Below are 57,671 nucleotides of genomic sequence, written 5' to 3' on the forward strand. Positions count from 1 at the left end.
GGATGCGGATGGCGGCGGCGCAGTCGTCGGCGGTCACGGCCCGGCTGGCGGCGACATGGACAGTGCCCGCTGGGGACCTTACGCACCGTGGGCCCTGCCACACCTGCTCCTGGCCCGTGGAGCCGGCGCCGATGCGGCAGCCGCCGTCCGCCGTATCCCTGACCCGCCGCCCGGCCTGCTCGCCGAGGTGCTCTGGATCCTGGCGGGGCGCGCGGCCGTCGCGGTCGGCGACCACCGGATCGCCGAGCGCGCCCGGACGGCGCTCACCCCGGCAGCCGACGAGGCCTCGGCGGGCAGCGGTGTCCTGACCGCGGGGCCCGTCGGGGGTCATCTGAAGGCTCTGGCGGAGTTCCTCGCGGCTGACCGCCTCGACCGCTAGCCGCTGCCACGGCGTGCAACGGACCGAACTCACTGGCTTCGGTCCGTTGCTCTGAGATCGGTCAATCAAACGACCGATCTCAGAGCAACGGACCGATCTCGATCAGCCGCCTGTGCAACCGACCGATCTCACGGCGGACCGAACCCGGAACCGCCACAGCCGTCGGCGCTACGACGCGCGCCGCCGTCGTCGTCCGAACGCCGTCGTCGCCACCCCGCCATCGCCACCCCGCCATCGCCACCCCGCCATCGCCCCCCGCCACAACACCCCACCCCCACCGTCATGCCGGCGGGCGCCACGCCCCCTCGGGGAGCGGCGGCGGACCCGAGGCCTCGTTGGGCGAGCACAGCGGCAGGCGGTCGCCGAAGTACCGGAGCACCAGCACCCCGATGACCCCGGACAGGATCGACCCGACGATGATGCCCACCTTGGCCTCGTTGATCAGGGCCTCGTCGTCGAAGGCGAGCTCGCTGACGAACAGCGCGATGGTGAACCCGATGCCGCACAGGAACGCGCCGCCGGCGAGGTGGCCGTAGCGCACCTGGCCCGGGAGGCTGCCCAGCCCGGTCACGAGCGCGACCATCGCCCCGGCGAAGACGCCGATGCCCTTGCCCAGCACGAGGCCCGCCAGCACCCCGATCGTGACAGGGCTGGTCAGAGCGGCGCTGATCGACTCACCCGACAACGCGACGCCCGCGTTGGCCAGCCCGAACACCGGTACGACGAAGTACGAGCTCACCGGGTGCAGCGCGTCGAGGATGCGGTCGCTCGTGGGGACCGCCGACCGCGCGGCGCTGACGGCGAGGCGCGAGCGGGCGGGGTCGAGATCCTCCATGAGGGCGCGCGCGTACCAGCCGAGATGCCAGCGGGCCTCGTCGTCCCGCCCGCGGCGAGTGGTCGGGACCGCGAGGCCCACGACGACCCCGGCGAGCGTCGGGTGCAGCCCGGACTCGAGCACCGCCACCCACAGGATCAGGCCCACGAACAGGTACGGGGGGATCTGCCAGACGCCGATCCAGCGCATCGCGAACAGCACCACCGTGAGCAGGGCAGCGAGCGCCAGCGCACCGACGGAGAGCGCGTCGGAGTAGAAGATGCCGAGCAGGGCGATGGCTCCGATGTCGTCGAAGATCGCCAGCGTCAGCAGGAAGACGCGCAGCTGGTCCGGACACCGGGGGCCCGCCAGCGCGAGCACGCCGATGACGAACGCCGTGTCCGTGGACATCGGCAGCCCCCAGCCGGAGGCGTCCGGCCCGGACGGGTTGATCAGCAGGTAGATGCCGATCGGGACGACCAGCCCGCCGATAGCCCCGAAGAGCGGCACGGACGCGGCACGGAAGGTGCGCAGCTCGCCGACGGTCAGCTCACGGTTGACCTCGACGCCGACCACGAAGAAGAACACCGCCATGAGGAAGTCGTTCACCCAGTGGTGCAGCGAGAGGTGCAGCTCCCAGGTGCCAACCGTGAGGTTGACGGGCGTCTCCCACACGTCGTGGTAGGAGTGACCCCCTACGTTCGCCCAGACCAGGGCGATGGCGGACGCCGCCAGCAGGAGCGTCGCACCCCCACCCTCGGTCGCGAAGTAGCTGCGAAGGCCTGGGGACAAGCGGGGATACGGGATGTCCACCCGAGGCCGGGGTCCCGGCTGGGTCGGGACTCCGGTGGGGATCCGGTCTGCCACGGGACAAGTTTGTCAGACGCCGACGGCGTCAGCCGACCGCTCGCGTCGCGACGATCGCGCCGAGCAGGGCCAGCGCCTCGGCGGCCGGCGAGCCCGGGGTGGCGTGGTAGACGACGAGCTCCTGCCCCGGCACGCCGCGGACGTCGAACACGTGCACGCGCAGCTCCAGGTGGCCCACCTCGGGGTGCAGGAAGCGCTTGCTGGTCAGTCGTTTGCCGCGCGCGTCGTGCTGGTCCCACATCCGCACGAAGTCCGGGCTCTTGACCCGTAGCTCGCGGACGATCTCGCGGATCCCAGGGTTTCCGGGCGTGAGCCCGTCGGCCAGGCGGAGCCCGGCCACCGTGTTCTCGGCGACGGCGTGCCAGTCCGGGTAGAACGTGCGCGCGGCGGGGTCCAGGAACGTCGCGCGGGTCAGGTTCCGCGAGAACGGGAACCCGCCGAACAGCGCCTCGCCCAGCTGGTTGCTCGCCAGCACGTCGTAGGCCCGCCCGAGCACCAGCGCGGGGCTGTCCCGCCAGGAGAGCATGAGCTCCAGCAGCGAGCTGTCGACCTCCTCGACCACCGCGGGGGTCGCCGGCCGGGGGCTGAGACCGGCCAGGCGGTAAAGGTGCTGCCTGCCGTCGTCGTCCAGGCGCAGCACCTCGCCGAGCGAGTCGAGGACCGGCGGTGACGGGTTCACCTCGCGGCCCTGTTCGAGCCGGACGTAGTAGTCCACGCTGACGCCGGTCAGCATGGCCACCTCCTCACGCCGCAGGCCGACGACGCGGCGCCGCCCGTACACGGGCAGGCCGAGCGCCTCCGGGGTCAGCTGCGCGCGCCTGCCGCGCAGGTAGTCGCCGAGCGGTGATGTGGTCATGCCTTCGACCGTACTCGGCCGGCGCCGCGTAACCAGGGTGTGCTGCACCCAGGAGAACAGCGCCCTTCCTGGGTCCCGCCCGACGACGCAGCCTGGGTGCATGAGCACCGACACGAACAGCCAGAACAGCACCGCCAAGGTCATCCTCGTCACCGGCGCGAGCAGCGGCATCGGCGAGGCCACCGCGCTCCGGCTCGCGACGGAGGGGCACCAGGTGGCCCTCGGCGCCCGGCGGACGGACCGCCTTGAGGCCCTCGCCGCCCGTATCCGGGCCGACGGCGGGCGGGCGAGCATCCACCGGCTCGACGTGACCGACGCCGACGGCGTGCGCGCCGTCGTGGACCGCGTCGCCGAGGAGCACGGGCGGATCGACGTCATCGTGAACAACGCGGGCGTCATGCCCCTGTCCCGCCTGGACGCCCTGCTCGTGGACGAGTGGAACCAGATGATCGACGTCAACGTGCGTGGGCTGCTGCACGGCGTCGCCGCGGTGCTGCCCCACTTCACGCGACAGGGCGGCGGGCACGTCGTGACCGTCGCGTCGGTCGGGGCGCACGAGGTCGTCCCGACGTCGGCCGTCTACTCCGCCACGAAGTTCGCGGCCTGGGCGATCACCGAGGGCCTCCGGCTCGAGTCCGACCCGAGCATCCGGACCACGACGATCACCCCCGGCGTGGTCGAGAGCGAGCTCGCCGAGCACATCTCCGACCCCGGCGCGCAGGACGCCATGCGGGCCTACCGCCGCAACGCCATCCCGGCGGACGCGATAGCGCGGGCCATCTCGTTCGCCGTCGGCCAGCCGGCCGACGTCGACGTGAACGAGATCATCGTGCGCCCCGCGGCCCAGCGCTGAACGGCGCCGGACCGCGGGCGGGTCAGGCGAAGCCACCGTTGACGATCGCCAGCACTGCTACTCCCCCCGTCGACGCGATGTCGCTGGTTGGCAACTGTCGATATCGGGGTGGCGTTATCATCGATACGTGAGCGAGCCCACCAGTACCCGACGACGGATCCTCGACGCCGCGGCGCGGCTGCTGGAGGAGCACGGACGTGAGGGCGTCACCACCCGCGCGGTGAGCCACGCCGCAGGGGTCCAGCCGCCGACCATCTACCGCCAGTTCACCGACATGAACGGCCTGCTCGAGGCGGTCGCGGCGCACGGCTTCGACACGTACCTCGCCCGGAAGCACGGCGCCGCCCTCAGCGACGACCCCGTGCAGGACCTGCGCAACGGCTGGGACATGCACATCGAGTTCGGCCTCACCCATCCGGCCCACTACCAGCTCATGTATGGCCGGCGGGTCCCGGGCGAGACGTCTCCGGCGGCCCAGCGTTCGGCCGACCGGCTCCACCTGCTCGTCGAGCGGATCGCCGCGGCGGGCCGGCTGACCGTCACCGTCGAGACCGCGGCGGCGATGATCCACTCGGCGGGCAGCGGTCTCACCCTGCATCTCATCGGCGTGCATCCCGACGAGCGCGACCCCGAGCTGCCCGGGCGCCTCCGCGAGGCCGTGCTGGGAGCGGTCACTGGTGAAGCGCCCCCGGCCGCTCCCGGGTACACCCAGCACGCGACGGCCCTCAAGGCCGCACTCGACCAGACCGACGACCTGCTCACCGCGGGCGAGCGGGCCCTCCTCGGCGAGCTGCTCGACCGGCTCGGCGGCTCCCGCGGCGGTCGCCGGCCGTCGTCAGCGGCACCCGCCGCTGACGACGGCGGAGCCGAGACGAACGCGTGCTGAGCGTCCGCGGCATCTCCTACCTGGTCGGCGGGTCGAGCATCGACGCCGTGCGCCGCGACCTCGAGACCATCGCGCGGGACCTGCACTGCAACACGGTCCAGGTGATCGGTGGTGAGGTGGAACCGCTGGTCGAGGCGGCTCGCACTGCCCTCGACGTCGGCCTGGCCGTCTACCTCAGGCCGGATGTCACCGACCTTCCCCGGCACGAGCTGCTGGAGCGGCTGGACGCCGTGGCCGCGGCGGCGGAGACCCTGCGGCTCGAGCACCCGGACCGGGTGACGCTCCTGGTCGGCAGCGAGTTCTCCCATGTCGCGCCCGGTATCGTCCCCGGGCCCCGGTCCTTCCTGCGGCTGTGGCTCATCCTGCGGTTCCGCCGCCTGCTGCGGCGCCGGATCGACCGGCGCCTCCACGAGCTGCTCACCCGCGCGGTGGCCGTCGCGCGCCGCCGTTTCCAGGGTCCCCTGACGTATTCGGCGGCAGGCTGGGAGAACGTCGACTGGTCGCTGTTCGACCTGGTCGGCGTCAGCCTGTACCGGGGCGCGCGCAACCAGGCGACCTATACCGAGCGCCTGCGCGGCCTGGTCCGCGACCACGGCAAGCCGGTGGTCATCACCGAGTTCGGTTGCGGATCCTTCACGGGCGCCGACCTGCGCGGTGCCGGCTCCTTCCAGATCGTCAGCTGGTTCGCCGAACCGCCGCGTATCCGGGGCGACCATCCGCGCGACGAGTCCGTCCAGGCGCGCTACCTCGGCGAGCTCGTCGAGCTGTACGACGCCGAAGGCGTCCACGGCTGTTTCGTCTTCACCTTCGCCATGCCCGACTTCCCGCGCCGCGACGACCCGAGCCTCGACCTCGACAAGGCAGGCTTCGGGGTCATGGCGGTGACCGACGACGGCGTCTACCAGCGCAAGGAGGCATTCGGCGAGGTCGCACGGCGGTACGGCGGCTGACCGTGGCGGTCAGGCGATGCGCGCCGCCGCGGTCCGGAGCGCCGCAATCTCGTCCGGGGACGACATCCGGGCCAGCGCCGCGATGTCGCAGATGTACTCGCGCCGGTCAGCCGCGAAGGCCTCGGCGATCCTCGCCGGATCCTCGAGCAGCACCCGGTAGATCTCCAGGCCGGCGGCGTAGAAGAGGTCGACCAGCTTGAGCTCGCCGGAGGCGTTCCGCATCACGTTGCCCGGGTTGTGGTCGAGCCCGCCCCAGAACGGGACGGACCTGGCCGCCTCCGCATCGAGCTGTTCGGCCACCCGGCGGACCTCGCTGATCGGGTCGTCCGGCGAGGCGGCAGCCCAGCGCCCGACGACACCCTCCGCCTCGGTCGGATCGGCGGGCAGCAGAAACTCCATCACCGTGAGGCGGCCTCCGCCCGCCAAGGGGGCGTCGAAGTCGATCCGCGGCAGCAGCGGATGCCCGTCGAGGCGGTGGCACAGGTCCACGAAGACCTCGTAGGCCGGCTCGAACGGGCTCACCCTGGCGACCAGCGTTCCCTCGGGCGAGCGCCAGACCGTCGCCCAGTCCCCGATGCCGCACACGTTCCAGCCGTCGGCGAGCAGGCGACCGGCCACGTCCCGGTGCGGCAGGTGGCGGAGGCCCTCGAACGACGTCACGCCCGGGAGCCTAGGCCGCGGTCCCGGACCCGCGGAAGCGATTTAATCCGGCACGGACGTCAGCGACGCCGCGGCAGGGGCCTCGGCTCGTCCGGGTCCGCACCCGACCCCACGCCCGCGCCGACACCGGCCGGGGCCAGCGCCGCGGCGAGCTCGGCCTCGTCCGCCGTCGCCCGGCAGTAGACCCGCTTGCCGCTGCCCTTGCAGAGCTGGTTCAGCCCCGCCGCGAAGGCGTGCAGGTCCTCCGGGTCGGCACGGCGGAACCGGCGCGACAGCGACCAGTGCCTGACGACGTCGTCCAGCGTCGTCGGGCGCACCATCCCGAACAGCGACACCAGGTGGTTGGACAGCCGGATCACCAGCCGGGCGCCGTCGGCACTCTCGGCCACCAGCTGGGCGCTGCGCAGGCCGTCGTCCCCGACCGGGCCACCGAGCAGCCGCTCCAGCTGCCCCAGCACCGATGCGGGGTCGACGACGTGGGATCCCACGCTGCCGTCGATCTCTCCGCCGTCGATGGTCTGGGCTGCTGTCTCGTCGTCCGCGACTGCGAAATACTCGAACCTCATGCGCGCATCTTTCCGCATGTCAGGGGGTGCTCGGTGCCACTTTTCGCCGGATGCCGTCTCACCCCACGAAATCACGGGTGGCCTGGGCCGTGAACCGGGTCGGATCAAGGAAGCCGATGTCCCCGTAGGGCCGCTCCCCCACCGCGATCCGGGCCAGCAGCTCGCCCACTCCCGCCGCGTGCTTGAACCCGTGCCCGCTGTCCCCGCCGGCCACGACGAGACGCGGATCACCTTCCGGTCGGCCCACGAGGAACTGCTCGTCGGGCGAGTTCGTGATCATGCACGGGATCGCCTTGACCGGAACCGGGTCCACCTGCGGGAACGCCGTCGCGACGGCGTCGGCCAGCCGTTCGACGTCGGTGCGCGGGTGGATGTAGCGGTCGAGCTCGTCGGGATCGGTGTCGTCGGTGCCGTGGTCGCCGAGCCCGATCTTGATGTGGAACCCGTCGTCGCTCCCGTGCCCCCACACGCTCCGCCCGTCGGCGAGCTCGTAGATGAACGACGGGAACCGTGACAGGTCGAACGACGCCGTGGCGTCCGCCTTCGGCGCGAACCAGTACAGCGGGGTGCGCCGCGGGCGCAGCGGCAGGCCGGGCAGGAGCTTCCGGTTCCAGGCCCCGGCGGCGACCACCGCCTGCCCCGCCTCGAAGACGGCGGTCGGCGTCACGACGCGCACACCGCCGTCCACCAGCTCCACCGAGGTCACACGCGTCCCGGGGTATACCTGCGCGCCGGCCTCGGCGGCCGCCCGCACCTGGGCGGTGACGTTGCGCTCGGGAAAGCACAGCCCGCCCTCGGGGTCGAGCACGCCGACCGTCTCGTCGTCGTGGCCCGCGTACTGCGGGTAGCGCTCGACCAGCTCGGCGTGCGTCAGGTGGGCCACCTCGATACCCGCCGCGGCGGCTGCCGCGATCGTGCCCCGGACCGGCCGCGAGTCGGGGCGCCCGACGCTGAGGCACCCGGTCTGCTCCACGTACGTCTCGCCGTACCGCTCGCCCAGCTCCGTCCACAGCTCCAGGGACGTGCGTGCGACGGCGGCGAGCCCCGGGTGCTCCATGCAGGCGACGCGGAACAGCCGCGTCACACCGTGCGAGGAACCCAGGTTGTGCCCGATGTCGAAACGGTCGATCCCGACGACGTCGACGCCACGCTCGGCCAGGCGCCAGAGTGCGGCGCTGCCGAACCCTCCGAGCCCGACGACGACGACGTCCGAGGTGATGGTCTGCATGCCCCACACGCTAACGCGGCGTGCTCAGTGGCGGGCCGCCCAGGCCACGTACTCCTGGCGCTGCCGCCCCAGACCCTCGATCTCCGTCTCGACCACGTCGCCCGGTCGCAGGTAGGGGAACCGGCCCGACAGCGCGACCCCCTCGGGCGTACCCGTGAGCAGCACGTCACCCGGCTCCAGCGCGAGGTACTGGCTCAGCGTGTGCACCAGCACGTCGACACCGAAGATCAGGTCCGCCGTCGTGGAGTCCTGGCGGGGCTCGCCGTTCACCCAGGACCGCAGCCGCAGGCCCGCGATGTCGGCGCCGTCGGTCTCGTCCGGGGTGACCAGCCACGGGCCGAACGGGGTGAAGCCCGGCGCGCACTTGCCCTTGGACCACTGGCCGCCCGACTCCTCGAGCTGCCACGTGCGCTCGGACAGGTCGTTGGCCACCGCGTACCCGGCGATCACGTCGCGGGCCTGCTCCGGCGAGTCGAGGTAGGAGGCCCGGCGGCCGATCACCACCGCGAGCTCGACCTCCCAGTCCGTCCTGCTGCTGCCCCGCGGGATGGTGACCGTGTCGTACGGCCCCGCGATCGTGTTCGGCGTCTTGAGGAAGATGACGGGCGCCTCCGGCGGCGCGGAACCGGACTCGGCGGCGTGCGCGGCGTAGTTCATGCCGACGCAGACGATCGCGGAGGGCCTGGCGACCGGGGAGCCGAACCGCGCGCCCTCCGTCTCGACGACGGCGAGCGTCCCCGCCGCGAGCGCCGTCCGGGCACGCGCGACGCCGTCGGCGGCGAGGAACGCCCCGTCGACGTCAGCGGTGAGCGGGCTCAGGTCGTGCCAGCGGGTGCCGTCGTGCACCACCGGGCGTTCCTGGCCGGGGGTTCCGATCCGGGCGAACTTCATCGTTGCTCCTCTGTGCTGGGTTCCGCGGTGCCGGGCCCGAGGGTATCGAGCGCAGGGTCGACGGCCACGTGGGCGTCCAAACCCCTGACCGTGACGCTGAACGCCCGGAGCACCACGATCCGGCTGGAACCCGGGGTCAGCGGGCGCGGGAGGCCCGGACCAGGGCGACCCCCAGGGCCACCAGGATGGCCGCGGCCAGCCCGATGGAGCCGACGGTCGCGCCCGTCGCGGCGAGGCCGTCCGGCTTCCCGCCGTCCGAGCCGTCCGAGCCGGTGTCCGGGGCCGGGCCGGCCGACGGCTCCGGCGTCGGGCTCGGCTCCGTGGTCGCGCTCGGGCTCGTGGTCGGCGTCGGGCTCGGCACGGGCACGGGCACAGCGACGACGGGGAAGTGTTCCTCGAGCCAGTTCTCCCCGGCGCTCGTCACGGTGACGGTGCGTTCCACGACCTCCGCCGCGTACCCGGCGGGCACGGTCAGCGTGATCACGTAGTCGCCCGGTGCCAGGCCGCCGGTGAAGTACCCGCCGACGGCGTCGGTGGCCAGGGTGATCGAGCCGCCGGGACCGGTCACCACGACCGTGGTGTCCGGCACGGGGTCGCCGACGTCGTCGGTCACCGTGCCGCCGATGGAACCGGGCCGGGACAGCGCGAAGTCGACGTCGACCACGTCCTCCCCGGCGACCGTGACGTCCCGAGCGTCCGGGCCGTCGGCGCGGTACCCGTCGGGCGGCGTCACACGCACCGTGTGGTCGCCCGGGCGCGCCCCGGTGAAGACGTAGGTGCCGTCCGCGCCCGTCGTCGTGCTGACGGTCCCGTCCGGGCCGGCCGACGTCACGACGACCCCGGCCACCGGCTCGTCCCCGGCGGTCACCGTGCCGGAGACCGACGCCGGAGCCCGGACGACGAAGTCGTTGCCGGTGCTGGGCTCCTCCTGGCCGACCGCCACGGTGATGCCGTCCGGCGCCGTGGCCGTGACGTACCCCTCGGGCAGGCCGGTCACCGCGAAGGTGTAGTCCTGCGGCTGATCGCCGTCGGCGTCCCACCCGACGTCGTCGATCAGGTACTCGCCCGTCGAGCTCGTCACGCCCGTGAGAGGCGCGCCCCCGCCGACCGGCGTGAGCGTGACCGTCGCTCCGGGGACGGGGGTGCCGTCGTCGGTCAGCACCGTGCCGCTCACGGCGACGGGCTGGACGTCGCGCGCTGCGAAGTCGACGCCGGTGGCGTCGGCGGTGCTGAGATCTACCTCGTCGACCACCCGCTCGCCGGAGGGGACCAGCCCGAACGGGTGGTCGTCGTCCGCCTCCGGCAGGGTCGTCAGCTCCACGCGGTAGCCCGGCGCCGCGACGTACCCGGGAAAGATGTACTGGCCGCTCTGGTCGGACGTCGCCGTGGCGAGCTCGGCGCCGTCCGGGCCGAAGAGCGTGAGCCCGGCCCCCGGCAGCATTCCCTGCGGCGCGCCGCCCGTGTCGACGAGCTGGACGGTCCCGGTGATGTCCCGCGCCAGCGACGCGAACCACGTCTGGTACACCGGGAAGCCGCTGCGCTGGTAGAACTCGACGGTCAGGCTCACGATCGGCGCGGTGGGCCGGAACCAGCCGGAGGCACCCGACGTGTCGGCCGCCCCCGCGTTGCCGAGCAGCTCACCGCTGGTCGGGTTCCAGGTCGGCACGTCCTCCGGCGCACCCGCGCAGGACGGCGAGCCCGTCCCCGGGCAGTAGTTGAAACCGCCCTGCCAGCCGAGCTCCGCCCCGGTGAGCAGCCGGCCGTCCGCGCCGCGGGCGGTCACCACCGCGCGGTCGGCGTCGATGTCGCCCAGCACGAACGCCCAGCCGCCCGCCGGCGTCGGCCGCTCGAACGTGTACGTGGTGGTGGACGGCGTCGTCGGCCGGTCGGCCCGCGGGCGCAGGTTGAGGTACTGCCGATCGCGGCTCGACCCGAACACGTCGCCCGGCGGCGTCGACGGACCGAGCCACGAGGAGGCCCCGGAGATCACGCCGACACCACCGCGCGAGTCGGAGGTCACCGTCGCGGCCGGGAAGCCGCCGGCCGGCAGCCGCACCGTGGTCGACCAGTCACCTGCCGATCCGGTCAACGGGTCCCACTCCGCCCACCCCGCGGACGTCTCCGCGGACGCCGACATCGCGGGAACGACGGCGCACAGGGCGGCGAGCACAGCCGCCGCGAGTACGCCCAGCCTCGCCGGGGTGTGCTTCACAGTCGAAACGGTAGGAGACAACTGACGCTCCCGCGCGGGGACCGATGCGGACGCATCCTTCTTGCGTCCGACGGGGTGCATGTGGAAGATTGGCGTCAGGCAGTCATGGAAACGTTTCCACGGAGGACGGCAGAGTGGCCACGATCAAAGATGTCGCAGCGCTGGCGGGCGTGTCCCTCGGCACCGCGTCACGGGTGCTGAGCGGCAGCAGCCAGACGTCCCCGGACTCGCGGGCCCGCGTCACGGCCGCGGCGGAGCAGCTCAACTACATCGCGAACGGGCCCGCCAGGTCGCTGCGCCGCTCCCGCACCGACGTGCTCGGCCTCCTCGTGTCCGACATCCGCAACCCGTTCTTCTCCGAGCTCGCCCACGCCGCCGAGCGCGAGGCGCAGCGGCGCGGCTACACCGTGCTCCTCGCCAACGCCGACGAGGACGCCGCCCAGGAGGCCGCCTACCTGCGGACCTTCGCCGCGCAGCGCATCGACGGCCTGCTCATCGCACCCCAGGGCTCGGACCTGACCCAGCTGCGGAGCATGCGGGAGTCGGGCCTGCCGCTCGTCTTCGTCGACCGGACGGTCGACGGCATCGACGTGCCGACCATCAGCACGGACAACGAGGACGGTGTGCGCCAGGCCCTGACCTGGCTCCACGGCAGAGGGCACCGGGAGGTCGCGTTCGTCGGCGGACCACCCGAGATCTCGACCGGCAGCGAGCGCCGCGTCGCCTTCCTCCGGATCCGGGACGAGCTCGGGCTCTCCACCGATCCCCGCCTGATGGCGCACGGCGACTTCCGGGCCGAGAGCGGCGTGGAGGCGATGCGCACGGTCCTCGCTTCGGGCGCACGTCCGACAGCGGTGCTCAGCGCGGACGGCCTGATGACCCTGGGGGTGGGCCGTGCACTGCGCGAGGAGTCCGACCGGGCGCTCGGCGAGATCGAGATCGTGTCGTTCGACGACCTCGACTGGTTCTCGCTCGTCTCACCGCCGATCTCCGCCGTGCGCAACGACGCGACGGCGATCGGGCGGCTGGGTGTGGGCGCGCTGGTCGACGTGATCGAGGGGCGGCCTGCGGCGTCGCACCGTGTAGCGACCTCCTTCGTCGACCGCTCGGCGGCCCTCACGCCCGGAGCCGGGGCATGACGACGCGCGTCACCGTCGTCGGCAGCATCAATGCCGACACCGCGCTCCGGCTCGCGGTCCTCCCCCGCCCCGGCGAGACGGTCCTCGCCCAGGAGGCGACGCGCTCGCTCGGCGGCAAGGGTGCCAACCAGGCGGTCGCCGCGGCCCGTGCGGGTGCGGACGTCCGCATGGTCGGGGCAGTGGGCGTTCGCGACGGCGAGCATCTCGCCGACGCCCTGGCGGCCGAGGGCATCGACACGGCGCTGCTGGCCCGGTCGGAGCGGCCGAGCGGCCAGGCCCTCGTACTGCTCGACGACGCCGGTGAGAACTCGATCATCGTGGTCCCCGGAGCGAACGCCGCGATCGACGACGAGTCCGTGCGCCGGGCCTGCGCCGAGCTCTCACGGGGCGACGTGCTCGTGCTCCAGCACGAGGTTCCCGTGGCGACCTCGCGGCTGGCTGCCGCGACCGCGTCCGACGTGGGAGCGACAGTCGTCTGGAACGCGGCACCGGCTCCGGCGCACGCCGCCGACCTGGTCGAGCACGTGGACCTGCTCGTCGTCAACGAGCACGAGCTCGACGCGGTGGCCCGGCTCCTCGGCGTCGAGCCGTCGGGACCGGAGCAGGACGTCGCGGCCGTCGCCGTGCGGCTCGGCACCGACGTGGTCTGCACGCTGGGGGCGGCCGGGGCGCTGGTGCACCGCACCGGCACGCTCACCCGCGTACCTGCCCCGCGGGTGACCGCCGTGGACACGACGGCGGCCGGTGACACGTTCGTCGGCTACCTCGCGGCCTCCTGGCACCTCCCTCTCGCGGACGCCGTGCGCCGGGCCACGGAGGCCGGCGCCCTCGCCGTCACCCGGCACGGGGCGACGCCGTCCATCCCCGGGCTCGCGGAGGTCGAGCGGCGACTCGCCGTGGCCTCCACGGACACGACAACCACCACCGGAAGGAACGAACCATGAGAGTCGCCCTCGGAGCCGACCACGCCGGCTTCCCGCTCAAGGACCACGTGCGGGAGGCGATCGAGAGCCTCGGGCACACCGTCGTCGACTGCGGTACCGACGGCACCGACCCCGTCGACTTTCCCGACATCACGCAGGCCACGTGCGCGCCGGTGCTGGCGGGTGAGGCGGACCGCGCGATCCTCGTGTGCGGTACGGGCGCCGGCGCCATCATGGCGGCCAACAAGATCCCCGGGATCCGGTGCGGCCTGGCGAACGAGCCGTACTCGGCCCACCAGGCCGTCGAGCACGACGACGCGAACGCCATCGCCCTCGGCGCGTGGCTCGCCCCGCGCGCTTTCGTCCCCGACATCGTCCGTGAGTTCCTCGACGCCACGTTCGACGACGACGTCGACACGCGTCGGCGCGTCACCAAGCTCAACGCGCTCGACCACCTGACGCCCACCAGCGACTGATCCTGCGCGCAGCACCACAGCACCACAGCACCAGCACCGATCGAAGGAGATCCCATGTCCACCACGACACCCGCGCAACGGCGCTCACCGCTCGGGTCGAAGGACCGCGTCAAGACGGCCGTCGCGGCCGCCGTCGGAACCAGCGTCGAGAACTACGACTTCGTCGCGTTCGGCACCGCCTCGGCCCTCTACTTCGGTGCCGTCTTCTTTCCTGAGAGCGACCCCCTGGTCGGCACCCTGCTCGCGTTCGCGACGCTCGCGGTCGGTTTCGTGATGCGTCCGCTCGGCGGAGCCGTGGGTGGCTATCTGGCCGACCGGTTCGGCCGCAAGCCGGTGCTGGTCGGAGCGATGCTCGTCATGGGTGGCGCGACCGTCCTCATCGGCGTGCTGCCGACGTACGCCCAGATCGGTGCCACCGCGCCGGTCCTGCTGGTCATCATCCGGATGATCCAGGGGCTCGCGTTCGGTGCGGAGTGGGGCGGCGCCATCACCATGGCGTACGAGCACGCCCCGTGGCACCGCCGCGGCATGTTCGCGGCCATCCCGCAGTCGGGCAACCCGCTCGGGATCGCGCTCGCCAGCGGCATGTTCGCGCTCAGTGCCAACCTCGAGGGTGACTGGAAGTGGCGGACGCCGTTCCTGCTGAGCGCCGTGCTCGTCATCGTGGCGCTCGTCGTGCGCTCCCGCCTGTCGGAGTCCCCCGAGTTCCAGGAGGCCGTCGCGACCGGCAAGACCGAGAAGAACCCGTTCCTGGCGACCCTTCGGCACGACTGGCGGGGCATTCTTCGGGTCATCGCCCTGCGCGTCGTCGAGTCCTTCGCCTACTACTCGACCGCCACCTACCTGCTCAACTACATCTCCGAGCGCGACCCGGAGCTGCGGTCCACGGCGCTGGGCGCGATCACGGCCGCGAGCATCACGGCCATCGTGGTCACCTTCCTCGCCGGCTCGCTCACGGACCGGGTCGGCCGGCGCCCGATCTACATCGCCGGCTGTCTCGCGGCGATCCTGTTCGCGTTCCCCATGTACCTGATGGCCAACACCGGCAACCCCGTTCTGATCGTCGTCGTGTTCGTCATCGGCATCGGCGTGATCCACGCGGCCCTGACCGGCACGCAGGGCTCGCTCCTGACCGAGCAGTTCCGCACCGCCACCCGGACCTCCGGTGCCTCCCTGGGCTACCAGCTCGCCGCCGCCCTCGGCGGGTTCGCGCCGCTGATCGCCGCCGCGCTGGTCGGCGCCTACGGCTGGCCCGGCGCTTCGGTCCTGTACCTCGGTGCAGCCGTCGTGGGTCTGATCGGGATCCTGGTCACCCGGGAGACCTGGCCCCGTGCGGAGCGTGAGCGGGTCAACGCGCTCGTCGAGGCCGAACGCCGTCGCTGACCGCCCGGCGGAGAGCGTCCGCCGAAGCAGAGCTGGAGCTAGCCTCCGTGGGTCGAGCTTGTCGGGACCTGGTCACGGGTCCCGACAAGCTCGACCCACGTGGGGCCGCCGCGGTTCGCCTCCGCCGCTCTGCCGGCCGGCTGTGCGGTCAGCCGCCGTTCGACTGGCGGATGCCGTCCGCGAGCGCCTCGAACTCGTACACGAACCCGCCCGCGGGACCGCTGACCGTCACGTAGGCGTCGGTGGTGCCGGGCCGGATCGCGATGTTGGTCGCCGAGGTCAGTCCCTTGGCTTTCCGCGGCAGGGAGACCGTCGTGAGCAGGTCGCCGGTCGGGCTGTAGACGAACACCTCGGCCTGCCCGTGGACCCCCTGATAGACGTTCCCGGCGGCGTCGACGGCAGTCGAGTCGACCTGGCTTCGGCCCCCGCTGAACCAGATGGCGGGGTAGGCGGTGGTCACCTCGGTCCGGTCCGCGTCGAGCCCGAGGTGGTCGACCCGGTTGCCGGTGTTGTGGCTCACCCACAGGCCGTCGAAGTCCGGGGTGAACGAGATGCCGTTCGGCGCGGGCAGGTCCCGCGCGAGGACCGTCGCCTCGGCCGTCTCGCCGTCGATCCGCACCACTCGGCCCTGCGCCTCCCAGGAGGGGTCCGCATAGCCGGTCGTGTCCGTGACGAAGAGGTTCCCGGCCTCGTCGAAGGCCACGTCGTCCGGCCGCATCGGCTGACCGTCGACGTCACCGCTGAAGAACGCCCGGGGGTCGTCGCCGTCGGCGGTGATGCTGTCGATGCCGCCGCTCGCGAAGTCGGTGAGGTACAGCCGGCCGTCGTGCGGGCTGAACTGGGCGGACGTGTACGCGCTGTCCTCGTCCGTGTAGATCGGGGACACGTCGCGTGTGTCGATGTCCACGCGCAGCACCTTGGGCTCGCCGGCCGGGGCGGTCACGTCGACCACGAACAGGCCGCCGTCCGGCCCGAAGGTCGGGCCCTCGAGCAGGGTCATCCCCGTCGCCTCGTGCACGGAGGTCACCTGGACCAGCCTGGTCGCCGTCCGCTCGGGAGCCGGTTCCGGCTGCCGCCCGCCGGCTCCCGGGTCCGCCGGCCCGGGGGCGGCGCACCCGGCCAGCAGACCGACGGCCGCGAGCGCGGACAGCGTCCGGAAGGCCACGGGCCGCGCAGCCGCCGCCTGCACCGCGATCACTCGCCCGCCACCAGGACGTCGCTGATGCCGTTCGCGCGCCACTCGCGCAACAGGCGGTGGAACGCGACGGGCCCGGGGCCGTAGGAGAAGCTGCCGCCGACCCCCGCGCCTTCCCGGTTGTAGTAGCCGGGAGTGCACTCCGCCTGGAAAGCGCTGTGGTCGTGGCCGGTGTCCCGGATGGTCTGCGCCCAGTCGGCCTGCGCGCTCTCGGTCGGCTCGACGTAGCGGGCGCCGGCCGCGCGGCCCTCCGCGATGACCGCGGCGATGTGCTCGGCCTGCTCCTGCAGGATGTGCACGAAGTTCACCGAGTTGGCGTTCTGCACCGCCCCGAGGTGGAAGAGGTTCGGGAAGCCGTGGCTGTAGAACCCGTGCAGCGTCCGCGGCCCGCGGGCCCAGGCCTCCAGGAGCATCTGCCCGCCCCTGCCGCGCACCGGCATGGTCCCGGACATGACGCCGGAGACGCCCACCTCGAACCCGGTGGCGAAGATGACGCAGTCGACCTCGTACTCGACTTCGCCGACCACCACCCCGGTCTCGGTCATCCGGGTGATCCCGCCGAAGTCGGCGGTGTCCACCAGCGTCACGTTCGGGCGGTTGAACGTCGGCAGGTAGACGTCGCTGAAGGTGGGCCGCTTGCACATGTAGCGGTACCAGGGCTTGAGCAGTTCGGCGGTCACCGGGTCGGTGACCACCTCGTCGACCCGGGCGCGGATCTCGTTCATCTTCGCGAGGTCGACGAGCTCGTCGATCCGCTCGCGCTCCTCGTCGGACACGCTCGTGTCGACGGCGCCGCTGATGACCTTGCGCTGCAGCTGCGCGGTCGACGTCCAGCCGTCCTGCGTCAGGTCCTCCCCGACAGGCTCCCCCGAGACCACCGCCAGGAAGTTGTCCATGCGCTCGCGCTGCCAGCCGGGCCGGAGCGAGGCGGCCCAGTCCGGGTCGGTGGGCCGGTTGTCCCGGACGTCCACCGACGACGGCGTGCGCTGGAAGACGAAGAGGTGCTCGGCGTCGCGCGCCACGAACGGGATCACCTGGACGCCGGTGGCACCCGTGCCGACGACGGCGACCTTCTTGTCGGCGAGCCCGGTGAGGCCGCCGAACTGGTCGCCGCCGGTGTAGCCGTAGTCCCACCGGCTGGTGTGGAAGGTGTGGCCACGGAACGTCTCGATGCCGGGGATACCGGGCAGCTTGGGCTCCGAGAGGGTGCCGGACGAGGTGATCACGAAGCGGGCCCGCATGCGGTCCCCGCGGTCGGTCCGCACCACCCACTCCGCCGTCGTCTCCTCCCAGTCCAGAGCGGTCACGCGGGTGTGGAAGACGGCGTCGCGGTACAGGTCGAACTTCCGGGCGATGGCGACGGCGTGCTGCCGGATCTCCTCGCCGGGCGCATAGCGCCACTCCGGCACGGAGCCGACCTCCTCCAGGAGCGGCAGGTACACGTAGGACTGGATGTCGCAGTGGATGCCGGGGTACCTGTTCCAGTACCAGGTCCCGCCGAAGTCCCCCGCCTCGTCCATCATCCGCACGTTCTCGACACCGGCCTGGCGCAGCCGGGCACCCGTGATCAGGCCGCCGAACCCGCCGCCGACCACCAGCACCTCCACCGAGTCGGTCAGCGGTTCGCGCTCGACACGCGGGGTGTAGGGGTCCTTGGCGTAGTAGCCGAACGAGCCGGCCGCGCGGCGGTACTGGGTGGCGCCGTCCGAGCGGATGCGGCGGTCACGCTCGGCCGCGTACCTCGCTCGCATCGCGTCGACGTCCAGCTCCTCGAGGGTCGCGTGCTCAGAGGGTGAAGTTGTCATGCCCTGCACCATAAACTTAACCCGATCCTAAGTAAATAGGTAAGGACGAGCCTAACAAACCAGGCCCGGACACCTCCGCAGGAGCTACGGTGGGCACGTGACAGAGACCGGTGACGCCGAGCGCGTGCGCCTGGCTGAGCAGATCCGGAACCTCAGCATCGCGTTCGAGACCGGAGCCCTGCCGACGCTGCTCAACCCGCTGCTGTCGGTCGAGCTCACCATCCAGCAGCTCAAGGTGCTGACCATGCTGGTGACCACCGACGAGGGCATGACGAGCAGCGGGCTCGCCGAGGCGTTCGGCGTCTCCATGGCCTCGATGTCCGGGCTGCTCGACCGGCTCGTGGCGCAGGACATGGTCGAACGCACGAGCGACCCGCACGACGCACGCGTCCGCCGGATCCACGCCACCGAGCACGGCCGGTCCGCGATGCGCCGCCTCGTCGCCGCGCGTCCGGAGTTCGGGAACGACGTCCTGCTGCGCATCCCGCTGGACGACCTGCGGGCGCTGGCCCGGGGCATGGCGGCGGTAGGCGAGGAGCTGAGCCGCCTCCACCAGACCGGTCGTTGAGTGCTGGATATTTGTTGAGTTTCGGGCTGCAGATCAACAAATATCCAGCACTCAACGGGTCCGGTGGGTCAGGCGGTGAACTCTCGGGCGCGCAGCCGCACCAGGTGGGCGTGGACCAGCGGGAGGACCGACGCGCCCTCACCGCTCGCCGAGGCGACCCGCTTCATCGAACCCGCGCGCACGTCGCCGACGGCGAAGACGCCGGGCACCGTCGTCTCGAGGCTCGCCGGCGGCTGGCCGTCGACCCAGAGCTCCCGCGGCACGTCCCGGCCGGTGAGCACGAACCCCCGCTCGTCGAGCGCCACGCCGTCGGGCAGCCACGAGCAGTCGGGCTCGGCACCGAGCAGGCAGAACAGGCCGTCGGCCAGCGTCTTGCCGCGCTCCCCGGTGTCGAGGTCCTCGAGCCACAGCCACTGCAGCCGGCCCTCCCCGCCGCCGTCGGCCACCACCGTCCGGGTACGCACCTGGATGTTGGGCGTCGCCTCGATCTCACGCACCAGGTAGTCGGACATCGTCTCGGCGAGACTCGCCCGCCGGACGAGGATCGTCACGGCGCCCGCGAACTTGGCGAGGTGGACGGCCGCCTGGCCCGCCGAGTTGCCGCCCCCGACGACGTACACGTCGCGGTCCTGCATCTCCCTGGCCATCGACGTCGCGGCGCCGTAGTAGACACCTGCGCCCACGAGGTCGTCGACCCCTGGCACGTCCAGGCGCCGGTAGGTCACCCCGGCGGCGATGACCACCGTGCGGGCGCACAGCTGCGCGCCCGCCACGTGCACGTGCTGGTGCTCCGGCTCGTTCGGCGGTCCCGGGGTCACCTCGACCGCGGCGCGGCCAGTGAAGAAGCGCGCGCCGAACCGGCCGGCCTGGATGCGGGACCGCTGCGCGAGCCGCATGCCCGAGATGCCGCGCGGGAACCCGAGGTAGTTGCGGATCATCGAGCTGGACCCGGCCTGGCCGCCGATCGCGTCCCGTTCGAGCACCACGGTAGCCAGCCCTTCGGACGCCGCGTAGACGGCCGCCGCCAGCCCCGCCGGGCCGGCGCCGACGATGGCGACGTCGGCGATCACGCCCTCGGGGATCGTGTCGAACCCGCCGTACATCGCCTCGGTCACCGCGGCCGCCGTCGCGCCGGACAGCACGCGGCCGGAGAACGTCCGGACGATCGGCAGCTCCGCACCAGGCCCGGCTGCCTCGACGATCTCGCCCGCGGAGTCGTCTGCCGGCGCGAGGTTGCGGTGCGGGTGGCCCAGGCGTTCCAGCAGGTCCCGGATCGCCGCCGCGCCCCGGTCCCCCGGTTCCGCCACGACGTCGGTCACCGTGACCAGCGGTCGCGCCACCGACCAGCCCCACTCCGAGAGCAGCTCGGCGATCGCGGTGTGGAACTCCTCGTCGCGCGGGCCGCGCGGCAGGAGGAAGAACGTGTCCATGTCGCGCCGCAGGGCCGCGGCCCGCAGGTCGTCGATCGCGTCGGCGAACACCTCGAACGGGACGAGCGCGATGCGCCGCGCCGTCGCCACGATGGCCGGCACATGGTGCAGGAACTCGATGGCCGTGCCCTCGTCCAGGCGGTACTCGGCGCAGACCATCGCGATCTGCGCGCCGTCGCGCACGAGCTCGCGCGCCCGCTCGAGGCCCGCCTCCACGCCCGCCGCGGTCTCCAAGCGGTAGTCGCGGTCGTACCGAGCGCGGAACTCCTCCTCGACCACGTCGGCGTGCTCGCCGCCGACCAGGAGGATGACTGGCCTGTCGTCCATGGCGCCAAGAGTAGACGCGGCACCCCCTTGGCCGTGCGCGTGACCGTTGCGCCTGGGACGGGCACCCAGGCGCAACGGTCGCGCTCAGACCGCAGCGGTGACGGGTGCGGTCGCGGTCACCCGCCGGCGTCGTACCGGGTACGGCAGCGGGTGGGCCACCATGAACGCGGCGCCCTTGCAGACCAGCTCCTTGTAGCCGGCGGCGAGACGGCCGCCCGGGGCGGCGGGCCTGGCCCGGTCGTCGGCGGTGACCAGCTGGATGACGGCGTCCTGCCGGCCCAGGCTGATGCACTGGTGCACGTAGCCGAGGGGCGTGTTCGGGAGCCTTCCGCCGGTCAGGCGGGCGGCGATGGAGTCGGCGGCCTGCCAGGCCATGGGGATGCCCGAGGCGCACGACATCCGCAGCGGTGTGCCCAGCGGCCCGTCGGCCAGCGCGGCGTCGCCCACGGCGTAGACGTCCGGGTGGGAGACCGACCGCATGGTGCCGTCGACGACGATCTGGCCGCGCGCCGAGACCTGGAGGGTCGTGGCGGCAGCGATCGGGTGCACGGCGAAGCCGGCCGCCCACACGGTGACGTCGGCCGGGATCGTGGTGCCGCCGGCCAGCACCTCCGTGGCGCCCACACGTTCGACGTCGGCGTGCTCGTGCACGGTGATCCCGAGGCGGTCGCACACCGCCCGCAGGTGCCGCTGCCCCGTGGCCGAAAGCCAGTCGCCCAGACCGCCCCGGACGGCGAGCGCGACCTCCAGGTCGCCGCGGGCCTCGGCGATCTCGGTCGCCGCCTCGATGCCGGTCAGGCCGCCGCCGACCACCACCACCCGGCCGCCCGGGGCCAGCTCGGCCAGGCGGTCGCGCAGCCGGAGCGCACCCGGCCGGCCCGCGACGTCGTAGGTGTGCTCGCCGGCTCCGGGCACGCCGTGCCCGGCCAGCGAGCTGCCCAGGGCGTAGACGAGGGTGTCGTAGGCCAGCTCGTCGGTGTCGTCGGCGCGGGCGGCGCCCTCGGCCTGGCCCGCGCCGCCGGCCGCCGCGAGGGAGACGGTCCTGCGCTCGACGTCCACGGCGGTCACCCGCGCGACACGCAGGGTGGCGCCCGTCCCGGCGAGGATGTCGCGCAGCGGACGCCGGCGGAGCTCCTGCCCGGCGGCCACCTGGTGCATCCGGACCCGCTCGACGAAGTCCGGTTCGGCGTTGACCACCGTGACGTCCACGTCGTCGGCGTGCAGGCGCCGGGCGAGCCGGCCGGCGACGGAGGCTCCGGCGTACCCGGCCCCGAGAACAACGATGCGGTGCTTCATGGGATCACTCAGCTCCTGTGGTGGACGGACTGTGCCTCCTGAACCAGATGGCCGCCCGATCCCTGACGTCCCCCGCGTGTGACGCCCGTCACCCGCTACGGACCGAGGTCACCAGCCCGCTCACCAGCCCTTGATGATCGGCTCCCCGTGGTCCGACGCCGCCCACTGCCGGGCGGCGCGGCCGAGCTTGTCCGGGTTGACCTGGCTGAGCACGGCGGCGATGCCGTCGGTGGTCGCCTCGAGAGTCATGACGCCGACCAGCGCGCCGTCGACCACCGCGACGATCGCGGGCAGGCCGTTGGCCGTCCACGCGTAGAGGTCGGGGCTCCCTCCGAGCGCGGCCCGCTTGGGCTCGGTCGGCCGGAACAGCCCGCGCAGGAACTTCGCGAGGGTCTCGGCCCCGAAGAACGGCTTGGCACGCGCCGGGACCCTGCCGCCGCCGTCGCCCATGCCCATCGCGTCGGAGGTCAGCAGCCGGACGAGCGGCTCGGTCCGGCCGCTCGTGGCGGCCGCGAGGAACTCCGCCACGACCTGCCGGGCCGCTGCCTGGTCGACGTCGGCGCGGGTCCGCTCGGTCGCCAGGTGCTGCCTGGCACGGTGCAGGATCTGCTGGCTGCCGGCCTCGGTGATGTCGAGCATCTCGGCGATCTCCGCATGCGAGTAGGCGAACGCCTCCCGCAGCACGTAGACAGCCCGCTCGTTCGGGGTGAGGCGCTCCATCAGCACCAGCATCGCCGTCGAGACGGACTCGCGCTGTTCCGCGGTGTCCGCCGGGCCGAGCATCGGGTCGCCGCCCAGCACCGGCTCCGGCAGCCACTGGCCCACGTACACCTCGCGGCGGGCGCGCGCCGACCCCAGCTGGGTGAGGCAGAGGTTCGTCAGCACCCGGGTCAGCCACGCCTCCGGCACCTTGATCTGCTCACGGTCGGCGGCCTCCCAGCGGAGGAAGGCCTCCTGGACGGCGTCCTCGGCCTCCGCGGCGGAGCCCAGCAGGCGGTACGCGATGGCCTCGAGGCGCGGCCGGAATCCCTCGAAGAGGTCCAGCTCGTCCTGCCGCAGCAGATCGTCGGTCATGGGGCCGAGCCTATGACGACGCCCTCCGCCGACGGGACCGGCGAAAAGTTCGCCCGCGTGACCGTCCGGTTCGGCACGCACCCGTGCGGCATCCGGTCCTACGCTGTTCCCACAGTCAACCGGGGCCGCTCCACAAGGGCCCGGTCGCCCGGATCGGAGCCGACATGTCCTTCGCCACCCGCGGTTTCTCCGGTCGCAGGAGGGAGGCGGACACGCGCCTCCCGCCCGGCCAGACGCTCGTCCAGGACTGGCCGGTGCTGAGCGCCGGGCCCACCCCGCAGGTCGACACCGCGGACTGGGAGCTCACCCTCCAGGACGAGACCGGGGCCGACCACCGGTGGAGCTGGGACGAGCTCCTCGCGCTCGGGGTCGAGGACATCACCGTGGACATCCACTGCGTCACCCACTGGACCCGGCTCGACATGGCCTGGCGCGGGGTAAGTCTCGACAAGCTCTTCGAGGACGTCGAGTCCGAGCACGAGTTCGTCATGGCGCACTCCTACGGCGGCTACACGTCGAACCTGCCCCTGGAAGACCTGCTCGACGGCAAGGCGTGGATCGCCACCGAGGCGGACGGCGCACCCCTGACCCCCGAGCACGGCGGTCCGGCCCGGCTGCTCGTGCCCCACCTGTACTTCTGGAAGAGCGCCAAGTGGATCCGGGGCCTGACGATGATGCCGGACAACGATGCCGGCTTCTGGGAGCAGTACGGCTACCACCTCTACGGCGACCCGTGGAAAGAGGAGCGCTACTGGTGAGCGCCCCATCCCTGGCCTCCGTCGGCCGGTCCCGGCCCCGTCCCGCGTGGCACGTCGCGACGGTCGCCGAGACCCGGCGCGAGACGCCCACCGCCGCCCGGCTCACCCTCGAGGTGCCCACGTGGCCCGGGAGCGAGGCCGGGTCCCACGTCGACGTGCGCCTCACCGCTCCGGACGGCTACCAGGCCAGCCGCTCGTACTCGATCGCGTCCTCGACACCGGAGGGGCAGGTGATCCTCGCGGTCGACGAGCAGCCGGACGGTGAGGTGTCGCCGTTCCTGGTCCACGAGGTGCGGCCGGGCGACCAGCTCGAGCTGCACGGCCCGCTGGGCGCGTTCTTCGTCTGGCGGCCCGGGGAGAGCGACCTCCCGGTCCAGCTCGTGGCGGGCGGCTCCGGCGTCGTCCCCCTCTACGCCATGGCCGCGGCGCACGGCGCCGCCGCCGACGCCGCGCCGTTCCGGCTGCTGTACTCGACCCGCACGTCGGCGGACGTGTTCTTCGCGGACGAGCTCGCCGCGCTCACCGGGCCGGCTTTCTCGCTGGACCTCGTCTACACGCGGGAGGCGCCCGACGGCTGGCCGGACGCCGTCGGACGGCTCACCCGCGAGACGCTCGCCGCCCGCACCCTTCCCGCGGCGCGGCAGCCGCGCATCTACGTCTGCGGCTCGACGGGATTCGTCGAGACGGTCGCGCGCTGGCTGCAGGATCTCGGCCACCCCGCGGCGGCAATCCACACCGAACGCTTCGGAGGCCTTTAGATGACCGATCACCTGGACGGCAATGTCCTCGCCGGCGCACTCTCCGAGGTGTTCACCACCGACGTGACGGCGGCCCGCGCACGGTGCGGCGGCTGCGGGCGGATGTCCGCGATCGCCGAGGCCATGGTCTACACCAGCGCCCCAGGGCTCGTCGCCCGCTGCGCCGGATGCGACCAGGTGCTCGCGACGATCGTCGACGCGGGCGACCGGCTCATCCTCAGCCTCGCGGGCCTGAGCGCGATAGAGCTCCGCCGCTGACCACCGCCCGACCCGTTGAGTGCTGGCTATTTGTGGTTTCTCAGGCCGATTCGGCGCAGATTGCCAGCACTCAACGGGAGGGGCTGGGGTCAGCGGGCCGTGAGGAAGGTGTCCAGGCCTGCCAGGTCGTCGGTGTTGATGTGGTCCACGCCGGCATCGGCGAGCTCGGTCCACATCGCGTCGCGCGCGGCACCCGGCTGGTCGGGCGTGGCCCAGAACCGGACGCGGTAGCCCGCGGCGTGAGCCTGGTCCACGAAGGCGTGCAGGCGCTCCCGCTCGGCGGCGGGCATCTCGCCCACACCCTGCCACGTGAAGAGCCTGGTCCAGTTGTCGCTGACCAGGGGCATCAGGTTCGCCGGGAGACCGGAGCCCAGGTCGCCGGACCGGCCGTCGTAGAACGCGTAGCGCACCGGCTGCGCCTTCATGGTCTCCAGCGGCCGGTTGCCGCTGATGACGGCGGTCACGGGGCCGGTCCGCACCCGGCCGTGCGCGGAACGCGTCATGATCCGGCCGTGCTCGGCGAGCTCATCGTGGATCGCGGCGTAGGTGGGCTCGCCGTCGGACTTGATGTCGATGAGCAGCTGGAGGCTGCCGTCCCAGCCGGGGTAGACGCTCCGGCCGCGGCCCCGCACCAGGTCCTCAAGCGGGTCGAGGTAGAGGCTCTCCAGCGTCCGTGCGGGGTCCACGTCAACGAGGTCGTGCGCGACGAGCAGCTCGCCGTCGACGAGCCAGACGTCCGCCTCGACGCTCGTGAAGCCGTGGGAGAGCGCGTCGTGGAGCGGGCGCTCGTGCTCGTAGTCGTTGTGGGCGTGCGCGGCGTCGTGCGGCTCGCCCAGCTCGACGCCACCCCCGGGCGGGGTGGCCGACGCCGGCGCCGCGAGCCCTCCGAGCAGGGTCGCGGCCGCCAGGGCCGCTCCGACGATGGTTCTTCCGCGCACGTTCGTCTCCTTCTGCCCGACTGACTGGTCAGCCCATGCAAGCGCCGGGTGCTGACGGACAGGTGAACTCCGGACGACGTGGGGCGGTCGGCGAGCGGAACCCCGGATCAGTCCTCCCGCTGGATCACGTCGGCTGCAGGACCACCTCGACGCGCAGCAGGTCGCCGCTGTCCGCACCGTCCACCGCCTCCACGCGGAACACCGCCTCGCCCGGGACGCCCGCCTCGCGCACGGTCTCCGTGAGGTCGTACTCGTGCTCGGCGGGGCCCGCGCCGTCGGCCGGTGCCGTCAGGATCCGGGCCGGACCGGCCTCGAGGCCGTTGAGCAGGACCCGGCGTCGACTGCCGACCCGGTCGACGAAGCGAGTCCGCACCAGTGCCGCGCCGTCCGGGTAGCGGAGCCGGTACTCGAACCACCCGGTCGTGCTGCGCCAGTGGATCCCGCCGGACCCGCCCGCCCGGGTCCGCTCCCCCGTGAACCCGTGGTCCACCTCGGGCTGCTGCTCGCCGGCCGCGACGTGGTCGAAGACCGCCGAGAGGTCGGCGTCGTCGAGTGCCCCGAGGGCGGCCAGGGCCCCGGACGGGTCGGCGTCGGCCGCGAAGTAGATGCTGTAGCGCTCGTCGTGGATGCCCGCGAAAGGTTCGAGCAGCACGGTGGCGGGAACGAGCGCGCCGGACCGTTCCCGCAGCACCTCGAGCTCGAAGGTCAGGGTGCGCTCGTCGACGGTGGACACGGCCGACTCCGGCGGCTCGGCGGCCACGATGGCGCTGCGCCGCATCGGCACCTTCCGGCCGTGGGCCACGTGGGCCATGCGTCCCGGCCCCGCGACGAGACCCGCGAGGTCGTCACCACCGTCGCGCGACGCGAGCACGACGGGGCCATAGCGGAACGCCACCCAGCCGGACCCGTCCGGCAGCCCCTCCGCGACGAGCCGGGGCGCGAGCCGGACGGTCACGGCCGTCACGCCGCTCCAGGTCCGGGCGACCTCGGCGTAGCCGTCGACGACGGCGGCGGCGACCGGCTCGTCGTCGACGCTCAGGCCCACGAGCTCAGCCCAGGACGGGACGCGGAGGCGAAGCGTGCGCGTCGTGGGCGTGGCGGAGGTGACGACGACACGCGCCTCGTCCCGGAACGGCAGCTCAGTCGACAGCTCGACCCGCAGCCCCTCCTCCGCCCAGTCGAGCTCCGACGGCACGTAGAGCTCGACCCGGAGGTCGGGGCCGTCGTGGGTGTAGACGAGCTCGTTGTACCGCGTGTGGCCTTCGAGACCCGAGCCCACGCAGCACCACATGGAGAGGTGCGGTCTGGAGTACACCCGGTAGTGCGCGGGCCGCATGGGCGTGAAGTACACGAAGCCCCCGCGGCGCGGGTGGACGGACGAGACCAAGTGGTTGAAGAGCGCACGTTCGGCGAGCTCGATCGCGGCGCTGTCATGCCCACGATCGAGCCGGAGACGCGCGAGCTCGACCATGTTGTGGGTGTTGCAGGTCTCCGGTCCCTCGCGGTCCGTCATGACCTCGACGAAGTCCGACGACGGATGGAAGTGCTCGCGCACGCTGTTCCCGCCGATCGCCAGCGTCCGGCGCTCGACCACCGAGGACCAGAAGGCGTCGGCCGCGGCCGCGAACCGCGCGGCGTCCGGGACACCGTCCGGCGCCAGGTCGGCCAGGTCGGCCGGGTCGGCCAGGCCGGCCAGGCGCTGGTAGCCGAGCACCTTGGGGATCTGCGTGTTGGCGTGCAGCCCGTCCAACGGATCGCCCCCGTCGGCCAGCGGGTCCAGCAGCCGGCGGTGGGCCAGCCGTCGCCCCTCGGCGACGAGGTCCTGGCGGCCGGTGAGCCGGCCCAGCTCCACGAACGCCTCGTTTAGCCCGCCGAACTCCGCGGTGAGGAGCTGCTCGACCTGCTCGTCGGTCAGCGCCCCGGTGACCGCCAGCCACCAGTCGGCCCAGCGTGTCGCCATGGTCAGGGCGCGCGCGGAGCACCCGTGGGTCGCCGCGTCGATGAGCCCGGCGAGCGTCTTGTGCAGGTTGTAGACCGGCACCCACCGGCCGTTGAGGGAGAACAGGTCGGCGTCGATGCGCCCGGTGGCAAGCTCCTCGCCGAGGGCCTGCCCGTCCGGGACCCCGCCGACGTAGCCGGTGCCGACCGCGTCCTGGCACCGTTCCAGCACGTCGAGCAGGTGCTCCATGCGGTCGCGCAGCACGTCCTGGCCGGTCACTGCCCACAGCTTCGCGTGCGCGGACAGGACGTGGCCGCCGATGTGGCCGTCGAGCCCTCCGCCCTCCCAGTCGCCGTACGGCTCGGCCGGTCCGTCGATCCCCGCCGAGGCGAGGTACGGGGCGAGGAGCCGGTCGAGGTCGATGTCGAGCACCGCCTCCAACGCCCGCTGCTGGGCGACGGCGAACGGTCCGGGAGCGAGCCGGACGGTCCCCAGCGGGAACGTGCGGCCGGCGGTCATGGGCTGTGGGTCGGTCACGGAGGGTCGGCTCCTTGCAAGGTCTCACAGCGCGTCGCCGGGCTGTGCACGGGCGGCGTGACTCTACGGGAAACGGTCACGGACCGGTCGCCCGTGCAGACCTGGTGACACCCCGGTCGAGCACCTAGCGACTGTGACCCAGATCACTCGACACGTCGGTGGTGGTACGCCGTCCTACACGAGTGTGATCGAAGCAGTCGCCCGGACGGGCACGTTCGCTGCCCTGACTTGTCCACCCCAAGGAGCCCGGTGAACGGTCGGCCGCATCGGCCGGCGCTGCACGGTGCGTCGCCGGAATCTCTCCTGCGCGCGGAGGAGAGTCTGCCCGCGCCACCGAGGGATGCGCTCCGCAGGCCGTACGTCGAGCAGGCGCTCGACCGCGCGCTGCGTAGCGGCCCTGTCGGCATGGTGCTGCTCAGGGGCCCGCGCGGAGCCGGGCGGCGCACCGCGGTCACGCTGTGGTCCCGCGAGCTGGTCCGCAACGGAAGAGTGGTGATCTGGGTCGACGTCCCTGAGCCGGACGCCCAGGACGGCGACCTGCTCGCGCAGGCCGTCTCCGCTCGCCTCGCGTCCGTGACCGGCACCGAGCCGTCGGCGCCGGGAGCCACCGGACGCCCGACCGCCGAGGCCCTGGCAGCCGCGCTCGACGCCCACGGCGTGGTGCTCGTCGTCGACCGGATCGGACCCGCGTCGGGCGCCGCGCTGGCCTGTCTCGACCGCCTGTCACGCCTCTTGAGCCATGCCCGCATCGTCGCGTTGACCGCTATGCCGCTGCCCGGGCCCGTCCCAGGATTCGACGGCTGGGCGCACGACAGGGAGGCTGGGAGCGTACCGTCGTCCACTCCCCCAGCGGTGCGGGAGCCGACCGGCCCTGTGGAGCTGACGCTGCGCGACCTGGCTGTCCGTGCCGACGAGGCGCGGGCAGCTAGCGCCGCTCGCGGTGTGCCGCTCAGTGGTTCGCAGGCCCATCTGCTGGTCACAGCCGCGGCCGGGTGGGCACCGGTGGTCTATCCGGCGCTGGACGACATCCGCCGCGCGAGCTCTGCGGGTAGCCCGGTCACCGACGACGTCGTCTCCACGATCGCCGCCGCACACCGGGCCAGGTTCCTGCGCGCCACACTGCCCGAGGAGGCGATCAGCGTCCTGGTCGAGGTGTCTCTGGCGCCGCGGTTCAGCCGGTCCGACCTGGAGTCCACGGGCCTGCTCACCGCCCTCCCTGGCGCGCGTACATTCATCGATCGCCTCGTGGCCACCGGTCTGGTCCTCGACGACCCCGCGGTGCCCGACGACGTGCTCGCGATGGAGCCGAGCGCCCGCCGCGCCCTGCTCGACTTCGCGCGCGGCCGCGACCGTGACGAGCTGCGGCTCCGGGCGACCAGGGCGGCACGGAGGAGGGAACGGGCGGGCGACGCGCGCGGTGCGCTCCTGGCCGCGCTCGAGTCCGGCGACGCCGCGCTGGTACGCGATCTGTTGCAGAGCATGTGGACGAGCATCCTGGACGGCCAGGAACCCACGCTGCACGAGGCCGTGTGGAGTGCCGCCACCTCGGTACCGACCGCGCACGTTCCGGCCGAGCTCCGGGTGCTCCTCGCCGTGACGCGGCGCTCCCCCGGTCGGCCCGGTGCGCAGGAGCCCACGACCGAACGCTTGCAGGGCTCGGGTCAGCCGAACGGGCCCGAGGGCGCTCTCCCGACGTTCGCCCGGATCGCGCGCCTCCGGCGCACCGGACGCACCGAGGACGCCCTGCGGCTGGCGCGCGCACTGTTGAACGGGACCGGCGGGGGTTCCGTCGTCGGACGGGTCCTCGTCGGCCTGCAGGCCGCCGTCACCGCGACCGAGGCCGGTCTGCTCCACGAGGCCCTGCGATACGCGGAAGCCGCGCACCACGGTGCGCTCGGTTCCGGGGCGCTGCCGCTGGCCACCGCAGCGGCCGAGGTGGCGGCACTGGTTCACGCCCTCGACTCCAACGTCCATGCGGCCGCCGACTGGTCCGCCGAGGCCGACGTGCTGCCCGAGCCGCCCAGCTGGTGGCGACGCGCCGTCGGCTATCCGTCCGCGCTGGCCTCGGCGCTCACGCACATCGAGCGGTTCGACGACGAGCTGTCGGACCATCTGGCCGGCGCTGTGCGGGACGCCGCGGGGACCGACCTCTGGTTCGCCGGGCTGCACGTCGAGGCTATGCTCGCCGTCCTACGTCAGCAGGAGGAGCTCGCCGTTGGTCACCTGCGGGACGCGCTCTCCCGCCGTGGGCGGACACCGGCGTACACCGAACCGTCGAACGACCACCTCTGGATCCCACCACTGCTCACGCTCGACCTGGGCCGGCTCTACCTGATGCTGGGCAGCGGCACCAACGCCATGATCGTCGCGGACGCGCCGACCTCGCGAGCATCCGCCGCCGCACTGCTCGACGGCCTGCTCCACCTTGCACAAAGGCAGCCGCACGACGCCCTCCTGGCCGTGGGCGCCGTAGGACACGAGGGGGCGACGGCGGGCGCACGCCTCACAGCACACCTCGTCGCTGCCGAGGCGCTGTCCGCGCTCGACGGCCCGGACGCCGGCGTGCGCCGCGAGCTGGCCCACGCGGCCGCGTTGGCACAGCAGGTCGGCGGCGCCCTGCCGTACTGGTGGGCCTCGTCCGACGTGCTTCGCCTCCTGGCTCGCGACGCCCCACCGCGGGTGTGCGAGCAGATCTCCCAGGTGCTGCACCGTCGCGCGGAGCCGGTCCCGGCCGAGTTCGTGATCGTGCCTGACCGTCAGCTCATCGTCCTGCACCGGCTGGCCGACGGCATGACCTCGACGGAGGTGGCCAAGGCGTCGTTCGTCTCGCACAACACGGTCAAGACGCAGATCCGCGAGGTCTACCGCCGGCTCGGGGTGCACGACCGCACGGCGGCACTCCGGCGGGCCCGCGAGCTGGGTCTGCTGGACCCGATGGTCCGCGCCCGGCTCAGCCTCCGGTCGTGACCGTGACAACGCCGACGGTGAACGCGTCGCCGTTCGTCTCGACGGCGGTGAGCTCAGCGCGGGTCGTGGTCAGAGCGACGGGTACGAACGACTTGACGTCGACGCCGAGCGCGTTGGCATAGCCCGAGCCCCATGCCGTCGAGTCGAACGCGTTGTCGCCCGAGCCCTGGCCTGCAGGACCGCTGCCGTTCCAGCGCAGCGGCACCAGCGGCGTGCCGTCGAACAGAAGCTGGTCCCCCGGGGCACTCCGGTCCCCGTCCCACACGACGGCTCCGACCCGCGCTGTCGTTCCGGGTCGGCCGGCCACCGAGAAGGTGCCGGGGCCTGCGGCGGACGAGACCGGCAGCAGCCCGTCGTACACGATCGCCAGCCCGGAACCGTCCGGCACGGACCCCGCCGGTCGGTGCACCACGACGAGCGCCCAGCCCGCGTAACCGCCCTTCGCCTCGGTGGCGCACACGTCAGCCACGCCCCAGGTGCCTGCCCCACCGGTACGGACCAGTTCGGTCACGTCGGTGCTCGCCTGGTATGCCTGGTCTCCGGATCGGTCGACCGTGAAATCCCCGACGGTGGCCGGCACGCCGCCCGGAGGCGCGACCCGGACCGGCGCTATCTCGCCCACGCAGCCCCCGGCCCAGTAGAGCCGGGCGGCGACGACCTCGGAACCGGTGGGGAGATCCAGCACCGCCGTGGACGACCGGGTCCCCGTTCCCAGGGCGTCGACGGACACCATGTTCCACGCGTTGTTGTTCTGCATGGATCCGGTGGCGGTGCCGTCGGCGACCGCCGCGCAGCCCGCCGCAGCAGGATCACAGTGCAGCACGGGCGCGCCCACCTGGCTCACCTGGACGGCGCCGGTCGCGACGTAGCGTGCGGCGAGGGAGCCCGCGCGCACCGGCACGGGCCGGCTCTCACTTGCGGGCACTATGCCGTCCCCGTGCACGTCCAGGCGCAGTTCGACGTCACCTTCCGCGACGTCGGCGGAGACCAGCACGGGCACCAGCAGGGTCGACGCGCCACCCGCCGCGATCGAGTCGACGCCGCAGCGCACGAGGCCCGGCGCACCCACGGTGGCGCAGGACCAGGCGGAGACGGCACGTGCCTCGCCCGCCGAGTCGAGCTCGACGCCGGCCGGCAACGAGACGTCGACGGTCACGGCGCCCGTCGGGGCTGGGTTCGGGTTGGTCACGGTGGCGCCGAGCACCCCGGTGCGGCCGGGCACGAGGTCACCGAAGTCGTCGTGCGCCACCCCGACCACGACGGGGTCCGGCGGCGGGGTGGGCGTCGGGGCGGACGGCGGAGACGTCGGGCGCGGGCCGGACGGTGTGCTCGGGTCGGAGCTCGGCAACGGATCCGGCAGCGGGTTCGGCGCCGGCGGGCCGGGCCGCGAACCAGGCCTGTTGCTCTCCCCCGGTGCGGGGGTCAGATCGACCGCCTCCGGCCCGCCGCGGGCAGGCGTGTCCCAGCGCGCGGGCCGCTCGTCCACGTAGCGCGTCCCGCCCTCCGGCGTGTCGCCCTGGTCCCCTGGCCACGGGCCCGGCGACGGTACTCCGCCGCCGGGCACCAGGTCCGGGTCCGGGTCCACGGGATCGTCCCGGTCGGTCAGTTCACCGCCGCCACCAGGTCCGGGCTCAGGCGCGAACCCGCCGCCGTCCGGCGCCTCGTCCGCGACGGGTCCAGGCACCTGCCCGGGGTCCCGGCCCGCCACGCCCGACGCCGTGAGGGTGCACAGCATGAGGACGCACAGCGCCACCGACCCCGCCGCGAGGAGAGCCGTCCGGACACCGATTCGCGGGCGCGCCCACCACCAGCGCCTGCCGAGTGCTCGGGCACTCGCCATTCCTGCCCTCGTCATCGACGCCTCGCCCCGGGAGCGCTCGGCATCGGGCCGGTCGAGCTCGCCTGCTGCCGCGAGCGGCAGACCGAGCGGAAGCAGCAGGCCACGCATCCGGCGCTTGAGGTCGCGCATCTGCTCCACGGCCGTCGTGCAGTACACGCACGCCAGCACGTGCGTATCGATTCGATGGTGCACCGGGACGGCCAACGTCCCGTCGACGTACCGGGCCAGGTGCGGCGCGTAGTCCTCGCACCCCGGAGCCACCCGGTCCTGATGGGCCTGCAGGTACTCCCGCCGGAGGCGCTCGCGCGCCCTGCGGGCGAGCGAGGACACGGCGTTGGGCGACACGCCCAGGAGCGGGCCGACCTGGGCCGGGGGAAGATCGTGGACGTCGACGTACCAGAGCACACGCCGCCAGCGCGCGGGGAGCTCGGCGAACGCCCGGCGGACGCGGCGGTCGTCGTCGGCCCGGACCAGCCCGTCACCGTCATGGTGCGGACGGTCGATCACCTCGGTCTCGGCGGGCACCGCCTTCTGCTGCGTCCGCAGGAACCCGATCGCGGTGTTGCGCACGGTCGTCAGCAGGTAGGAGCGGACGTTGCTCGACGGACCACCGCCACGGCGGACCGCCGTCAGCAGCGAGGTGAACGCCTCGGCGACGACGTCGTCGACGGCAGATCCCCTGCCGACGACGTGTCGGGCGACCCCTGCGGCAGCCCGGTAGTGCCGCGCGTAGAGCTCGGCGAACGCCCGGTCGCGCCCGGCGCGGAACTCGGCGAGCAGTGCTTCGTCGGAATCCGGCGTCGGAGCATCCGCCCGCTGCCGCACCGGCGTGGAGCTGGTCGTGTCGACCATCCGGCAGCGCCCCCCTGGCACACCTCGATGGAGTTGTCCTGATTGCGTAAAATACTACCGACGGATGGGCACTACCGCGCACGTCACCAGGGTGATCCGGGGGGTGATCGCGCGCCAGAACCTCGGTTCCGGTTGCGCCGTCACCACCTGGTTGTGTCACCGTCTAGCCCGGCGATGAACATGGCACCGGCAGGAGACGATGGACTTGGCACGCTGTGCGCGCGATGGCGCAGGCACACGGTCGCCGAGGGCTGGCGCATGCCCGAGGACTGGTCCACACCCGCCCTGGTCCCGCTCGCATACGCGGTGATGAACGGACTCGCGGCGGAGGTGCCCGCCCAGGCTCTCGGCACGGCCCGGGCGCTGGCCGACGTCGGGGTCACGGAGGGCCTGCGCGACGTCGAGGTGCTCTACGACCTGTGCCTGACGAGCATGCCCTCGTCCGTCACCCTGGCGTTCGCCGCCGGCTGGGAGACCACGGACACAGGGCCGGACCCCCACGTCGCCGCCCGAGGGATGAGTGGGCTCCCGCAGCACGCCGAGTTCCTCGCGCGCGCCGCGGACGTCTTTGCCGGCATCGAGAGCACCCGGGAGGGCGGCTCGCTCGTCCTGGTGACCATCGACGGCCGGGTCGGCAGGATCGGCGGCGCCGCGCGACTCGTCCGGTGGAAGCGCGACGTGCTGCTCGGCGAGGTGGTCCGTCTGTCGTTCGGCGAGGACTATCCGACGGGTTACCGCGACGGGGTCGCCGTGGTTCTCGGCCGGTCGGAGCCGGCGGGCCGCGTCCTGGCGTCCGTCGCTCGAGCCCGGGCCACGTTGACCAGCCTGGCCCGGAAGAACCCGAGCATCCTGCGGTCACCGGTCCGGATCACCGTGCAACCGCTGCCCGATGACCTCGCGGCGCTCCGCGGCCTGATCACCGAGGACGTCGCGTAGTCGACCAGGCGCACTAGCCCCGGCCCGTGCCATCACCGTCGTCTTCCCGCGCGTGCGCCGCGCGCCCGCTCTCCGAGCCGTGCTCGTGCACCCCGCGCGCGACGAACCGCCGGATCGACTCGCGGGCGCGCACGAGCAGGGCCGCCACCGCGTTCTTGGAGATGCCGAGGTCTGCAGCCACCATCGCGATCGGGACGCCCTCGAACACGGTCATCTGCATGGCGTACCGCTGGCGCGGCGGACAGGCCGCCAGCCCGGCGAGCACGTCCCCGAGCTCCATCGCCGAGAGCGCCGCCGCCGCCGGGTCGTCCGACGCCGGCAGATCGCGCGCCTCGTCGATCTCTGTCATCGCCGGCTGGCGCCGACGCGACCGGTCCGTGGCGATGTTGCGCACCGTGCGCGCCACGTACGTCTTTCCGTGCTCCCGCGGGCCGCGCCCCTCGCGCAGCAGCGACAGGATGCGGACGAACGCCTCGGCCGCGAGGTCGTCGGCGTCCGAGGGGTTGCGCGTGTAGCGCCGGGCCAACTTGAGCGCGTACGGGTAGTGCCGCCGCCACACGAGGTCTATCGCACGCATGTCCCCCGCCCGAGCCCGCCCGAACAGCTCGATGTCGCCGAGCTCGTCCGGCTCGCCGCCCATCTCCCCCGACGCACCGAAACTCCCCTGCCCCATCTGGCCGATCGCACGCTGCCAGGCCGCCGTCGTCGTCATCGGCATCCAGATCCCCTCCTCGCAATGACGGTCCGACCGTTCGGCCGGGCCGTCCGCGCACGTACGTACGCGATGGGGAAGACGCCGTGGAGTGGCGAGCGTGTCGCGGGCCACAGAGGTGATCGGGAGGGTGATCTGCCTGGTCAGAGAGGGTAAATCGCATGCGAATGCATAATCATGACCTTTCTCCGCGCACAGCGGTGGCCCCGCACGACAGGATGCGGGGCCACCGCGCGGCACCTGAGGTCCTGCTGGAAGCTCGGTTCATGCCCGAGAACCCCAGCTTCCGGGCATGAACCGAGCAACCAGCAGGACCCCTGCGGGTCAGTTGGCGAGCGCGGGCGCGGACCACCCGGTGACGTCGTCCTCGGCCCGTCGGCTGGCGAGCAGGTTCTCGATGACGTCGACGACGCGGCTCGCGGCGTGCCCGTCACCGAACGGGCCGGGCGCCTTCGCCATCCGGCGGTGCAGCGTCTCGTCGGTGAGCAGCGCGGTGAGCGTGTCGACGATGCGCCGCGTGTGGGTGCCGACGAGTACGCCCCCGCCGGTGTCGAGGAGCTCGGGGTGTTCGGTGGTGTCACGGGTGATCACGACGGGCACGTCGAACGCCGGTGCCTCCTCCTGGATCCCGCCCGAGTCCGTGACCACGAGGGTCGCCTTGGACAGGATCTGGGTGAACTCCGCGTACGGCAGGGCGTCGGTCAGGAGGATGTTGGGGGTGTCTAAGGTGGTCGGCACTATCGCCTCACGCACCAGCGGGTTGCCGTGCAGCGGCACGACGACGAGCACGTCGGGAAACCGGTCGGCGACCTCGACCAGGGCGCGCGCGACCCGCTCGATCCCATCATCCCAGGACTCGCGGCGGTGCGCGGTGACCAGGACCAGACGTCGGCCCTCCTGGATCGCTGTCTCGATCACGGGGTCGCTGACCCGGGCAGGCCGGGAGGCGGCGTGCATCAGGGCATCGATCACGATGTTGCCGGTGACGGTGATCTGGCGCTCCGGCACGTGCTCGTGGCGCAGGTTGCGTGCGGCCAGGTCCGTGGGGGCACAGTGCCGGGCGGCGATGGTGGTGATGAACCGACGGTTCCCCTCCTCCGGGAACGGCGAGTGGACGTCCCCGGTGCGCAGCCCGGCCCCGACGTGCACCACGGGGATCTGGCGGTGATAGGCGGTCAGGGCACCCGCGAAGGCCGTGGTGGTGTCCCCCTGCACCACCACGGCGACGACAGGGTGCGCGTCGAGGTACTCGCTGAAGCCCCGGACGGCGCCGATCAGCACGTCGTCGAGAGAGTACCCGCGCCGCAGCAGGCCGAGGTCATGGTCAGGGACGATGTCGAAGAGCAGGTTGACCTGGTCGAGCATGGAACGGTGCTGTCCGGAGGTCACGACGCGCGGCACGTGCCGGTCCCGGCGCCTGAGCTCGTTGACGACCGGGGCGAGCTTCACGGCCTCCGGCCGCGTTCCGTAGAGCACGGCTATCTCACGGCGAGCTGTCTGGGGCATGCTGCTTCTCTCTGCTCGGGCGGACGACTCGCAAGCACGAGCCGACGGGACCGACGCAGCCGGGCGGGGCTGATGACGCTCTTGCGTGTGATTTCTTTTTTGTCCCTCGCACTCTTGTGACCGGGGTCGATATCCAGGCCAGCCCGGCTCACACGTCCCCCGTGGGCCGGGCCCCGGCCAGCAGCGTGCCCGGCGTGAAGAGCAGGGAGCAGAGGCAGAGGGTGGCGATCATGAGGGCCGGGCCGCCGACCGTGTGCATCATCCAGCCGAACCCGGTCTCCCCCCAGCGTGCCGTCGCCTCGACGACGAGGATGGTCCGCGCTGTGCTGACCACCGCGAGCGTCGTGATCGTGACCAGACTCGCGACCAGCAGGCCCGACACGGGCGCACGGCGCCAGAACAGGAGCATCAGGGCGGTCACCACGAGCATCCCGCCGATGAACCACGAGGCCGAACCGAGGCCGGTGACGGAGTGGCTCGGCCACACGGGCACCGTTCCCGCCGTCGCCTGGTAGTAGAAGACGGGGTCCGCGAGGGGCACGATCGCCGGACGAGAGAACAGACCCTCGAGCAGCCGGGCGTCGAGCACGGCCTCGCCGTGCCGGAAGAGGTCTCCCGCAGCGAGGACCGCACCCCCCAGCCCCGCCACCGGCACGGCGGCCGCCACACGGGGCACGGTGGCGGTGAGGAGGGTCCTGGGCTCGACGATCGTCACCTCGACGTACGGTGCGCTCGACGCTTGCTCACCGGTGGTGGCCCACGGGCTGTCGAGACGGGTGCTGTCCATGACGGGCTCCTCTCGGTTCGGGCCGCACGGCTCGGCGGCCTCTGGTGAGACAGACGCAGCGGCGCCGCCCGCACGACGGAGCCACGTCGAGCCGTCGACCAGGAAGCGGTGCGGTGCAAGTCGGTGGTGCGCATCTCGGCGTGCGAAGGCCCCGCCCACGAGCCGGGGGTGGCTGTGGACGGGACCTTCGGTCTCAGGCGTCAGCCGACATCGCGGCGTCGGTGTGCGAGGACCAGGGCGGCCGCTCCGAGCAGGATCAGGAGTGCTGCTCCCGCGGCGATCCACCCGATGTTGGCGCCCGTCATCGCGAGGGGCGGCGGGTCGCTCGGCGTGCCCGGCTTCACCGGGTCGGCCGGCTCGACCGGCTTGCCCGGCTCCTTCGGCTCCTTCGGCGTGGCACACGCGTCCGCGCTGTCGGTCAGGTCGTTGTGACCGATACCGGCCGTGTTCGCGAACCCGCCCGGCTTGCCTGATCCGGAAGGCGGGCACGTGAACGTGGACTCGTTGGCTGCGTCGCCGTCGACGGTGGCCTGGACCTTGACCCGGTACGTGTGGGTGGCTCCCGCACGCAGGTTCACGTCGGAGGCGACCACGTTCGCATCGTCACCGTCGATCCCCTGACCGGTCCACGACTTCGCAGCTGTCACGCCCTTGGGCGTCGCCGTCACGTCCGCGGACGTGACCTCGATACCCGCACCGAACCGCAGGCGGTCGGTGAGCGTGTACTTACCGTCGGCGTCACCGCTGTTGGTGGCCTTGATCTCGTACGTGATCGTCCACGCCCTGTCCTTGCCGGCGACCGGGTCGCCGAGGACGGACTTGGTGATGTCGATCGACGGGATCGGGGCGCACGCCTGATCGTCCTCGACCTGGCCGGCCGGGTCGGTCATCGCGGACGTGTTGTTGAACGCCGTGTCGGAGTCGTCGCCGTCGGGGCCGCACGTGGTCGGGTCGTCCGCCGTGCCCGCACCGGGCACCTGCAGCGGGACATCGGCGATCACGGTCAGCTCGTACCGGTGCGGCTCGTAGCCGCTGTCCTCGTTGCCGAGGAGCGGCACCGCGGAGGCGACGGTCAGGTTCTCCTGACCGTCCCAGGCGGGTTCGGCCAGCGTCACCCCGTCCGGCGAGACCGTCACCTCGGCTGAGGTGATGGCTGCCGCCTCGGCGAAGTGCAACTCGTCATCCAGCGTGTACGACGTGGCCGCGGCCTTCGTGTTGGTCACCTCGATGCCGTACACGACCTCCCACTGACCGTCACCGATCGGCTTCGCCGAGATCAGCGTCTTCTCGTGCGCCGGGTCACCGACGATCGTCAGCCCTGCCGGGTCGCAGTTGATCGTCGGCGGCTCCTCGGAGTCGTCCGGCTGGGCAGCCTCGGCGCACGCGGTGTTGACGATGCTCTCGCCGCTCGATGCGTCAGCGGTGATCTCGAACTCGTGGCTCTCGGAGGCACCCGGCTCCAGCGAGTCGATGGTGAAGGAGCCGAGCTCGGGCTGCTTGTCGTCGGAGACGACGACGTCGGTCAGCGTGCCCTGGCCGGTGTTCTCCACCACGATCCGGTACCGGATCGTGTCACCGTCACGGAAGACCGGGTAGTCCGCGACGTCGTTCGCGTCACGCCACTGCCCGTCGAGGTCCTGCACGTACTTCTTGAGAGACGCGGAGTACATCGTGCCCATGGTCAGCGGCTCCGACGTCCGCATCACCAGTCGGGTGTGCTCCGCACGTGCCTGCGAACGGTTCACCCAGGTGTCACCCGGGTCCGCGCCCTCGGTCTCGATGTTGATGTGGAACGCCAGGGTCGCCCCAGGCGGGAGCTCACCACCGATCACGCGGACGGCCGTCGGGTTCTCGGGCCTGGTCGTGGTCCACCCCACGGTGTTGCCGTCAGGGTCGCCCGCGGCGCCGTTCGACTCGTCCGCTGGGTCGTCCGAGAGAGTCGCCGGGTCCGCTTCGGTGTAGTACACCGTCGCGCCCTCCGGCACCTCCACGTCCGTCACCCGGTAGGTGCCCTCGAAGTCCGTCCCCCGGCCGTCACCGTTGTACGGGAGAACATCGATGGTGTCCGTGTAGGCCTGCGGCAGCGGGTCCTCGGACTTGAGCGTCACGGTCCACGATCCCGTGCCGTTGCCCGAACCGTCCGGGTTGGCGATGAACCACTGGTCGGTGGTCTTGGCGATCAGCGTGTTGCCGCTGCTGCTGATCGTGACCTGAGCGGTCGCGGGTCGGGATGTCTCACCGGCCAGCGAGCTGGTGACCGTGTTGGTGAGCACCTGGCCCGCCTCCACCGAGTTGCCGGCCACCGCCTGATAGGTCAGCTCCTGCGGCTCGTTCGTCGGCACGCCGTCGAGGTTCCAGGTGAGGACCTGCTGCCCTTCGCCGTTCGTGGTCACGGTCGGCTCCGGGTCGGCGGACCCGCCGACGTACGTCATGCCCACCGGGAGGGTGTCCACGATCGAGTAGTCGTCGACCGTGTCGGGCAGCGCCCCGGAGCCGTTCGCCGAGTACGTCAGCGTGAAGGTGGCCGGCTCGCCCGGCCGGACCGTCGACCTGTCCGCGCTCTTCTGGATCGCCGGGTTGGCGTAGATGATCCGCAGGATGTCGCGACGCCCGTTCGTGTGCGGGTACCGCGCGTCAGGCGTGGGCGTGACCACCTGTGAGTTCCAGGGTTCGCCCGGGCCTTCCCACACGCCGCTGACCGGGTTGTAGACCGAGGCGAACATCCAGACGTCCTGGCCGGTCGCCACGTCGTCCTCGACGGTCGGGTACGCCCGGAGCTGGATGCCGTTCCATCCCTCGGACGCGGGGAGCGAGTCCGGATAGAGGATCCGGACGGCCCCCACCGTGGTCAGGTCCGCCGGCTCAGTCGTCGTCCAGTTCGCCGGGTCACTGCCGCAGTTGAAGGCGTTCGGGTCGCCCACGTTGCCCACGTAGTACTGCAGCGCCGGCGGGTTCTCCAGCTCGCCAGAGCCCCTACCGCCGTCAGTCGGGCTGAAGCCCAGAATCATGGCCCACTGCCCCTCGGGCCGAGGGCTGTAGTCGACGTAGTCGGTGTCGAACACCAGACACTGGCCGTGCGTCGCAGACGGAGGAGCGTTCAGAAGGTTGGGGTGGTTGTTCACGTACTGCATGACCTGGGTCCCGGCCGGCACACGATAGGTGTCGTCCCAGTTGGTCCCACCCGCACCGGTGAACTCCCGGTACCACGGCGCGGCCCAACGACCAGGCAGCACATAGGACTTGCTCGTGGAGTTGTTCCCGGCCAGGTCGGTGAACGTCAGGCCGGTCGTCGAGGTGTAGGTCGGCGCGTTGGACTGCAGGGTGACCGAGCCGGCCTGGTTGGTCGCGACGTGGAGCCAGATGCTGCCGCTGGCAATGTAGTTCCAGTCCGTCGGCAGCGGGTCGCGCGCGACGGTGGAGTCGTACTTCGGCACGTTCGCGAGGTCGTAGTTGATGCCGCTCAGCGTCAGGTCGAAGGCGCCTGGCTGACCCGCCACCGGCGTCAGCGTACAGCTGTCCACGAAGGACGTCTGCTGGTCGGCGGGGTAGTTCGGCAGCTCCGACCACGGGACCCCGCTGGCCCGGTTGGCGTTGAACGGGGAACAGCCCACGTCACCATAGATGCCCGTGCCGACCGTCACGGCTGCGCCGTTGCTCTCGGTCAGCCGAAGCCGGTAGGTCACGCTGTCAGGACCGGGGTCCGATCCCTTGCCCAGCCGCAGCGCCCACTGCAGGTCGAGGTCGACCGCGGTGTAGGTCCCGTTCCATACGTAGTACTGGGTGTTGCCGCCGAACTGCATGTCCAGCGAGAAGTCGTTCACGATCTCGATCGGGTCCAGCGGCAGCTCCTGGCCGTTGATCTCACCGACCACGGTGAGCTCTTCACCCGTCTCGCCGTCGACCACCACCGGCGTCTGCACCACGACGGCGGTGCCCTGCACGACGGTGCCCAGGTTGCAGGTCAACGTCTTGCCGTCCTCAGAGATCGCCGAGACCGGATCGACGTCCGCGGTGAGGCAGACGTCGGGAATCTCGTTGAACCGTCCCTTGTCCAAGGTGGCGGTGAAGGTCACGTTCTCGACCGGCTCGTTCGCCGGTGCCTCCTCGTCGTCGTTGACGTTGACCCGCCACACGGCGTTGACCACGTCACCGCGCCCCACCGTGACCGGCGTGCCCTCCTCCCACTCACCCGCGATCTCGTACACGGTCTCGGCGTACGCCGGCGCCGGCGCCGTGACCAGCCCGCCGCAGGCCGTCACGGCGACCATCGCACCGCCGACCAAGCGTCTGAGCAGGCGCTGCCGGGTACCACGGGTCCCCTGCGCTACCTCTGAGTGACGGCCTCTTCTCCTGCGACCGGTGCGACGGTCTTGTGACGGACTGTGCATGGCTGTCCTTTCGTATTCGCACGCGTCGCTCGCGTGCTGGCTGCTCCCTCCACAGACGTCGACGGTTCGACCTGGTGACGGGACGACACCGGACCTGCCGCCTGACATCGCGCCCACAGTCCCCCGATGCCGTCGTCGGAGCCGAACCGGGTTACGATGAACATCGGTTCATTGAACGCCCGGATCGCGAATGCCGAGGAGGCCCCATGCCACGCACCGCCGAGCAGAACGAGGCGCTGCGGGCCGCGACGCGGGAGACGGTGCAGACCGCCGCCATCCGCGTCTTCGCCAGGGACGGGTTCGCCGCCGCGAGCATCCGCACCATCGCCACGGAGGCGGGCCTGAGCGTCGGTTCCATCTATCGTCACTACGCGACGAAGCACGAGCTGTTCGACGAGTTCCTCGACCAGGCCACGGGCGGTCTCGCTGCGGCGGCCGCACGCCTCGAGGGACCGGGCCTGCCGCTCGACCTGATCCGCGAGTTCACCGTCGGCTACCTGGCGGACCTGGCCACCGACAAGGGCGCCGCGGAGTTCTTCGAGGTCGTCAACCAGGGATTCAGCACCGACACCCCCGCCGGCACGAGGGCACGGCTCCTGGCGCCGCACCGCTCGCTCTGGCAGGCCTTCTCCGCCGTCGTACGGCGGGGCCAGGAGGCCGGCCAGCTCGCTGACGGCGACCCCGAGACCATGACGGTGTGCTACTTCGCGACGCTCTCCGGCCTCACCACCATGTGCCTCGCGCTGCACGACGAACTGACCATGCCCAGCGCCGACCTGGTGCTCCGCACACTCACGGCAGGGAGCGACGATGATCGAGGTCAAGCGCGGCGACGAGCTCGGTGAGCCGTACCGGCGCGGAATCACCGACGTGCTCGTCCGCGGCTTCGCCGAGGACTTCGCCTACTTCTCCGGCGACCCGCGCGAGCTCGTGGACACCTTCGCGCACATGGTGCTGCTCGACCGCTTCTACGTCGCGGTCGTGGACGGGGAGCCGGCGGCGATCGCCTCCGTGACCGAAGGCGCGCAGGAGTGTTTCGCCCCGCGGTGGGACGAGTTCCGGCAGCACCTCGGTCCCGTCCACGGTTCGACGAGCTACCTCATCGTCCGCAGCCAGTTCCTCGGGACCTACGACGGCGCACGGGACCGCCTTGCGGAGATCGGCTTCGTCACCACTGCCCCGCGGTTCCAGGGACGCGGCGTCGCGACCGCGCTCATGCGGCACCTGCTGGCCCTGCCGGAGTACGAGGAGTACGTCCTCCGCGACATCAAGGACACGAACGCTCCCGCCCTGGGCCTGTACGCGAAGCTCGGCTTCGGGGAGTCCGCCCGCCGTCCGGTCCGGTTCACGAAGCGGGCGGGCTTCTCCGCCTACGTCTCCATGGGTCTTGTGCAGGGCTGAGTGGCGCCGTCCCGGTCACGACCCGTGTTCGTCGATGTCACGCGGGCTGCCGGCTCGTCCGTCGGTGCCGTGCGCGCCAGAGCAGCTTGCGGAGCTCGTCGAACCAGAGCACGGAGGACGCCATCGCGAGCGCCACGCCCCAGTGCGTGAGGTCGAGGCTCGCCGTCCCGAAGGCGGCCTGGAGGAACGGCACCTGGACGACGGCGATCTGGAGGAGCACGCCCAGGCCGATCGCGCCCCAGAGCCAGCGGTTGACGAAGATCCGGTGGAACGCGCTGATGCTCTCCGACCGGGAGTTGAGCACGTTAAACAGCTGGGCGAGCACGAGGGTGGTGAACCCCGCGGTGCGGGCCACGGTGAGGGAGTCGGTCCCCTCGACGAGGCCGCCCGGCAGGAAGATGTCGATGGTCAGCAGGGTGGCCACCCCCATGACGAGGCCGATGCTCAGGACCCCGATCCACATGCGCGCGTCGATGATCCGCTCGTGGGCGCCGCGCGGTGGCCGGGCCATGACGTCGTCCGTCTCGGGGTCCACGCCCATGGCCAGCGCCGGGCCGGAGTCGGTGACGAGGTTGATCCAGAGGATCTGGGTGGCGAGCAGCGGCACGACGACGGCCTCGCCGCCCGCCGCTCCCTCCAGGCCGATGACACCGGCCAGCAGTACGCCGAGCAGCACGGTGAACACCTCGCCCATGTTCGACGAGAGCAGGTAGCGCAGGAACTTCTTGATGTTGTCGAAGATGACGCGGCCCTGTCGCACGGCGGCGACGATGGTGGCGAAGTTGTCGTCGCCCAGGATCATCTTGGCCGACTCCTTCGTCACCTCCGTGCCGGTGACACCCATGGCCACGCCGATGTCGGCGGTCTTCAGGGCGGGCGCGTCGTTGACGCCGTCCCCCGTCATCGCGACGACGTGCCCGTCCGCCTGGAGCGCGTCCACGATCTGCAGCTTGTTCTGCGGAGCCACCCGGGCGTACACCGACACGGTCCGCGTGGTCTCGCGCAGGCCCGGTCCGTCGAGACCGTCCAGCTCGGTGCCGGTCACGGCGCGGGCGCCGGTCTCCACGATGCCCAGGTCGGTCGCGATCCGGGTGGCGGTGACCGGGTGGTCGCCGGTGATCATGATGACGCGGATACCGGCCCGGTGCGCCTCCGCGACCGCCGCCGTCACCTCGGGGCGTGGTGGGTCGATGATGCCGACGACGCCCAGGTAGACCAGGTCCGCCTCCTGCTCCTCCAGGTCCTCGGGACCGAGGCCCTCGGCGACCCGGCGATAGGCGACGCCGAGGGTGCGGTACGCCCGGTCCGACAGCCGCTCGACCGCGTCGAGCGCCGCGGTGCGCCGCTCGTCATCGAGCGGGACGGTCTCCTCGCCCACCTGCACGGCGGTGCAGCGTCCGACCAGCACGTCGGGCGCGCCCTTGGTGACCAGCGCCCAGGAGCCCTCCCCCGGCGGGTCGACCAGCGCGGACATCATCTTGCGCTCGGAGGTGAAGGGGATCTCCCCGCGGCGCTCGAACTCAGCCACGCGGTCCACCGTGCCGGCGAGCTTGTGCGCGGCCACCAGGAAGGCGGCCTCCGTCGGGTCGCCCTGCACCGTCCATTCGCCGTCACGCTCGAGGAGCTGGGCGTCGTTGGCGAGCGAGCCTCCGCCCAGCACCATGGTCACCTCCCGGACGAGGCGGTCGTCGGTGAGCGGCTCGCCGTCGACGTCGGGGCCGGTGCGCACGTCGCCGTCGGGCCGGTAGCCCACGCCGGTGAGGGTGACCTCTCCGGAAGCGGTGACGATTCGCTGGATGGTCATCTCGTTCTTGGTCAGGGTGCCGGTCTTGTCGGACGCGATCACCGAGGCGGCGCCGAGAGTCTCCGCGGAGTGCAGCTTCTTGACCACGGCGTTGCGGCGCGCCATGGTCTGCACGCCGACGGCCAGGACGACCGACAGGATGGCGGGCAGCCCTTCGGGGACGGCGGCCACGGCGAGCGACACGCCGAGGAGCAGCACGGTGACGAGGTCCGCCGCGGTGCGGACCTCGTTGACGAGCGCAGCGGCGACCATCACGACGACGGCGATGCCGATCACCGTGAGGCCCAGCATCTTGCCGACGCGCGCGATCTCCCGCTGCAGCGGCGTCATCTCCTCCTCGGTGGCGTCGAGCAGCTGCGCGATGGCGCCCATCTGGGTGGCCATGCCCGTTGCCACCACGACGGCGCGGCCCACGCCCTGCGCCACCGCCGTGCCCTTGAAGACCATGTCGAACCGGTCGCCGAGCGGTGCCGCGGCCGGCAGGGCCGCCGCATCCTTGAGGACCGCCTCCGACTCGCCCGTCAGCGACGCCTCCTGGACGCGGAGGGACGTCGCCGTCAGCAGCCGGGCGTCGGCGCCGACGGCATCGCCTTCGGCCAGCACCAGGATGTCCCCGCGGACCAGCTCGGCCGACCGCACCGTGAGCCGGCGGCCCTCGCGCAGCACGGTGGCGGTCGCCTCCGTCATGGACCGGAGCGCCGCGACGGCGTTCGCCGCCTTGCTCTCCTGGATCAGGCCGAGCACCGCGTTGAGCACGATGATGGCCGCGATCACCACGGCGTCCACGGGTACCCCGTCTGCGCCCTCGACCCACCAGACGGCGACCGAGATGCCCACGGCGACCAGCAGGAGGGCGACCAGCGGGTCCCGGAACTGCTCGAGGACCTTGCGCCACAGCGGCACGGGTGGTCTGGACCGCAGCTCGTTCGGCCCGTCCGCCGCGAGGCGGCGCGCGGCCTCCGCGTCGCTCAGCCCGGTGGCGGGATCGACGCCGAGCTCGCGGACGACGTCGCCCGCGTCCTGCACCGACGGATCCGAGGGCAGGCCGACGCGTGGCCGGTCGGACGGCAGCTCGTCGGACGACGGCTGGTCGTGCTGGCTCGGTGTGGACACACCACGATCATCCTCTCCGCGGCGGTGGGTGGCTTCAGCGGAGCGACTGCGCGCCGATGACGGACAGGACCTGCAGCTTCTCGTAGCTCTCGGTGCCGGGGACCGCGGTGTAGACCATCAGGGAGTGGGCCTGGTCCGGATCGACCAGCCGCTGGCAGTTGAGCTCCAGGGCGCCGACCTCGGGGTGGACGAAGTGCTTGACCTGGTGGGGGTGGATCCCGATCTCGTGGTCGGCCCACACCCGTCGGAACTCCTCGCTGCTGTCCAGGAGCAGGTCCGCCAGATAGGCGGCCCGGGAGTCGGGCCCCCGGAGAGTGACGAGCCCACGCAGTCCGGCCGCATACATCCGGGTCATGAACGCGTGCTCCTCCGGGGCATAGATGGTCCGGGCGCTCGGGTCGGTGAACCACCGGTAGCCCATGCTGCGCGCGGGCCCGGTGTACCGGGTCGTGTCACCGGTGAGCGCGACGCCCATCGGCGTCTGCCGCAAGGTCTCGCCGAGCTCGGTGACGATCTCCGCGGGAGTGTCCTCCAAGCGGTCGAGGATGCGCAGCAGCCCGGGGTTGATGTGCTCGCTGGAAGTTCCCCTGGGTGGCGGGTTGTGCCCGGCGAGGCGGAACAGGTGGTCACGTTCATCGATCGACAGGTGCAGCCCCTGGGCGATCGAGGCGAGCATCTGCTGCGACGGCTGCGGGCCGCGCTCCCGCTCCAGGCGGGCGTAGTAGTCGGCCGACATGTTGCACAGCGTCGCGACCTCCTCGCGCCGTAGCCCGCTGGTCCTGCGTCGCTGGCCGCGGGGCATGCCGACGTCCTCCGGCTGCAGTGCCTCGCGCCGGTTGCGGAGAAAGCTCGCGAGCCCCGTCCGATCGATCATGTCGCTCCCCTTTTTCTTGAAGTACTGCCTCGTTTGTATCCCGTGCGGCGGACGGTAGCCACGGCCCGGCGATCCCCCCTTACGGCCCGGCCACCCGATGCCGAAAGGAACCGTGACCTCGTGAGCCTGTGATCGGGAGGTCCTGGATAGGTCTGCGCCGTCCGCCAAGGATCAGGGCCATGGCCGACGAACGGCCCATGACGACCCCAAGGAGCAGAGCGATGCCACGCACACCGATCGACATCACCATCCCCGACCTGACGGGCAAACGCGCGCTGGTCACCGGCGCCAGCGACGGCATGGGCCTGGGCATGGCCGGGCGTCTGGCCGCCGCGGGTGCGGAGGTCATCATGCCCGTGCGCAACAGGACCAAGGGCGAGGCCGCGATCACCCGGATCAACCGGGCCGCCCCCGGCGCCAAGGTCTCGCTGTGCGACCTCGACCTCGCGTCGCTGGAGTCCGTTGCAGCTCTGGGCGACACCCTGCGCAAGGAGGGGCGGCCGATCCATCTCCTGATCAACAACGCGGGCGTGATGCGGCCGCCGCAGCGGCTGACCACGGTCGACGGGTTCGAGCTGCAGCTCGGCACCAACCACCTGGGCCACTTCGCCCTGGTCGCCCACCTGCTGCCCCTGCTGCGCGCCGGGCGCGCTCGGGTGACCTCCCAGGTCAGCGTCGCCTCGGCCAGCGGCTCCATCAACTGGCCCGATCTGAACTGGGAGCGTTCGTACAACGTCATGCACGCGTACCGCCAGTCCAAGATCACGCTCGGGCTGTTCGGCCTGGAGCTGGAACGCCGCAGCCGGGCGGGCGGCTGGGGCATCACCAGCAACCTTTCCCACCCCGGGGTCGCCCCCACCAGCCTCCTGGCTGCCCGCCCCGAGCTCGGCCGCACCGAGGACACGCCCCACATCCGGCGGATCCGCTGGCTCTCGGAGCACGGCGTCCTGCTGGGCACCATCGAGACCGCGATGCTGCCCGCCCTCCTGGCCGCGACCGATCCTGCCGCCAAGCCTGGCACGCTGTACGGGCCCAGCGGTCCGGGCACCCTGGGCGGCGCGCCCGCCGAGCAGCGGATGCACCGGCCGCTGCGCAGCCTCACCGAGGCCGCCCGCATCTGGCAGGTGTCCGAGGAGCTGACGAAGACCTCCTTCCCGACCGCGTGACCGCACAGCCGACCACCGCGAGCCCCACGAGCCGAGCCGCAGGAGAAGCCGCATGAGTTCTGTCACCCAGCCCGATCCCCGACGCCGAAGCCCCTGGTGGGTGGTCGTCGGCGCCGGCACAGCCAACGCCGTCGGCCCGCAGATGTACCTGGCCACCACCGGCCTCTTCGTCCTGCCGATCGTCGAGGACACCGGGTTCAGCCGCACCACCGTCACCGGCGCGTACTCGGTCGCCGCCGTCGGCATGGTCATCGGTCTGATCATCGTCAGCCGGCTCGTGGACCGGTACGCCGCCCGGTACATCCTCCTACCGAGCTTCGTGCTGTTCGCCGCCTCGATGGCCACGATCGGCCTGGTGCCGCCGGTCGAGGCGATCTACTTCATCCCGTGCTTCTTCGTCGGCTTCTTCGGGGGTGGGACCGCGATCCCCGCCACCCGCGTCGTCGTGAGCTGGTTCGACAACAACCGTGCGCTCGCCGTCGGCATCGTCACGGGCATCATCGGCCTCGGCGCAGCGCTGGGCCCGGTGCTGGCGGGCGCGCTCATCGAGAGCGTCGGCTGGCGGCAGACCTACGGCTACATGGCACTGATCGCCGCCCTCGTGTCCGTCACGATGATCACCCTGTTCGTGCGCGGCCGCGCCGAGCGGCACGTGCGCGGACGACTGGTCCACGAGACCCACGTCGGAGACCGTGACGTCAGCCTGGAGCTCCCCGGCCTGACCTTCGCTCAATCGCTGCGCACCCGCCAGTTCTGGGGCATCGCGCTCGGCCTGGGCATGGTCGGCGTCGTGATCATCGGGCTCCAGGTCCACCTCGTGCCGATGATGACCGACCGCGGCCTGAGCAACGACCAGGCGGGCCAGCTGCTCGTCGTCTTCGGCCTGGCCTCGCTCGTGGGCCGCGTCGTCGGCGGCGTCATCATCGACCGCGTCCACGGCTCGGTCGTCGGACCGATCGTCATCCTCGCCCCCATCGCCGGGATGTTCTTTCTCGAGCCGCCCTTCTCCACCGCGGCTCTCGCGGTCGCGTTCATCGGCGTCGCGTTCGGCATCGAGGGTGACCTGCTCGCCCTGCTCATCACCCGGTACCTCGGCATGCGCAACTTCGGCCAGATCATCGGCCCGATCCAGGCCATGTTCATCCTCGGCAGCGCCGTCGGGCCGCTGCTCCTCGGGCTGGGCTACGACCAGCTGGGCTCCTACGACCCGGTCATCCCGGTCCTGATGGGCGTGCTCGTGGTCGGCGCGGTCCTCATCGCGACGCTGGGCCCCTACGTCTACCCGGCCGTGGACGGCTTCGACCGGCTCGCGGCACGCGACGAACTCGCTGCCGCCGAGGTGCTGAGCGACATCGCCGAGAGCCACGACGCCCCGTCATCGGGCCGTCCACGCCCCCAGGTCCACAGCTGACGGGGACAGGGGCGGATCGACAGGCCCTGAATAACAGGCCGGCAATCGGGGAGTGTGGTGCCGAACGCACAACATCGAGGAGCGAACCACATGTCCCGCACACCCATCGACATCACCATCCCCGACCTGACCGGCAAGCGCGCCGTCATCACCGGGGCGAGCGACGGCATGGGCCTGGTCATGGCCTGGCGACTCGCCGCGGCCGGAGCCGAGGTCATCATCCCCGTCCGGAACCCGGCGAAGGGCGAAGCCGCGATCGCCACGATCAAGCAGTCCGTGCCCGGCGCGAACGTCTCGCTGCGCAGCCTTGAGCTGTCCTCCCTCGCGTCCGTCGCCGCCCTCGGCGACACCCTGCGCGCGGAGGGCGCGCCGATCCATCTCCTGATCAACAACGCGGGCGTCATGACCCCGCCCGACCACCAGAAGACTGCCGACGGGTACGAGCTCCAGTTCGGCACCAACCACCTGGGCCACTTCGCTCTCGTCGCGCACCTGATGCCGCTCCTGCGCGCCGGCGGGGCACGGGTCACCTCACAGGTCAGCGTGGCCGCCCGGAGAGGCCGCATCAACTGGGACGACCTGAACTGGGAACGCAGCTATGACGGCATGCGCGCCTATGGCCAGTCCAAGGTCGCCTTCGGCCTGTTCGGCCTGGAGCTGGAGCGGCGCAGCAAGGCCCACGGGTGGGGCATCACCAGCAACCTCTCCCACCCCGGGGTCGCCCCCACCAACCTGCTGGCGGCCCGTCCCGAGCTCGGCCGCGCCCAGGAGACCGCCGGCCGCCGGATGATCGGCTGGCTCTCCGCCCGCGGCATCATGGCCGGGACGGTCGAGAGCGCGGCGCTGCCCGCGCTCATGGCGGCCACCGATCCGCAGGCCAAGCCCGGCGCCCTGTACAGCCCCAGCGGGTTCGGTAACACCAGCGGCGCGCCGGCCGAGCAGCGGATGTACCCGCCGCTGCGCAGCGCTGACGACGCCGCACGGGTCTGGGACGTCTCGGAGCAGCTGACCAGGACGGCCATCCCGGCCTGAGGGCTCGCACCACCGGCAGGTGGTGCGAGCCGTACCCTCTCACTACCCGCTCACTCCGGTGTGAACGCCTCGTTCCGCACGCTGGCGAAGTTGCCGCCCACCTCGGTACCCCCACCGAAGGTGTAGATCACATCGCCGACAGTGGCAGCCCCGAGCCCGTGCCGCGGCGTGGGCAGGTTCCCCGCGGAGGTCCACTCGTCGGCCTCCGGGTCGTATCGCCAGACGTCGTCGTACACCAGCGGGTCGGGGTTGTGCTGCTCGCCGCCGAAGACATAGATCGAACCGTCGTGCACGGCTGCCGCGAGCCCGCCGCGAGCCTCGGGGAGCGGGGCGACCGTCTCCCACGCGTCGGAGGCCGGGTCGTACACCTCGACCGTCGCGACGTTCTCCTGGACGGCGGAGCCGTCCTCGGCGAGCGAGAACTCCCGGCCACCCATCACGTAGATCCGGTCGTCGACGACGGCCGACGCGGCGCTGTTCCGCTGGGTGGGCGCCGGGGCGCGCGGGGTCCACCTGCCCGTCGCCGGGTCGAACATCTCGTTCCGGTCGCTGTCGACGTGGGTCGTGAACGTCATGGCGTCACGTGTCTCGCGGACCCTGCCGCCGATGACGAACACCTGGTCCCGCACGCTCTCGATCACGAACTCGGCGCGCGCTTCCGGCAGGTCGACGCCGGCGGACCAGGTGTCGTCGTCCGGCGAGTAGACGAAGGTGTCGGACTGCGCTCGCCACCGGGGGAACCCCCCGCTGAACCCGCCGACGGCGTAGAGAGAACCGCCCGCCTCGGCGAGGCCGATGTGATGCCGGGCCTGCGGGAGCGTCGCGAGCCGGTGCCAGGAGTCCGCGACGGGGTCGTACGCGTCGAAGTGTGCTGACACGCCGGTGTTCGGGTTGAGCAGTCCCCCGGCGACATAGATCCGGTCGTCGACGACCTCAGGGTAGAGCTCCTGCCGTTCCAGGGCCATGGGCGCGCGCTCCTGCCAGGCGTCATTCTGTTCCGGGGACGACGAGGCCGGCACGGTGGTGCACGCCGTGGTCAGCATCGCGCCGGCTGCGAGCACGGCGATCGCCGCGCGGTGGCGGGAGGGGACAGGATGTCTGGTCACGGTGGACCCTTCGTCTGTTCGGTGGGGGACGCATCCCACGCTCCCGGACCGCGGACCCGTGAACCAGGGGACGCCATCCCCTGTGCCAGCGGTACCTCTCACGGGATAATTGGGCCATGAGAGCCGCCGGGTACGCCGAGCTGGGCACGTTCCTCCGCTCCCGCCGCGAACGCATCCGGCCCGAGGACGTCGGGCTGGTTCCCGGTCCGCGGCGCCGCGTGCCCGGACTGCGGCGTGACGAGGTCGCGCAGCTGGCGGGCGCTTCGGTGGACTACTACAACGAGCTCGAACGCGGTGCGGGCTCCCAGCCGTCCGAACAGATGCTCGCCGCGATCGGCCGGGCACTGCGGTTGACCCACGACGAGTGGAACCACCTCTACCACCTGGCCGAGCGGCCGGTGCCTCCCCCGGGCGCCGCGACCTCGCACGTGCAACCCGGGATGCTGGACCTGCTCACCCGCCTCGGCCCGACACCCGCGAAGGTGATCACCGATCTGCACGTGACGCTGGCCCAGAACCCGCTCGCCGTCGCACTGCTGGGCGACCAGTCGCACTTCACGGGTAAGCACGCCAGCTTCGCCTACCGCTGGTTCATGGACCCGGCGTCCCGCGCCGTCTACCCCGAGGCCGACCACGACACCCAGTCACAGGCCTTCGTCGCCGACCTGCGCGCGGGTGCCGCCCGCCGGGGCAGCAAGGACACCGAGGCACGGTCCATGATCGCCGAGCTGCGGGAGGGCTCGGCGGAGTTCGCCGAGCTGTGGGACAGGCACGACGTGGCGTTTCGCCGCCGAGACCGCAAGCGCATCAACCATCCCGAGCTCGGCCTGTTCGACGTCAGCTGCCTCAACCTGTTCAGCGAGGACGGCCGGCAACGACTGCTCTGGTTCACTCCCACGCCCGGCACCGGCACCGCCGAGCGGCTCGAGCTGCTCGCCGTGATCGGTACGCAGAAGCTCACCGCCCCGTAGACAGTGCGGTCGCCGTACCGGCTCAGCGCTGCCGCTTGTCGTAGTCCATGCGCATGCTCTGGAAGATGATTCTCTCCACAAGCTCGGGCAGGTTGTGGAACCGTTTGTTCCTGTCCATCGCGGTGATCCGGTCCATCTCCTGGGCCGTCAGGGCGAAGTCGAACAGCTCGAAGTTCGACCGGATGTGGGCAGGGTCGGTGGAGCCGGGGATGACGATCGTGTCGCCCTGGAGGTGCCATCGCAGGATGACCTGCGCCGGCGACTTCCCGTACTTCCGGCCCAGCTCGGCGAAGAGGGGTTCCGCGAGCAGCTCCCGGTCGCCGCGCCCGAGCGGGAACCAGCCCGCCACGACCGTGCCGAACTGCTCGAGGAAGGCCTTCTGCTCACGCTGCTGGAAGTAGGGGTGGCGTTCGATCTGGGCGACGGCGGGGAGCACGGTCGCCCTGCTGATGAGGTCCGTCAGCCTTCGATGGTTGAAGTTGCTGATGCCGATCGAGCGCACCTTGCCCGCCCCGACGGCGTCCTCCATCGCCTTCCAGGAACCGTTGTAGTCGCCGTACTGCTGGTGCACCAGCAAGAGGTCCAGGTAGTCGGTGTCGAGCCGCTTGAGCGTGCGGTCGATCGCGGCCGACATCCTCGTGTACCCGGAGTCGGTCGACCATACCTTCGAGGTCAGGTAGATCTCCTCCCGCGGCAGGCCGCTGTCCCGGACGGCCTGGCCGACAGCGCGCTCGTTCAGGTACGTGTTGGCGGTGTCCACCGAGCGGTAACCGACCTGGAACGCACGGGCCAGCGCCGGGCCGACGTCGGCGGAACGAACCTGGTTGACGCCGATGCCGAGCTTCGGGATCTGGTAGCCGTCGTTCAGCGTGAAAGTCTCCACGGGATCAGCCCGCCCGCCCGAACGTGACCCCGCCGAGCTGGTCGAGCGTGGTCCACAGCCTGGCCGCGACCTGCTGGTCCTCGGCTTGTTCAGGAATGCCGGCCCAGGCGGGCAGGCCGCTGAGCCCCATGAATCCGGCTGGACCGTAGTACGCGCCCGCCTCGGCCTGCGGTGACGTCGCCGCATACAGGGTTGGCAGAGCTCCCTGAGCGCCTGGCTGGTACAGGAAAGGCATGTACCTGTGATTGCGCCCCTCCGTGCTGTCCGGACCAGGGCCGTCCGGGATCAGGTTGGTACGGGCGACGCCGGGGTGGGCGGCTATGGACGAGATTCCCCAGCCTCGCGCCGTGCTGCGCCGCTGCATCTCGAAGGCGAGCATGAGGTTGGCGAGCTTGGAGTTGCTGTAGGCCGCCCCGTAGTCGTACTCGTGAGTGGCTTGCAGGTCGTCGAAGTTGATCGTCCCGGTGGCGGCACGAAGGCTGGAGACCCAGACGACCCGGGGCGCCTCTGCTGCGCGCAGCAGAGGCAGGAGCCGGGCGGTCAACGCGAAGTGACCGATCGTGTTCGTGGCCAGGACCCGTTCGAATCCATCGGCGCTCACCTGGCGGGCCAGCTGCCCCCCGTCAGCGGCGTTGTTGACGAGAAGATCCAGGCTCGTTCGTGAAGCACGCATGCGCTCCGTGAAGGCTGCGACCGAAGCGAGGTCCGCCAGGTCGAGCGTCTCGAAGCGGATCGAAGCGCCGGGAACGTCGGCCCTGATGCGCCGGACAGCCTCCGCGCCCCGTTCCTGGTTGCGGGACGCGATCGTCACCTCCGCGCCGGCACGGGCGAGCTCAAGGGCATTGTGATAGCCCAGGCCGCTCCGGTCCTCCACGGGATAGCCGTTGCCGCCCGTGACGAGCGCCGAGCGCCCCCGCAGCGAGGGAACGTCAGCTGCCGTCCAGTCGGGGATCCTCGGCAGGCCCTGCTGACGCGGGGACATCTCCGGCCGGTTCGCCACGAAGGCGGCTGTGCCACCGCCGACGATCGCGACCCCGGCACCAACACCGACGAGTCGGACGAACGTGCGGCGGGACAATCCCTTTCTCTCGACCTCGACGGGACCGTTCTCTCCTGGCGGGTGTGTCATCTCGGGGGCTCCCTGGTGTGCGCGCCGGGCGAGGACATCGAGCGTGTCCCGATCCTTCGCTGAGTGGGTGTGACCCGAGAAGGCTCGCGCGTCGGCGAGCCGGCATCCAGGACCTTGCGATCCGTGGACAGCCGAGCCGTGGCAGAACACGACCTGCTCATCGGACGACCGAGCCCCACCTCGCCGTCCGGCAGCTTCCGGCGTCCTACGGGGTCGTCAGGAGTGTCGTGACGAAGCCCCGGATCCGGTCCACGTCGACGTCGGTGTACAGCGAGCCCTCGTCGGAGCTCTCCGGGAGCGGCTTCTCGACGCCGAACAAGGCCTGGAAGAAGCGGGGGTGGAGCGAGCGACCGAGCAGGTCGGTCGCGAGCTCGCCGGACGCGGGCCCTGGGATCTCGAGCCGCTCCGTGAGGAACGACGCGAGGCGCTCCTGGGAGGTGCGGAAGATGGCGTCGTAGTACTGGCTCGACGCGTCCGGAAGGCGTTCGGCCTCCGCGATCCCCATCCGGCAGGTACGCAGCGCCGGCTCACGCAGGAGGAGCTGGAGAAAGCGTGCGCAGTACACCGTCACCGCCTCGGTGGCGTCGTCGCTGTAGGTGTCAGGGGTCTTGAGGCGGTTGAGATACATCGTGCGGGCGAGCTCGAACACCGCGCGGAACAGCGCGTCCTTGCTCGGGAAGCGTGTGTACAGGGACCTCTTGGACGTGGAGGCGCGTGCGGCGACCACGTCCATGGAGGTGCGCTCGAAGCCCAGCTCGAGGAACACGTCCTTGGCAGACCACAGGATGTGTTCCTTGAGCTCTTCCCCGCGGCGTCCCACCGGCCTGCCTCCGTCGTGATCGAGATTTTCGGTACGACGGAGTTTACGCGGCGGGCCGTTCCGCGCGGCCCAGCCGATCCGTGCCGGCCGGGCCGCCCGTCAGCCCGCGCACGGCCGGATCACTCGTCGAGCTCGATCCGCAGGATGCGGTCGTCACCTTCCTCGGGGCTGGCTCCGCCCCAGGACGCACCGTCCGTCTCCGAGGTGGTGACCCAGAGCGTCCCGTCGGGTGCGGCCTGGACGGTCCGCAGGCGCCCGTACTCGCCTTCGAGGTGAGAGATCGGGTCGCCGGCCGCCTCGCCGCCGTCGACGGGCAGCTGCCACAGCCGCTGGCCCCTGAGTCCCGCCATCCAGAGCGATCCGGCGGCATAGGCGATGCCGGAGGGTGAGGCTTCCTCGGTGGCGAACGTGAACAGGGGCGGCACGCCCGCGGAGCCGAGGGAGCCCTCGCTGTCCGGCCAGCCGTAGTCGCTTCCCGGCACGATCACGTTGACCTCGTCCTGCTCCTGGTCGCCGAACTCCGAGGAGTACGCGGTCCCGTCCGGCCCGAAGGTGATGCCCTGGACGTTGCGGTGCCCGGTGGTGTAGACGGGGCTGTCGGAGGGGTTGTCCGACGGAACCGTCCCGTCGGGGCGGATCCGCAGGATCTTTCCGTTCAGGCTGTCCGGGTCGGGGGCGAGCGCCGGCTCGTCGGCGTCGCCCGTGGTGATCCACAGCGCCCCGGTCCGGTCGAAGGCGAGCCGACCACCCTGGTGCCGACCCGTGCCCAGGCGGATCCCGTCGAGCACGACCCTGGCCTGGGTGAACGAGCCGAACTCGGAGTCGAGCTCGAGTGCGACGACACGGTTGTCCGACGCGGTGGAGACGAAGGCGTAGACGGTGCGGTCCCGGGCGATGTCCGGGGATGCCGCGAGGCCGAGCAGGCCGCTGTCGGGTGCGGTGGCCGCGCCGTCGACCTGCCCCACCGAACGGTGGTCGCCGGTCCCGGGATCGACCCGGCGGATCTCGAAGGTGTTCCTGGAGGACACGAGCGCCGACCCGTCCGGGAGGAACGTGAGGCCCCACGGGGTGTCCAGACCGGTGGCGAGCTCCGTGACGCGTCCCGGCGAGGCGAGCTCGCCGGGCGCGGCATCCGCCGGCGCTGACGTACCCGACGGCGCCGCGGAACCAGGTCCGGGGCTCGCGGTCGAGGATGGTGGAGGGCCGGCACAGGAGGACAGGAGGACGGCGAGTGACAGGGTCGCGGCGAGTGCCGTGGCGGCCGGCCGGGTGACGAGCATGGGCAGCTCCGATCGTGGAGGTGGGCGGGACCGAACCGTCTACCGGGGAGACGTGCGCTCCTCGCCGGACCTTGTCGGGTCCAAAAGTAAACGGTACGGTTGAGTTTACCAGCCGTCCTGTCCCGGCCGGCATTCCGTTCGGGACAGGTTCACGACAAGACCGAGTGAGGTCGACATGTCTACCGATGTACAGGAGCCCGAGCTCCAGCCAGAAGAAGGACGCCCCTCCCCTCTGAGCAGACGCACCTTCATCGCCGCTACGGGTACCGCGACGGGAGTAGCCGTCGCAGCCGGGGTGACCGGGTCGGGCACCCGTCCGGTATCCGCCACCGAGGATGTGGCGAGCGAGCTCGCGGACGGCACGACGAGCCAGGTCTCCTTCCTGCTCAACGGGCGCCGCCAGTCGCTGGTCGTCGACAACCGAGCCTCCCTGCTCGATCTGCTGCGCGAGCGGCTGGACCTGACCGGGACCAAGAAGGGCTGCGACGCCGGTGCCTGCGGGGCCTGCACGGTCCATGTCGACGGCCGCCGGGTCAACGCCTGCCTCACCTTCGCCGCCAGGCTCGACGGCGCGCAGGTCACCACCATCGAGGGCCTCGCGCCCGACGGCGACCTGCACCCGCTGCAACGAGCGTTCATCGAGCAGGACGCCCTGCAGTGCGGGTTCTGCACGCCCGGCCAGATCATGTCGGGCGTGGCCTGCATCCGCGAGGGACACACGGAATCC

At 71.9% G+C, this 57,671-nt stretch carries 46 protein-coding genes and 1 pseudogene (1 of these 47 running past the window's edge); 21 read left to right on the forward strand and 26 right to left on the reverse strand.

Features of this window, described 5'->3' with window-relative positions:
• Positions 1 to 379, forward strand: a pseudogene (locus tag LUU90_RS22290) (hypothetical protein); the annotation flags it as partial.
• A gap of 280 nt (positions 380 to 659) precedes the next feature.
• On the opposite strand, the gene nhaA reads toward LUU90_RS22290, so the two are convergent.
• Together nhaA and LUU90_RS22300 are read right to left on the reverse strand one after the other, a co-directional pair.
• On the reverse strand, positions 660 to 1,985 hold the full coding sequence (nhaA, locus tag LUU90_RS22295; protein ID WP_275006154.1) for a Na+/H+ antiporter NhaA: 1,326 nt from the start codon (positions 1,983 to 1,985) through the stop codon (positions 660 to 662).
• A 103-nt stretch (positions 1,986 to 2,088) separates the two neighbouring features.
• A complete protein-coding gene (locus tag LUU90_RS22300) occupies positions 2,089 to 2,916 on the reverse strand; it encodes a helix-turn-helix transcriptional regulator (RefSeq protein ID WP_275006155.1) in 828 nt (275 codons plus the stop codon).
• Positions 2,917 to 3,016: 100 nt separating this feature from the next.
• Here LUU90_RS22300 and LUU90_RS22305 point away from each other — a divergent pair, with 100 nt between their 5' ends.
• From LUU90_RS22305 to LUU90_RS22315, 3 genes are all read left to right on the forward strand, one after another.
• Positions 3,017 to 3,769: an SDR family oxidoreductase gene (locus LUU90_RS22305; RefSeq protein ID WP_275006156.1), complete on the forward strand. Its 753-nt coding sequence runs from the start codon at positions 3,017 to 3,019 to the stop codon at positions 3,767 to 3,769.
• Positions 3,770 to 3,896: 127 nt separating this feature from the next.
• Positions 3,897 to 4,655, forward strand: coding sequence for a TetR/AcrR family transcriptional regulator (locus LUU90_RS22310; protein WP_275006157.1), 759 nt, complete (start codon positions 3,897 to 3,899; stop codon positions 4,653 to 4,655).
• A complete protein-coding gene (locus LUU90_RS22315) occupies positions 4,649 to 5,605 on the forward strand; it encodes a hypothetical protein (protein WP_275006158.1) in 957 nt (318 codons plus the stop codon). Before LUU90_RS22310 ends, LUU90_RS22315 begins: the two co-directional genes overlap by 7 nt.
• 9 nt (positions 5,606 to 5,614) lie before the next feature.
• Here LUU90_RS22315 and LUU90_RS22320 read toward each other — a convergent pair whose 3' ends face one another.
• From LUU90_RS22320 to LUU90_RS22340, 5 genes are all read right to left on the reverse strand, one after another.
• Positions 5,615 to 6,265 carry a hypothetical protein gene (locus LUU90_RS22320; RefSeq protein ID WP_275006159.1) on the reverse strand — a complete coding sequence of 217 codons (651 nt, stop codon included), beginning with the start codon at positions 6,263 to 6,265 and terminating at the stop codon, positions 5,615 to 5,617.
• A 59-nt stretch (positions 6,266 to 6,324) separates the two neighbouring features.
• The gene (locus LUU90_RS22325) at positions 6,325 to 6,831 is read right to left on the reverse strand and encodes a hypothetical protein (RefSeq protein WP_275006160.1); all 507 of its coding nucleotides are present in this window, start codon (positions 6,829 to 6,831) and stop codon (positions 6,325 to 6,327) included.
• 58 nt (positions 6,832 to 6,889) lie between these two features.
• Positions 6,890 to 8,059 carry an N-methyl-L-tryptophan oxidase gene (solA, locus tag LUU90_RS22330; RefSeq protein WP_275006161.1) on the reverse strand — a complete coding sequence of 390 codons (1,170 nt, stop codon included), beginning with the start codon at positions 8,057 to 8,059 and terminating at the stop codon, positions 6,890 to 6,892.
• A gap of 24 nt (positions 8,060 to 8,083) precedes the next feature.
• Positions 8,084 to 8,950, reverse strand: a complete 867-nt coding sequence (locus LUU90_RS22335; RefSeq protein ID WP_275006162.1) for a fumarylacetoacetate hydrolase family protein — start codon at positions 8,948 to 8,950, stop codon at positions 8,084 to 8,086.
• Between the two features lie 136 nt (positions 8,951 to 9,086).
• Positions 9,087 to 11,162 (reverse strand): MSCRAMM family protein, encoded by a 2,076-nt coding sequence (locus tag LUU90_RS22340; RefSeq protein ID WP_275006163.1) that lies wholly within the window; start codon positions 11,160 to 11,162, stop codon positions 9,087 to 9,089.
• 134 nt (positions 11,163 to 11,296) lie between these two features.
• Here LUU90_RS22340 and LUU90_RS22345 point away from each other — a divergent pair, with 134 nt between their 5' ends.
• From LUU90_RS22345 to LUU90_RS22360, 4 genes are read left to right on the forward strand one after another with little or no spacing between them, the layout of a single operon-like run.
• Positions 11,297 to 12,301 carry a LacI family DNA-binding transcriptional regulator gene (locus LUU90_RS22345; RefSeq protein WP_275006164.1) on the forward strand — a complete coding sequence of 335 codons (1,005 nt, stop codon included), beginning with the start codon at positions 11,297 to 11,299 and terminating at the stop codon, positions 12,299 to 12,301.
• Positions 12,298 to 13,245: a ribokinase gene (locus LUU90_RS22350; protein WP_275006165.1), complete on the forward strand. Its 948-nt coding sequence runs from the start codon at positions 12,298 to 12,300 to the stop codon at positions 13,243 to 13,245. Before LUU90_RS22345 ends, LUU90_RS22350 begins: the two co-directional genes overlap by 4 nt.
• Positions 13,242 to 13,700, forward strand: a complete 459-nt coding sequence (locus LUU90_RS22355; RefSeq protein ID WP_275006166.1) for an RpiB/LacA/LacB family sugar-phosphate isomerase — start codon at positions 13,242 to 13,244, stop codon at positions 13,698 to 13,700. The genes LUU90_RS22350 and LUU90_RS22355 overlap by 4 nt, the downstream gene beginning before the upstream one ends.
• Before the next feature lie 54 nt (positions 13,701 to 13,754).
• Complete coding sequence (locus LUU90_RS22360; RefSeq protein ID WP_275006167.1) at positions 13,755 to 15,083, forward strand: MFS transporter; 1,329 nt, start codon at positions 13,755 to 13,757, stop codon at positions 15,081 to 15,083.
• Between the two features lie 148 nt (positions 15,084 to 15,231).
• Here LUU90_RS22360 and LUU90_RS22365 read toward each other — a convergent pair whose 3' ends face one another.
• Together LUU90_RS22365 and LUU90_RS22370 are read right to left on the reverse strand one after the other, a co-directional pair.
• Positions 15,232 to 16,281, reverse strand: coding sequence for an SMP-30/gluconolactonase/LRE family protein (locus LUU90_RS22365; protein ID WP_275006168.1), 1,050 nt, complete (start codon positions 16,279 to 16,281; stop codon positions 15,232 to 15,234).
• Entirely contained in the window at positions 16,278 to 18,083 is a 1,806-nt protein-coding gene (locus tag LUU90_RS22370; RefSeq protein WP_275006169.1) for a flavin-containing monooxygenase, read from the reverse strand. The genes LUU90_RS22365 and LUU90_RS22370 overlap by 4 nt, the downstream gene beginning before the upstream one ends.
• A gap of 97 nt (positions 18,084 to 18,180) precedes the next feature.
• Here LUU90_RS22370 and LUU90_RS22375 point away from each other — a divergent pair, with 97 nt between their 5' ends.
• Entirely contained in the window at positions 18,181 to 18,651 is a 471-nt protein-coding gene (locus LUU90_RS22375; RefSeq protein ID WP_275006170.1) for a MarR family winged helix-turn-helix transcriptional regulator, read from the forward strand.
• A 68-nt stretch (positions 18,652 to 18,719) separates the two neighbouring features.
• Here LUU90_RS22375 and LUU90_RS22380 read toward each other — a convergent pair whose 3' ends face one another.
• The 3 genes from LUU90_RS22380 to sigJ all read right to left on the reverse strand — a co-directional run bounded on the left by LUU90_RS22380 (position 18,720) and on the right by sigJ (position 22,778).
• Positions 18,720 to 20,408, reverse strand: a complete 1,689-nt coding sequence (locus LUU90_RS22380; RefSeq protein ID WP_275006171.1) for an FAD-dependent oxidoreductase — start codon at positions 20,406 to 20,408, stop codon at positions 18,720 to 18,722.
• Positions 20,409 to 20,492: 84 nt separating this feature from the next.
• Positions 20,493 to 21,704 (reverse strand): NAD(P)/FAD-dependent oxidoreductase, encoded by a 1,212-nt coding sequence (locus LUU90_RS22385; protein WP_275006172.1) that lies wholly within the window; start codon positions 21,702 to 21,704, stop codon positions 20,493 to 20,495.
• Between the two features lie 120 nt (positions 21,705 to 21,824).
• Positions 21,825 to 22,778, reverse strand: a complete 954-nt coding sequence (sigJ, locus tag LUU90_RS22390) for an RNA polymerase sigma factor SigJ (RefSeq protein ID WP_275006173.1) — start codon at positions 22,776 to 22,778, stop codon at positions 21,825 to 21,827.
• A gap of 164 nt (positions 22,779 to 22,942) precedes the next feature.
• On the opposite strand from sigJ, the gene LUU90_RS22395 reads away from it, so the two are divergent.
• From LUU90_RS22395 to LUU90_RS22405, 3 genes are read left to right on the forward strand one after another with little or no spacing between them, the layout of a single operon-like run.
• Positions 22,943 to 23,536 (forward strand): molybdopterin-dependent oxidoreductase, encoded by a 594-nt coding sequence (locus LUU90_RS22395; RefSeq protein ID WP_275006174.1) that lies wholly within the window; start codon positions 22,943 to 22,945, stop codon positions 23,534 to 23,536.
• Positions 23,533 to 24,294 (forward strand): FAD-binding oxidoreductase, encoded by a 762-nt coding sequence (locus LUU90_RS22400; RefSeq protein WP_275006175.1) that lies wholly within the window; start codon positions 23,533 to 23,535, stop codon positions 24,292 to 24,294. Before LUU90_RS22395 ends, LUU90_RS22400 begins: the two co-directional genes overlap by 4 nt.
• The gene (locus LUU90_RS22405) at positions 24,295 to 24,552 is read left to right on the forward strand and encodes a DUF6510 family protein (RefSeq protein ID WP_274993430.1); all 258 of its coding nucleotides are present in this window, start codon (positions 24,295 to 24,297) and stop codon (positions 24,550 to 24,552) included. It abuts the gene before it with no gap.
• Positions 24,553 to 24,641: 89 nt separating this feature from the next.
• Here LUU90_RS22405 and LUU90_RS22410 read toward each other — a convergent pair whose 3' ends face one another.
• Positions 24,642 to 25,490 (reverse strand): phosphatidylinositol-specific phospholipase C/glycerophosphodiester phosphodiesterase family protein, encoded by an 849-nt coding sequence (locus LUU90_RS22410; RefSeq protein ID WP_275006176.1) that lies wholly within the window; start codon positions 25,488 to 25,490, stop codon positions 24,642 to 24,644.
• A 124-nt stretch (positions 25,491 to 25,614) separates the two neighbouring features.
• On the reverse strand, positions 25,615 to 27,966 hold the full coding sequence (locus LUU90_RS22415; protein WP_275006177.1) for a beta-L-arabinofuranosidase domain-containing protein: 2,352 nt from the start codon (positions 27,964 to 27,966) through the stop codon (positions 25,615 to 25,617).
• Positions 27,967 to 28,215: 249 nt separating this feature from the next.
• On the opposite strand from LUU90_RS22415, the gene LUU90_RS22420 reads away from it, so the two are divergent.
• Positions 28,216 to 30,933, forward strand: coding sequence for a helix-turn-helix transcriptional regulator (locus LUU90_RS22420; RefSeq protein ID WP_275006178.1), 2,718 nt, complete (start codon positions 28,216 to 28,218; stop codon positions 30,931 to 30,933).
• Here the strand turns inward: LUU90_RS22420 and LUU90_RS22425 are convergent.
• A complete protein-coding gene (locus tag LUU90_RS22425) occupies positions 30,917 to 33,625 on the reverse strand; it encodes an RNA polymerase sigma factor (RefSeq protein ID WP_275006179.1) in 2,709 nt (902 codons plus the stop codon). The genes LUU90_RS22420 and LUU90_RS22425 overlap by 17 nt on opposite strands.
• Before the next feature lie 258 nt (positions 33,626 to 33,883).
• Between LUU90_RS22425 and LUU90_RS22430 the strand changes: the two genes are divergently transcribed.
• The gene (locus tag LUU90_RS22430; RefSeq protein WP_275006180.1) at positions 33,884 to 34,561 is read left to right on the forward strand and encodes a hypothetical protein; all 678 of its coding nucleotides are present in this window, start codon (positions 33,884 to 33,886) and stop codon (positions 34,559 to 34,561) included.
• Between the two features lie 13 nt (positions 34,562 to 34,574).
• Here the strand turns inward: LUU90_RS22430 and LUU90_RS22435 are convergent, their stop codons facing one another.
• The 4 genes from LUU90_RS22435 to LUU90_RS22450 all read right to left on the reverse strand — a co-directional run bounded on the left by LUU90_RS22435 (position 34,575) and on the right by LUU90_RS22450 (position 41,834).
• Entirely contained in the window at positions 34,575 to 35,279 is a 705-nt protein-coding gene (locus LUU90_RS22435; RefSeq protein ID WP_275006181.1) for an RNA polymerase sigma factor, read from the reverse strand.
• A gap of 318 nt (positions 35,280 to 35,597) precedes the next feature.
• On the reverse strand, positions 35,598 to 36,779 hold the full coding sequence (wecB, locus tag LUU90_RS22440) for a non-hydrolyzing UDP-N-acetylglucosamine 2-epimerase (protein ID WP_275006182.1): 1,182 nt from the start codon (positions 36,777 to 36,779) through the stop codon (positions 35,598 to 35,600).
• A 148-nt stretch (positions 36,780 to 36,927) separates the two neighbouring features.
• Positions 36,928 to 37,566, reverse strand: a complete 639-nt coding sequence (locus LUU90_RS22445; RefSeq protein ID WP_275006183.1) for a hypothetical protein — start codon at positions 37,564 to 37,566, stop codon at positions 36,928 to 36,930.
• Between the two features lie 200 nt (positions 37,567 to 37,766).
• Entirely contained in the window at positions 37,767 to 41,834 is a 4,068-nt protein-coding gene (locus LUU90_RS22450) for a DUF7507 domain-containing protein (protein WP_275006184.1), read from the reverse strand.
• A gap of 326 nt (positions 41,835 to 42,160) precedes the next feature.
• Here LUU90_RS22450 and LUU90_RS22455 point away from each other — a divergent pair, with 326 nt between their 5' ends.
• Together LUU90_RS22455 and LUU90_RS22460 are read left to right on the forward strand one after the other, a co-directional pair.
• Entirely contained in the window at positions 42,161 to 42,799 is a 639-nt protein-coding gene (locus tag LUU90_RS22455) for a TetR/AcrR family transcriptional regulator (RefSeq protein WP_275006185.1), read from the forward strand.
• Positions 42,765 to 43,355 (forward strand): GNAT family N-acetyltransferase, encoded by a 591-nt coding sequence (locus LUU90_RS22460; RefSeq protein WP_275006186.1) that lies wholly within the window; start codon positions 42,765 to 42,767, stop codon positions 43,353 to 43,355. The genes LUU90_RS22455 and LUU90_RS22460 overlap by 35 nt, the downstream gene beginning before the upstream one ends.
• A gap of 37 nt (positions 43,356 to 43,392) precedes the next feature.
• On the opposite strand, the gene LUU90_RS22465 is transcribed toward LUU90_RS22460, so the two are convergent.
• Entirely contained in the window at positions 43,393 to 46,272 is a 2,880-nt protein-coding gene (locus tag LUU90_RS22465; RefSeq protein WP_425596290.1) for a cation-translocating P-type ATPase, read from the reverse strand.
• A 34-nt stretch (positions 46,273 to 46,306) separates the two neighbouring features.
• On the reverse strand, positions 46,307 to 47,146 hold the full coding sequence (locus LUU90_RS22470; RefSeq protein WP_275006187.1) for a helix-turn-helix transcriptional regulator: 840 nt from the start codon (positions 47,144 to 47,146) through the stop codon (positions 46,307 to 46,309).
• Between the two features lie 221 nt (positions 47,147 to 47,367).
• Here LUU90_RS22470 and LUU90_RS22475 point away from each other — a divergent pair, with 221 nt between their 5' ends.
• From LUU90_RS22475 to LUU90_RS22485, 3 genes are all read left to right on the forward strand, one after another.
• Entirely contained in the window at positions 47,368 to 48,312 is a 945-nt protein-coding gene (locus tag LUU90_RS22475; RefSeq protein ID WP_275006188.1) for an SDR family oxidoreductase, read from the forward strand.
• Positions 48,313 to 48,364: 52 nt separating this feature from the next.
• Positions 48,365 to 49,723: an MFS transporter gene (locus tag LUU90_RS22480; protein WP_275006189.1), complete on the forward strand. Its 1,359-nt coding sequence runs from the start codon at positions 48,365 to 48,367 to the stop codon at positions 49,721 to 49,723.
• A gap of 90 nt (positions 49,724 to 49,813) precedes the next feature.
• Positions 49,814 to 50,755 (forward strand): SDR family oxidoreductase, encoded by a 942-nt coding sequence (locus tag LUU90_RS22485; RefSeq protein ID WP_275006190.1) that lies wholly within the window; start codon positions 49,814 to 49,816, stop codon positions 50,753 to 50,755.
• A 50-nt stretch (positions 50,756 to 50,805) separates the two neighbouring features.
• Here the strand turns inward: LUU90_RS22485 and LUU90_RS22490 are convergent, their stop codons facing one another.
• Positions 50,806 to 51,861, reverse strand: a complete 1,056-nt coding sequence (locus LUU90_RS22490) for a Kelch repeat-containing protein (protein ID WP_275006191.1) — start codon at positions 51,859 to 51,861, stop codon at positions 50,806 to 50,808.
• Between the two features lie 116 nt (positions 51,862 to 51,977).
• Here LUU90_RS22490 and LUU90_RS22495 point away from each other — a divergent pair, with 116 nt between their 5' ends.
• On the forward strand, positions 51,978 to 52,832 hold the full coding sequence (locus tag LUU90_RS22495) for a helix-turn-helix transcriptional regulator (protein ID WP_275006192.1): 855 nt from the start codon (positions 51,978 to 51,980) through the stop codon (positions 52,830 to 52,832).
• Between the two features lie 22 nt (positions 52,833 to 52,854).
• Here the strand turns inward: LUU90_RS22495 and LUU90_RS22500 are convergent, their stop codons facing one another.
• The 4 genes from LUU90_RS22500 to LUU90_RS22515 form a co-directional block, all read right to left on the reverse strand.
• On the reverse strand, positions 52,855 to 53,715 hold the full coding sequence (locus LUU90_RS22500) for an aldo/keto reductase (protein ID WP_275006193.1): 861 nt from the start codon (positions 53,713 to 53,715) through the stop codon (positions 52,855 to 52,857).
• Between the two features lie 4 nt (positions 53,716 to 53,719).
• The gene (locus LUU90_RS22505) at positions 53,720 to 54,844 is read right to left on the reverse strand and encodes an SDR family oxidoreductase (RefSeq protein WP_275006194.1); all 1,125 of its coding nucleotides are present in this window, start codon (positions 54,842 to 54,844) and stop codon (positions 53,720 to 53,722) included.
• Between the two features lie 205 nt (positions 54,845 to 55,049).
• On the reverse strand, positions 55,050 to 55,664 hold the full coding sequence (locus tag LUU90_RS22510; RefSeq protein WP_274993415.1) for a TetR/AcrR family transcriptional regulator: 615 nt from the start codon (positions 55,662 to 55,664) through the stop codon (positions 55,050 to 55,052).
• A gap of 119 nt (positions 55,665 to 55,783) precedes the next feature.
• On the reverse strand, positions 55,784 to 56,944 hold the full coding sequence (locus tag LUU90_RS22515) for a PQQ-dependent sugar dehydrogenase (protein ID WP_275006195.1): 1,161 nt from the start codon (positions 56,942 to 56,944) through the stop codon (positions 55,784 to 55,786).
• A 175-nt stretch (positions 56,945 to 57,119) separates the two neighbouring features.
• On the opposite strand from LUU90_RS22515, the gene LUU90_RS22520 reads away from it, so the two are divergent.
• A protein-coding gene (locus LUU90_RS22520; protein WP_342471007.1) for a (2Fe-2S)-binding protein crosses the window boundary here: on the forward strand, positions 57,120 to 57,671 show its 5' portion. The gene runs 102 nt beyond the window's last position; the window shows 552 of its 654 coding nt (coding positions 1-552); its start codon is at positions 57,120 to 57,122; the stop codon falls past the right edge of the window.

The sequence above is a fragment of the Promicromonospora iranensis genome, assembly GCF_028994775.1.
Taxonomy (GTDB): Bacteria; Actinomycetota; Actinomycetes; order Actinomycetales; family Cellulomonadaceae; genus Promicromonospora; species Promicromonospora iranensis_A.

Bases quoted from the DNA above. Each gene is read 5' to 3' on its own strand.
- LUU90_RS22300 (WP_275006155.1), bottom strand. From the start codon at position 2,916: ATGACCACATCACCGCTCGGCGACTACCTGCGCGGCAGGCGCGCGCAG.
- LUU90_RS22305 (WP_275006156.1), top strand. From the start codon at position 3,017: ATGAGCACCGACACGAACAGCCAGAACAGCACCGCCAAGGTCATCCTC.
- LUU90_RS22325 (WP_275006160.1), bottom strand. From the start codon at position 6,831: ATGAGGTTCGAGTATTTCGCAGTCGCGGACGACGAGACAGCAGCCCAG.
- solA (WP_275006161.1), bottom strand. From the start codon at position 8,059: ATGCAGACCATCACCTCGGACGTCGTCGTCGTCGGGCTCGGAGGGTTC.
- LUU90_RS22335 (WP_275006162.1), bottom strand. From the start codon at position 8,950: ATGAAGTTCGCCCGGATCGGAACCCCCGGCCAGGAACGCCCGGTGGTG.
- LUU90_RS22350 (WP_275006165.1), top strand. From the start codon at position 12,298: ATGACGACGCGCGTCACCGTCGTCGGCAGCATCAATGCCGACACCGCG.
- LUU90_RS22355 (WP_275006166.1), top strand. From the start codon at position 13,242: ATGAGAGTCGCCCTCGGAGCCGACCACGCCGGCTTCCCGCTCAAGGAC.
- LUU90_RS22360 (WP_275006167.1), top strand. From the start codon at position 13,755: ATGTCCACCACGACACCCGCGCAACGGCGCTCACCGCTCGGGTCGAAG.
- LUU90_RS22370 (WP_275006169.1), bottom strand. From the start codon at position 18,083: ATGACAACTTCACCCTCTGAGCACGCGACCCTCGAGGAGCTGGACGTC.
- LUU90_RS22380 (WP_275006171.1), bottom strand. From the start codon at position 20,408: ATGGACGACAGGCCAGTCATCCTCCTGGTCGGCGGCGAGCACGCCGAC.
- LUU90_RS22385 (WP_275006172.1), bottom strand. From the start codon at position 21,704: ATGAAGCACCGCATCGTTGTTCTCGGGGCCGGGTACGCCGGAGCCTCC.
- sigJ (WP_275006173.1), bottom strand. From the start codon at position 22,778: ATGACCGACGATCTGCTGCGGCAGGACGAGCTGGACCTCTTCGAGGGA.
- LUU90_RS22395 (WP_275006174.1), top strand. From the start codon at position 22,943: ATGTCCTTCGCCACCCGCGGTTTCTCCGGTCGCAGGAGGGAGGCGGAC.
- LUU90_RS22405 (WP_274993430.1), top strand. From the start codon at position 24,295: ATGACCGATCACCTGGACGGCAATGTCCTCGCCGGCGCACTCTCCGAG.
- LUU90_RS22425 (WP_275006179.1), bottom strand. From the start codon at position 33,625: ATGGTCGACACGACCAGCTCCACGCCGGTGCGGCAGCGGGCGGATGCT.
- LUU90_RS22430 (WP_275006180.1), top strand. From the start codon at position 33,884: ATGCCCGAGGACTGGTCCACACCCGCCCTGGTCCCGCTCGCATACGCG.
- LUU90_RS22435 (WP_275006181.1), bottom strand. From the start codon at position 35,279: ATGCCGATGACGACGACGGCGGCCTGGCAGCGTGCGATCGGCCAGATG.
- wecB (WP_275006182.1), bottom strand. From the start codon at position 36,779: ATGCCCCAGACAGCTCGCCGTGAGATAGCCGTGCTCTACGGAACGCGG.
- LUU90_RS22445 (WP_275006183.1), bottom strand. From the start codon at position 37,566: ATGGACAGCACCCGTCTCGACAGCCCGTGGGCCACCACCGGTGAGCAA.
- LUU90_RS22450 (WP_275006184.1), bottom strand. From the start codon at position 41,834: ATGGTCGCCGTGACGGCCTGCGGCGGGCTGGTCACGGCGCCGGCGCCG.
- LUU90_RS22455 (WP_275006185.1), top strand. From the start codon at position 42,161: ATGCCACGCACCGCCGAGCAGAACGAGGCGCTGCGGGCCGCGACGCGG.
- LUU90_RS22460 (WP_275006186.1), top strand. From the start codon at position 42,765: ATGATCGAGGTCAAGCGCGGCGACGAGCTCGGTGAGCCGTACCGGCGC.
- LUU90_RS22470 (WP_275006187.1), bottom strand. From the start codon at position 47,146: ATGATCGATCGGACGGGGCTCGCGAGCTTTCTCCGCAACCGGCGCGAG.
- LUU90_RS22475 (WP_275006188.1), top strand. From the start codon at position 47,368: ATGCCACGCACACCGATCGACATCACCATCCCCGACCTGACGGGCAAA.
- LUU90_RS22480 (WP_275006189.1), top strand. From the start codon at position 48,365: ATGAGTTCTGTCACCCAGCCCGATCCCCGACGCCGAAGCCCCTGGTGG.
- LUU90_RS22485 (WP_275006190.1), top strand. From the start codon at position 49,814: ATGTCCCGCACACCCATCGACATCACCATCCCCGACCTGACCGGCAAG.
- LUU90_RS22495 (WP_275006192.1), top strand. From the start codon at position 51,978: ATGAGAGCCGCCGGGTACGCCGAGCTGGGCACGTTCCTCCGCTCCCGC.
- LUU90_RS22505 (WP_275006194.1), bottom strand. From the start codon at position 54,844: ATGACACACCCGCCAGGAGAGAACGGTCCCGTCGAGGTCGAGAGAAAG.
- LUU90_RS22515 (WP_275006195.1), bottom strand. From the start codon at position 56,944: ATGCTCGTCACCCGGCCGGCCGCCACGGCACTCGCCGCGACCCTGTCA.